Here is a 55,042-nt window from a genome sequence, read left to right on the forward strand (position 1 = left end):
ATGAACCGGATCGCGGGGCGCGTATACGGTGCGGACTTCGCGAACCGGCTCACCGCCCGGGGCGGACCCCGGAGCGGTGATCGTCGACATGGCAGAAGGTTAACCGCTGCCACCGACGCGCACGATCCGCCAGGAGAACCGCTCGCGAAGCACGTCGGCCACGACGCGGCCGTCGCGCCGATCGGCTGCCGCGAGCAGAGCCTCCGCCAAGGCCGTCAGCTCGGCCCCGTCGCCGAAGGCGCGCAGGCTCGAGAAGGAGAACGCCAACCGGACGCGGATCTCGAAGAGCAGGTCGAGCAACAGGGGGTTGCCCGTCCGGTGGGCGAAGAACGAGACCGCCTCGTCGACGAGGGCGAGATCGGCGCGCGACCACGCGTGCTCGCCCTGCTGCGCCGCGAGCTCCGTTACCCGGCCGAAGCACCGGTGGAGCTCGGCGAGATCGTCGTCGCCGAGACCGGGAACGACCGCCTCTGCGACCCACGCGTGCAGGGCGGCATACAGCTGCAGCGTTTCGAGCAGCGACGACCGCGTCGGAACAGCGACCCGCGTGAACCGGTTCGGGGCCATCTCGACCAGCCCAACCTCGGCAAGGCGCTCGAGGGCGGTGCGGATGGGTGTGCGCGAGACCCCGAGCCACTGGATCAGCTCATCGTCGTGCAGGCGCTCCCCGGCCACGAGGGTGCCGTTCAGGATCGCCACGAGAAGGCTCCGCCGCGCGCCGTCGCTGAGCAGCTCGCGGGTGCGTGCCGAGGGCGCAGCCCCGGGGACGGGGCTCACGCGGTCACTCCACAGAGCCGTCGACCCGTAGCTTGCACGTGACGGATCGCCTCCCCGGCCGCCGCGGAGTCGCGCGCCTCGACTGCCTCGTCGAGCCGTTCGAAGACGCTCTCGAGCAGGAGCTTGTCCATGGAGTCGCCCTGCAGTGACATCTGGAACCGGAGCGCGGCCCCGATCCGCACGACCAGAACGCGGAGGAGCTCGTTGTCGGAGTGCTCGCTGAAGAAGAACATCGCGCGGCGCATGTGTTCGACCGCCTCTTCGGCGCGGGAGCCGTCGTGCTCTCGACAGGCCCGGGCCGCTTCGGCCAGCAGCTCGCGGCACTCGAGAGCGCTCGTCTCGTCGAGGGTCTCGATGGTGAGGCGGGTCGCGAGCTCCCAGAAGGCGCACATCACTTGGAGGAGCTCGGGGATCCGGCCGGGCGCCGCGGGGCTCACCCGGGTGAAGCGGTTGGGTCGGCTCTCGATCAGGTTCATCTCGACGAGACGGTCGATGGCCAGGCGGATCGGGGTGCGCGAGACTCCCAGCCACTCCTGCAGTTCGACGTCGCGGATTCGCTCACCCGGTTGGAGTGTTCCGTCGAGGATCGCCTGGAACAGACGGTCGAAGACCTCGTCTTTTCGGAGTCTCCGATGAAAATCGACTGTCGGGCGTGATGGTATCGGCATCGGGCTCCCTAACTGCTCGAATGGATGGAGAATACACATGTCACACACTACTGCAGGCGGGGAGAAGGGCATGGCTAGACTCCTGCAGTGGCAACCCCGAAGATCCTGTTGTTCTACGTGTTCACCCCCCTCCCCGACCCGGCGGCGATTCGGCTGTGGCAGCGCGACCTGTGCGAGCTCCTCGGGCTGACCGGGCGCATCGTCATCTCTCGTCAGGGCATCAACGGCACGGTGGGCGGCGATCTGCCGAACGTCAAGCGCTACCTCCGCAAGACGCGTGAGTACGCGCCGTTCCGCGACGCCGACGTCAAGTGGAGCGAGGGTCACGGCGATGACTTCCCTCGGCTCAGCGTGAAGGTCCGTGACGAGATCGTCAGCTTCGGCGCTCCCGGCGAGCTCGAGGTCGACAGCGGCGGGGTGGTCGGAGGCGGGGTTCGGCTGAGCCCGGAGGAGCTGCACGCCCTCGTCGCCGAGAAAGACGTGACCTTCTTCGACGGACGCAACGAATTCGAGGCGAGGATCGGTCGATTCCGGGGTGCCGTCGTGCCCGACGTCCAGAACACGCGCGAGTTCGTGACCGAAATCGACTCGGGTCGCTACGACCATCTCAAAGACGAGCCGATCGTCACCTACTGCACCGGTGGCGTGCGTTGCGAAGTCCTCTCGTCGCTCCTGATCGATCGCGGGTTCCGCGAGGTGTATCAGCTCGACGGAGGCATCGTCCGCTACGGCGAGCGCTTCGGCGACGACGGCCTCTGGGAGGGCGCGCTCACCGTGTTCGACGGACGGGAGAAGGTCGAGTTCAGCGACCACGCGAAGGTCCTCGGATCCTGCGTTCTCTGTGGCGCGCCCTCTTCGCACCTGCAGAACTGCTCCGACCCGTCGTGCCGGGTGCGGCTCGTCGTCTGCGACGAGCACTCGCCTGAGGCTCCGCTGTGCGAGGTTCACGCACCCCGGGCGTAGCGTCCGACGCATGACTGCCACCGCTGAAGAACTCCAGACCGTCTCCGATGTGCTCGACAAGGCGCGCATCGGCTTGCTCACCACCGTCGACGCTGAGAAGCACCTCGTCAGCCGCCCGCTGGCTCTGATCGACCGTCCGTTCGACGGCGACGTCTGGTTCTTCGTCGCGAAAGACAGCCACAAGGGGCACGACATCGAGACCACCCCCGAGGTGAACGTCGCCGTCGACACGTCGAAGGGCTGGCTGTCGATCTCGGGCACGGCGTCGCTGACGCAGGACTCCGCGAAGATCGACGAGCTCTGGAACACTGGTGCGGAGGCCTGGTTCGATCAGGGCCGTGACGACCCGCAGGTCTCGCTGCTGCGTGTCGAGGCGCACACTATCGAGTCGTGGACGAGCACCGAGCCGAAGGCGATCACCCTCTTCAAGTACGCCAAGGCGGCCGCGACCGGCGGCCACCCGAAGAACGTCGGCGAGAACGAGACCATCACGCTCTAGTCGCGTTGCCCTCCGGTCGCCGGAGGGCTAGCTGCACGTCACGAGGTCGCCCGACGACGTGTAGTACTGCCCCGGGCCGACGAGCGAGCACTGCTGTGCCAGCTCGACCTCATAGCGCACCCACGACAGGACGACCGAGCCGAACAGCAGCACGCTGAGGCTGGACACGATCACACCGGCGATGCCGATGCCGCCGGCGAGCCCGACGGCACGGGATTTCCGGATCGAGTGGACCCCGATGAAGAGCCCGATGATGCCGAAGAAGATCCCGACGGCGATCGAGGCGATTCCGGTCGACCGACCGGGGTCGACCTCGACCGGCATCCAGTCGTACGCGGGAGTCTCGTAGAGCGGTTCGGCACCTTTCTCGCTCTCGAACTCGGCGAAGAGGTGCTCGCTCGACGGCGCCTCGCGCGAGGGCACCGACGAGTCGGGCGCTGGCGGTGCAGCCCAGTCGACGGGCGGCGCCACCGGCGGCGCGAACGCCGGCGGCTGGGGGGTCGTCTGCGCGACCGGCGGGAGCGCAGGATACGACGCGGCCGGCTCCAGCTGACCGGCGAACTCCGGCAGCACGGGTGGCGGGCCCGGGGCACCGACGTGCTGCGTCTCGCCGCCCGGCGCACCGCGTCGGAAGCGCGTGAGGCGCGGATCGTTCTCTGCCGGAGGAGCCATTGCCTCGACCCTATTACGCCGGTGGGCCATGATGGAGCGAGTGCGGCCGGAACCCGGTGGCTGCGACGACCCACGGAGAGCAATGATGCGAATCGGAATCCTGACCAGTGGCGGCGACTGCCCCGGATTGAACGCGGTCATCCGTGGCGCGGTACTCAAGGGGATCCAGATCCACGGGCAGGAGTTCGTGGGGTTCCGCGACGGCTGGCGGGGGGTCGTCGAGTCGGACATCGTTCCTCTCGGCCGCAAAGAGATCCAGGGCATCGCCAAGCAGGGCGGCACGATCCTCGGCACGAGCCGTACGAATCCCTTCGAGGGCAACGGCGGGGTCGAGCGAATCACCGAGAACCTCGAGCGGCGGGGCATCGACGCCCTGATCGCCATCGGCGGCGAGGGCACCCTCGCGGCGGCCAAGAGGCTGACCGACGCCGGTCTGAAGATCGTCGGCGTTCCCAAGACGGTCGACAACGATCTGGGCGCCACCGACTACACGTTCGGCTTCGACACGGCCGTCCAGATCGCCGTCGACGCGATGGATCGCCTCCGGACGACCGGGGAGTCGCACAGCCGCTGCATGGTCGCCGAGGTGATGGGTCGTCACGTCGGCTGGATCGCCCTGCACTCGGGCATGGCCGCCGGCGCGCACGCCATCCTGATCCCGGAGCAGAAGACCAGCGTCGAGCAGCTCGCCGAGTGGGTCCGCTCGGCCTACGACCGCGGACGGGCGCCGCTCGTCGTCGTCGCCGAAGGGTTCGTTCCCGACGAAGAAGACGACGCCCACTCCGAGCGCGGCCTCGATGCCTTCGGCCGACCGCGGCTCGGTGGCATCGGCGAGCGCCTCGCCCCGCTGATCGAAGAGCTGACCGGCATCGAGACGCGAGCCACGACCCTGGGGCACATCCAGCGCGGCGGCACGCCCTCGGCGTACGACCGGGTTCTCGCGACACGCCTCGGAATGGCCGCCAGCGACTCGGTCGCCGAGGGGCGCTGGGGCCGCATGGTCGCCCTCCGCGGAACCGAGATCGAGCACGTCTCGTTCGAGGAGGCCCTCGGCACACTCAAGGTGGTGCCGCAGAACCGGTACGACGAGGCCGCGATCCTCTTCGGCTAGGTCGGAGCCGCCGAGAGGCGGTGTGCCCGTGGTTATTCAACGCACCTGGCGTAGCGTCGAGCCATGACCCGCGCCATAGTCGTCTCCGAGTCCGAACCAGCGACCCTCCGGGAGGTCGACGACAGCTTCCTCCGGGACGGCGGCGAACCGGCCCCGGGCGAGGTCACGATCGACGTGTCGTGGTCGAGCCTCAACTACAAAGACGGGATGGCGCTCGGGGGTGACCGCGGGGTCGCCAGGATCCTTCCGCTCATTCCCGGTATCGACCTGGTCGGCACCGTCGCTGCGGGCGATGCAGCCGGGCACTTCGTCGCGGGACAGCAGGTGGTCCTCACCGGGGCGGGAATCGGCGAGACGCGCCACGGAGGTTTCGCCGAGCGGGCAATCGTCGATGCCGCGTCGCTGGTCGAGCTGCCCGAGGCCCTCACTCCTCGGCGTGCGGCGGCGATCGGCACGGCCGGTTTCACCGCGATGCTCAGCGTGCTGAAGCTCGAACGCGACGTCGAGCCTGACGCGGGCGACATCCTGGTGACCGGGGCGACGGGCGGTGTCGGCTCGATCGCGGTCGCCCTCCTGGCCCGCCTCGGCTACCGCGTGGTGGCGTGCACCGGTCGAGCCGAGCTGACGGACTACCTCCGGGGTCTCGGAGCGGCTTCGGTGATCCCGCGGGAGTCGCTCGGCGAGCCCGGAAAACCTTTGCAGCGCGCCCTGTATGCCGGGGCTGTGGACTGCGTCGGCAGCACGACCCTCGCGAACGTCCTCGCGCAGACGAGATGGGGCGGGACGGTCACCGCCTGCGGCCTCGCTCAGGGCAGCGACCTGCCGACCACCGTGCTCCCGTTCATCCTCCGGGCCGTCTCGCTGGTCGGCATCAACTCGGTGGAGGCTCCGCTGTCGCTTCGCCAAACCGCCTGGCAACGACTGTCCCGCGACCTCGATCCGGCACTGCTCGACTCTGTGACGGAGGAGGCCTCGCTGGCCGAGGCCATCGATCTCGGACCGGAGATTCTCGGCGGACGCATTCGTGGTCGAACGGTGATCGACGTTCGTCGCTGACTCCGCCCAGAGCACGAGCGTGGTGGCTCGACAACCGGTCGGAGTTATCCTAGAGTCTGAGATACTCGATACATTCAACTGCATGGAAGGTGAGGCATGCCCGCCCGCACCCGCTCCCGTGCAGCAGCAGTCAAGCCCGATTGACCGTCGGTCGTCCCCCGGCGACCACCGATCCGATGTACCAGGGAGCCCCGATGCCAGTCCCCCGCCCCACCCCGGAAAACCAGGAACCCCGCCGCCTCCTCCGCGACGTCGTCTACGACAAGATGTTCCTCGCCATCCTCGACGGCACCCTCGAACTCGGCGAACGCTTGAACGACGACGAGCTCGTCCGCTGGCTCGGCGTCTCCCGCACCCCCGTGCGCGAAGCCATCGCCAAACTGGCCGAACAGGGCCTCGTCGACATCGAGGCCAACCGCTACACCCGCGTCGTCGCCCCGAGCTTCGAGCAGTTCACCGACACGATCCGGACGGGCTACGACCTCTGGTCGATCGTGATGAAGCGCGGCGTGCCGAACCTCACCGACGCCGACCGCACCTTCGTCGTCAACGCCCTCGGCCAGCGCGCCAAAGACCTCGCCGCCCACAAGCGCGAAGACCTCGCCACGCTCGACGCCTTCAACCTTCGAGTCGTGACCGCGGCGAACAGCCCCATGCTCTCGCGCCTCTGGGCGGCGACCGGGCCGCTGACCGCGCTGCTGTTCCAGCGGGCCGGCGCGAAAGACATCTTCCCGTTCGAACCGGGCGCGACCTTCAGCAAAGAGCTCGCGAAAGCGATCAAGGCGAACGATGCCGACCGCGCCGCCGAGCTCGTCTCGAACCAGCCGGACAACTTCCAGGAGTTCTACGCGGCCGTCCGCGAAAGCGGCATCTACCCCGCCTGACCGCGACCCCCACCCTCCCCCCAGCCAATCGGCCCTCCAGCCAGAAAGACACTCATGCCCGTTCCCGTACCCACTGCCGAGGCCCCCGCACCTCGCCGCCTCCTCCGCGACGTCGTCTTCGACAAGATGCTGGCCGCCATCGGCGACGGCACCCTCGAACTCGGCGAACGCCTCAACGACGACGAGCTCGTCCGCTGGCTCGGCGTCTCCCGCACCCCCGTGCGCGAAGCCATCGCCAAGCTCGCGGACTACGGTCTCGTCGACATCGAAGCCAACCGGTACACGCGCATCATCTCGCCCACGATGGATGACTTCGCTGACACGACGACGACGGCCTTCGACGTCTGGGGTATCGTCGCCCGACGCGGCATCCCGGCACTGACCTCGGCCCAGGCCAAAGAGGTCAAGACTCTCCTCAGCACTGTCGAGCGAGACAAGTCGGGTGCCCTCAAGCCCGATGCCCTGGTCAACTTCTCGCGAGCGATGTTCATCTTCGCTGCGGCCTCGAAGAGCCCCAGCCTCGAGCGTGTGCTCGAAACGGTGGGCGACCGTGCCACCCTGCTCTTCGGAATCGCCTCGCGCGACGTCGTCTTCAACATCTCCGGCACGCTGATGAAGGCGCTCGGCAAGGCCGTGGACGACCGCGATGGCAAGGCCGGCGCAAAGGCGTTCCTCGACACCATCGATGGAATGGGCGACTACGTCTCCTCGGTGGCGACCGCCGGCGTGTTCCCGGCAGCGACCTCGGGCCGCTGACCTCCACCGTCGACTCGGGCGTCGTTCTGCAGCTGGACGACGTCCGGGTGACCCGGGCCGGGCGAGACCTGCTCGAGCACGTCGACCTGCGCGTCGGAGTCGGCGAGCACTGGGCGTTGATCGGCCCGAACGGGGCCGGCAAGACGACGCTCCTGACGCTGTGCGGCGCGCTCGGGCACCCGTCCGGCGGCACCGTCGCCGTCCTCGGGCGACAACTCGGCCGCGTCGAGCTCGCCGCCCTCCGCACGCGCATCGGCCATGTCGACCCGAGGCATCGCATGCTCGGAGACAACAGCGTCGTCGACGTCATCCTGACCGGCCTGACGGGATCGAGCGATCCCGTGCCCCGATGGCAGGCCTCCGAGGCCGAGCGACAACACGCCGTCGATCTCGCGGCGTCGGTCGGGCTGGGCGCGAGGGTGGACGCCCGGTGGAGCACGCTGTCGCAAGGCGAGCGGGGTCGAGCGCTGATCGCCCGCGCGCTCGTGTCGGATCCTGCGCTCCTGCTCCTCGACGAGCCGGCGACCGGGCTCGACGTCCCGGCTCGCGAGCACCTTCTCGACACGGTCGACACCCTCCGCCATCGGCACCCGTCGATGGCATCGGTGACCGTCACCCACCACCTCGAAGACCTTCCGGCGTCGACCACGCACGCGATGCTCCTGCGCGACGGACGGATCTTCGCATCGGGAACGGCCGACGACGTGCTCACCAGCGAACTCGTGTCGGGTGCCTTCGACTTTCCGCTCTCGATCGAGCGCCGTGCCGGACGCTGGGTCGCTCGACGCGCCTAACCTGCCCGGGCGGCCCGGCTCAGCGGGGTGACGTGGCGGCCGCAGCGGCCTTGGCGGCACCGGGAAGAGCCTCGAGGATCCGGCCGATCGCCGCATCATCATGCGCCGCTGTCAAGAACCACGCCTCGAACACCGACGGCGGGAGGTTCACGCCGGAATCGAGCATGGCGTGGAAGAACGGCGGGTACCGGAAGGCCTCCTGCGCGCGGACGTCGTCGTAGTTCTTCGGGGCCGTGTCGCTGAAGGCGAACGAGAACAGGTTGCCGGCGTGCTGCACCGTGTGGGCGACACCCTCGCGCGCGAGCGCCGCGCTCGTCTCCCGCGAGACGACCTCGGCCGCGGCGTTCAACCGCTCGTAGACGGAGGCGTCGGCCAGCCGCAGCGTCGCAATGCCCGCGGCGACGGCCACCGGGTTGCCGCTGAGCGTTCCGGCCTGATACACCGGCCCGAGGGGCGCCAAGAAGTCCATTACCTCGGCGCGACCGCCGAGAGCCGCGAGAGGCATGCCGCCTCCGATCACCTTGCCGAACGTGATGAGGTCGGGCTCCCAGCCGGCGCCGTCGGGCACGACCTGCGAGGCCTCGAGGCCCCACCAGCCGGCGGGCCCGACCCGGAACCCGGTGAGGACCTCGTCGACGATGAGCAGTGCGCCGTTTCGACGCGTGATCTCAGACAGAGCCCGGTTAAAGCCCCGCTCGGGTGCGAGCACACCCATGTTGGCCGCGGCGGACTCGACGATCACGGCAGCAATGCGCTCGGAGTGCTCGTCGAACACCTGACGGACGGCGTCGAGGTCGTTGTAGGGCAGCACAAGGGTCTGCGCCGCGGTCGCCTCGGTGATGCCCGCTGACCCGGGCAGAGCGAGAGTGGCGACACCCGAACCCGCCTCGGCCAGCAGCGAGTCGGAGTGGCCGTGGTAGTGCCCGGCGAACTTCACGAGCAGGTCGCGGCCGGTGTAGCCGCGAGCCAGGCGGATGGCGGTCATCGTGGCCTCGGTGCCGGTCGACACCATGCGGATCTTGCCGATGGGTCGCTGGTCGCCGTGGCTCACTCGCTCGCGGACGATCTCGGCGAGCTCGGTCTCACCCGGTGTCGATGCACCAAAGCTGAGCCCGCGCGCGGCGGCCTCCTGCACGGCCTGGACAACCGCGGGGTGAGCGTGGCCGAGGATGGCAGGGCCCCACGACGCGACCAGGTCGACGTACTTCGTGCCCTCGGTGTCGGTCACGTAGGCGCCCTCGGCGCCGACGAGGAACCGCGGGGTGCCTCCGACCGACCCGTAGGCCCGGACGGGCGAGTTCACCCCGCCGGGAATCGACGCTCGAGCCCGGGCGAACGATCGCTCGTTGGTGTTCTGCTGGCTCATCGGAGGTTCCTGCTCGCATCGCTTCGGCCGGTGAGGCGCTCGGCCAGGTCGACCGCCCAGTAGGTGAGGATCGCGTCGGCCCCGGCCCGCTTGATGCCGAGCACGCTCTCGTAGCTGGCGGCGTCGAGGTCGATCCAGCCGTTCGCGGCGGCGGCCTGGATCATCGAGTACTCGCCCGAGATCTGGTACGCCCAGACCGGTACGTCGCTGGTCGCGGCGACGTCGGCCAGCACATCGAGGTAGCTCATCGCGGGCTTCACCATCACGATGTCGGCGCCCTCGTCGAGGTCGAGGGCGACCTCGCGGAGGCCCTCGCGGCGGTTGCCGTTGTCCATCTGATAGGTGCGTCGGTCGCCGACGAGCGACGACTGGACAGCCTCGCGGAACGGGCCGTAGAACGCGCTCGCGTACTTCGCCGCGTAGGCGAGTACCGCCGTGTTGCCGAAGCCATGTGCGTCGAGCGCATCGCGGATCGCCGCGACCTGGCCGTCCATCATCCCGCTCGGGGCGACCAGCTCGGATCCTGACTCCGCCTGCACCACAGCCATCTCGCGGTACCGCTCGAGCGTCGCGTCGTTGTCGACGTAGCCGTGGGCGTCGAGCACTCCGCAGTGGCCGTGGTCGGTGAACTCGTCGAGGCACAGGTCGGTCTGGACGACGAGCGAGTCGCCCACCTCGGCGGCGGCGATGCGGGTGGCGACGTTCAGGATCCCGTCGGGGTCGGTGGCACCCGAGCCCTGGGCGTCTTTCTTTTCGTCGAGAGGCACCCCGAACAGCATGACGCCGCCGATGCCCGCCTTGGCGGCGCGCTGCAGGGCCGGCTTGAGCGTGTCGAGCGAGTGGTGCGCGACGCCCGGCATGGAGGTGATCGGCGCGTCTTCGGTGATGCCCTCGCGGACGAACATCGGCAGGATCAGGTCGGCGGGGTGCAGGCGGGTCTCGGCGACCAGGCGGCGAAGGGCGGGGGTGGCCCGGAGGCGGCGGCCTCGGACCAGTGGGAACTGCGACATCAGATGCTTTCGGAATTCGGCGACCCGGGGGTCACCTGATCGGTGTGCTCGGGCCAGCCGGCCAGAGCGTTGTCGACGACGGCCTCGACGAGCGCCGGCGCGGAGCGGGTCTCGGCGATGACGTGAACGGGGAGCCCGGCGGCGCGCGCGTCGAATGCGGTGCGCGGGCCGATGCACGCGACGAGCACGTCGCGCGGGAGGGGGGCGAGCTGCTCGGCGATCTGGCGGGCGACGCTGCCCGACGTCACGAGGATGACCCGGATGGAACCGTCGGCGACCTCGGCCTTGACGCTCGCGTCGATCGAGACCCCGACCGTGCGGTAGGCGGCGACGAACTCGGCGTCGAGGCCCCGCGCGGCGAGACCCTCGACGAGGCGTGGCTCGGCGATCTCGGACTGCGGCACCAGCACCCGGCCGACGATCTGGTCGGTCGGCCACTCTTTCACGAGCCCGCGCGCGGAGTTGTCGTTCTCAGGCACGAAGTCGACCCGGATCCCGGCCAGCGTCAGCGCGGCCGCCGTGGTCTCGCCGACAGCCGCCACCTTGGTCGTGGGCGCCGGGCGGATGCTGTTGCCGATCAGGACGTCGACCGTTGTCGCGCTCGTCACCACCAGCCAGTCGTATTCGCCGGCCTCCAGCCGGAGCAGAGCAATCATGAGTTCGTGCTGGTCGGCTGTCGGGGCGAAGTTGATGAGTGGTGCGATCACGGGACTCGCGCCGTACGAGCGCAGGATGGCCGAGACGTTGTCGCCCCACTTGCCTCCGCGGGGCACCAGCACCCGGACACCGCGAAGCGGCTTGTCGCTGGCGCGGGTGTCGGTCATGCCGAGCCGCCCTGGTCGGTGACGCTCCCGCGCGGCACGAGGTCGGCGGCACCGTTCTCGAGCAGTTCGTCGACGACGCGCGACGAGACGTCGTGGACCTCGGCGAGCTGCGCCGCAAGGGTGCCCGGCTCGAGCGTGACTCCGTGCGAGGCAGTGAGACGCTCCGTGCCGTCGGGCCGGTAGACGCTCGCGCTCAGCAGCAGAAGCCCCGCGTCGATCACGGCCGAGGCGCCGATCGGCGCCGCGCAACCCGCTTCGAGGCCGGCGAGCACTTCGCGTTCGGCGGTGACGATCAGACGCGTCTCGCGGTGGTCGATGGCGCGGAGCCCGGCGGCGAGATCGGCGGCCTTCTCGCCCTCGCGGACTTCGAGCGCCAGCGCGCCCTGGCCCGGTGCGCTCGGCCAGAAGCCGAGAGGCATTAGTTCGGTAGCGACGTCGAGCCGCCCCAGGCGCGAGAGACCGGCGGCCGACAGGAGCACGGCGTCGAGGTCGTCGCCGACTCGGGACAGCCGCGAGTCGACGTTGCCGCGGATGTCGACGACCTCGAGGTCGGAGCGTCGGGAGCGGATCTGGGCGACTCGGCGTGGCGACCCGGTGCCGACGCGAGCGCCGGCAGGCAGGGCGTCGAAGGTGAGGCCGTCGCGCGCGCAGAGGGCGTCCCGCGCATCCACGCGTTTTGGGATGGCGCCGAGAGTCAGCCCCGGGTACAGCGCGGTGGGAAGGTCTTTCAGCGAGTGCACGAGCAGGTCGCACTCGTCGGCGAGGAGCGCCTCTCGAAGGGCGCTGGCGAACACGCCGGTGCCGCCGAGGGTCGCCAGGGAGGCCTTCGAGGTGTCGCCCTCGCTCGTGACGGTGACCAGTTCGACATCGCGGCCCGTGATCTGGGCCAGTCGGTCTTTGATCAGGGTCGACTGAGCTAGGGCCAGTGCCGACCCTCTCGTGCCGATTCGAAGTGCTGTCACGGCTGCCCTACGGAACCAGGCCGGAGACGGCCGGCTTGAAACCGAGGCGGACGTTCTCGCAGCAGCCGGGACGGCAGACGTCGTACCAGGGGCCGAGGTCGGTGAGGTGCGGGCGGTCGGCAGCGGGCACCCCGTCACGGCGCTCGAGGACGAGGTCCACGAGACCGGTGACGTAGTTCGGGTCAATGCCGGGGGTCGGCGTTCGCACGGCCCAGAAGCCCTCTTCTTCGCACGACTCGAGCGCCTCGTTGTCAAGATCCCACATGACCTCCATGTGGTCGCTCACGAACCCGAGGGGCACGATGACGACGGCCTTTGTCGGGCCGCCGTTCAGGGCGTGGATCGCGTCGTTGATGTCGGGCTCGAGCCACGGCATGGAGGGCGGGCCGGAGCGCGACTGGAAGACGAGCTGCCACGGGACAGTCGTGTCTGACGGAAGCTCGAGAGCGGCCTCGGCTGCTGCCATGACCACTTCGGCAACGGCCCGGTGCTGAGCGGCGTACGCGCCGTCGCCGTCGAATCCGCGCGCCTCCGGGCCAGATTTCGCAGCGTCCGTGGAGGGAATCGAGTGCGTCGAGAACAGCACCTGGATCTCGGTGCCGAGGTCGATCCCCTCGATCTCGGTCTGCGCCTTCACCAGGGCGTCGCGGACGCCGTCGATGAAGGGCTGCACGAACCCGGGGTGGTCGAAGAACTGACGGACCTTGTCGATCTGCACGCGGTCGCGCAGGTCGGTGTCGTCGAGCGCCATCGCGAAGTCTTCGCGGTACTGCCGGCACGACGAATACGAGCTGTACGCGCTGGTTGCAACGGCGATCAGCTTCGTGAAGCCGCGATCCGCCGCCTCACGAACCGCGTCGGCCATGTAGGGATCCCAGTTGCGGTTTCCCCAGATCACGGGAAGGTCGATCTCGCGACGGGCGAGCTCGGCCTCGAGGGCCGCCTTCAACTCACGGTTGTGCTCGTTGATCGGGCTGACCCCGCCGAAGTGCCGGTAGTGGTGGGCGACCTCCTCGAGGCGCTCCTCCGGGATTCCGCGACCTCGGGTGACGTTGCGGAGAAAGGGGATGACGTCGTCCTGCCCCTCCGGTCCGCCGAAGCCGGCCAGGAGGATGGCGTCGTAGTCGATGCCCTCGGTGACCCACTCGGGGCCGCTCTCGGCAGCCTTCGTGGCCGACGGGACCAACCCGCCGGGCGTCCCGATCTCGTTGTTCGTTATGTTGCTCAACTCAGAACCTCTGCGATAGCGGTGGTGGGGATTCGACGCCCCGTATAGAAGGGAACCTCTTCGCGCACGTGCATGCGCGCCTCTGTGTAGCGGAGATCGCGCATGAGGTCGACGAGCTGAACCAGCTCGGGGGCCTCGAGCGCGAGGATCCACTCGTAGTCGCCCAGGCTGAAGCTGGCGACGGTGTTGGTCAGGACAGCGCGGTGGGCGCCGCCCTTCATGCCGTGGTCGCGGAGCATCTGGTTGCGCTCCGCATCGGGCAGCAGGTACCACTCGTAGCTGCGGACAAAGGGGTAGACCGTGAGCCAGGTCTCGGGCTCTTTGCCGCGCATGAAGGCGGGACTGTGGTCTTTCGCAAACTCGGCCTCGCGGTGCATTCCGAGGGCGTTCCACGTCGGCAACAGATTCTTCAGGAGGTTCGTGCGCACCAGCTCGCGGTAACCGGCCTGGATGTCTTCGGGCACCTCGCCGTGCAACCAGATCATGAGGTCGCTATCGGCCTTGACCGCGCTGACGTCGTAGAAGCCTCGAACGACGACGCCCTTCGCAGCGAGACGCGAGACGGCCTCGTCGAGCTCGGCGGCGTCGTCGACGCCGGGCACGAGAGGCCGGGCGGGGTCACGCCGGAGAACCGCCCAGAGCGTATAGCCGAGACGTTCGGCGGGGGCTTCGGCGGGTGCGGGTGGGGTGGAGTGCTGCGTGCTCGCTGGCGCGTCGGCGCTGGAATTCATGCGTTTATCTTCCTCCGTTCGGCTGGGAGCCGCGAACCGCGACGCTCGCCGTCGAGTGACCGCGAAACCGGCCCGGAGAAGAGGTTAGCGACGCTTCAGCGCGATGAGCGCGATACCGCCCACGACCGCTGCGACGGTAGCCGCACCGGCGAGCCACGGCTTCGGGTCTTTGCCGAACGAGATCTTCGCCTCGTGTGCCTTGATGCCCAGCTGCTTGGGGATGTTGAGCTTCTCTTCGAGCTCGTTCAGTGTTGCCGCGAGGTCGGCGCGGGTGCGGTCGATGCCGGCCCGGATCTCTTCGGTGCTGCTCATCAGGATCGTCCTCCCACGTCGGAGCGCGGAATTCGACCGACGCCCTTCACTGCCTTGATATCGCTCTTGACGCTGTCGATCGTCTGCTTGGGCAGCGGCGGCAGGCCCTTCTTGATCTGCTTGTACGCCAAGAAGCCGAGGATCCCGGCGATCACCAGGAACAGCGCGGCGACCAGCAGCGCCGCCAGCCAGAGCGGCATCACCAGCGACAGCGCCGCGATGCCCGCGCCGATGAGGCAGAGGAGCATCAGGAACAGGAACAGCAGCGCGCCCACAGCGAGACCGGCTCCGATACCGAACACCTTCGCCTTGTCGATCAGCTCCTTCTTCAGGAGCGCAATCTCTCCCTTGACCAGGTCGGTGACCAGCGTCGGGATGTCGGAGAGCAGGCCGAGCAGGGAGCGGTTCTTCTTGGCGTGCTTGATGGTGTCGGCGCGTGTCGACTCGGTCATGTGCTCCCTCTCAGGAAGTGCGGTGCGTCATGGTGCGGTACTTCAGGAAATCGGTTCCGCCGGGGCGGACCGGCGTCAGCGGCGTGCGGCGGTACTGGTCGTCTTGGGCTTCGACTGGATGCCCAGGATCTTCTTGACGCCCCACACGACGAGGTGGAACAGACCGGTGACGACGCGGGGCAGGATCTGACCGGCGGCGTCTTCGACCTTGACGACCTGCTTCTGCACGCCACGGCTGTTCCAGAACTTCGAGGCGCCGCTGGCGATCTGCTCGTAGCGCTGGTGGCCCGCCCTCGAACCCAGAACGTACCCGGCGGCCGCTCCCGCGACGAAAATCAGCTTGCCTCGCATGAAGCCTCCAAAAGTCAGGACTGCACGGAGAACACCGGCGCAGTGCTTCTAGGCTAGTCCGACCCGGGGGCCGTTCGCCGCACGAGTTCGCAACAGGGCCGGAAGCCCTCCGCTACACCTCCGGCGACAGGATCTCGGCGACCTTGAGTCGTGCGTCGGCGACCACACCCGCGAGACCACGACCGGCGACGGCACCGCCGACGCGCACCACACCGGGAACCTCGCGCCCCGCCGATCCCGCCCCGCGGTAGGGGCCGTCCCATTCCACTCGCGCGAACCCCTCGACGGACGCCGGGTCGACCGACATGCCGAGGATCCGCGACGCATCGTCGATCGCGAGCGACCGCAGTTCGTCGTCCGCCGTCGCTCTCCCCACCGCCGGCGCGCTGTAGCTGAGCCGGAGCACGTGGCGCCCGCCCGCCCGCTCGGCCACCCAGTCCCACTTGACGGTGGCGTGGGTGAGGGCTTTGGCGCGGATTCCGGGCGCCCCCGGTGCCACCAGCACGCCCGTGCCACGCGGAGCCGCATCGAGCGCGGGGTCTCTCACGACGAGGGTCGCGAGCGTGATGAGGCCGGTCTCACTGGCCGAGCCGGTGGATCCTTGGCTGGTGCCGTCGTCGAGGGCGCCGTCGAGCCGGGCCGCGTCGCGGCCGCCGAGGGCGACGACGACCGTGTCGGCAGCGAGCTGTTCGCCGGTGTCGAGAGTCACCGAGTGGGCTTCGTAGGCCGTGACGCGAGCGCCGAACCGGACCTCGACACCGTACATCTCGAGGTCGGCGGCGAGCTCGTCGACTAGTCGCACGATGCCGCCGCGGATCCCGCCGACGGCCGACCCCGCGGGTGACGCCTCGCGGAGGGCTCGGACCGCGCGGGCCAGGGAGTTCTCGTGGAGGAGTGCCTGGCGGAGCCCCGGTGCGACCCGGTCGACGTCGAGGTCGTCGGGGTGCGCCGAGTGGACGCCCTGAACCACGGGCGTGACCAGCTTGTCGAGCACCGCGCGACCCATGCGGCGCCGCACGAGCGGGCCGAGCTTCTGCTCTTTCGCCCCCACCGGGCCGGGCAGAAGGGAGTCCATCTCAGCGCGCAGGGCGGCGCCGGTGCCGATCACGTCGATCACGTCTTTGGCCATCGGCGTGCCCGGAATGCCGAGCAGCCCGGTCTTCGGCAGCTCGAACGCCGTGCCGTCGGGCTGAATGACCCAGGCTCCGCGCGGGTCGGGGTTCACGATCTCGTTGCCCAGCCCGAGCTGCGTGGCGAGGGTCTGAATCGCGTCGGTCTTCGTGGCGAAGCTCTCGGCGCCCGAGTCGAGGTCGATGCCCGCCACCGAGTGCCGCTGCACCTCGCCGCCGAGGCGCGCGGAGGCTTCGAGCAGCGTGACGCGCCGACCGGCCTTGCCGAGGTCGCGTGCGACGACGAGCCCGGCGACTCCGCCGCCGACGACGACCGCCGTCGCGTGTTCGCCGACGTCGGGCCTGAAGGGGGAGCCGGCGGTCACAGCGTGTGGGCCAGCTCGACGATGCGGGTGAGCACGCTCGGGTCGGTGTCGGGGTTCACACCGTGGCCGAGGTTGAGCACGTGGGCCGGAGCCGATTTTCCGCGCTGGACGATGTCGCGGACGTGCGCCTCGAGCACCGGCCACGGCGCCTGCAACAGCGCCGGATCGATGTTGCCCTGCACGACCGTGTCGCCTCCGAGACGTCGGGATGCCTCGTCGAGCGGGATCCTCCAGTCGACCCCCACCGCGTCGGTGCCGACATCGCGCATGGCGGCCAGCACCTCGCCCGAGCCGACACCGAAGTGGATGCGCGGCACCTCGAGCCCGTCGATGTGCGACATCGCCCGAGCCGTATAGGGAGCCACGCGATCGACGTAGTCCCGCAGCGAAAGCGATCCGACCCACGAGTCGAACAGCTGGCCGGCGCTCGCCCCCGCGAGGATCTGCGCCCGAAGGAACGCCCCCGTCACGTCGGCCGCCCAGGTCAGCAGGGCGTCCCAGGTCTCGGGGTCGGAGTGCATGAGCGTGCGGGCACGGATGTGGTCTTTCGACGGTCCGCCCTCGACGAGATAGGCCGCCAGCGTAAACGGGGCACCGGCGAAACCAATCAGGGGGGTTTCACCCAGCTCGGCCACCGTGCGGGCGACGCCCTCGGCGATCGGAGCAAGAGCGTCAGGATCCAGCGGGCGCAGCTTGGCGACATCGCTCGCGCTCCGGATCGGCTCGTCGAGCACGGGACCGCGTCCGGGAACGATCTCGACGCCCACCCCCGCCAGCTTGATCGGCACCACGATGTCGCTGAAGAAGATGCCTGCGTCGACTTTGTGCCGTCGTACCGGCTGCAGGGTGATCTCGCTGGACAGCGCAGGATCCAGGCAGGCGTCGAGCATCTTCGTGCCGACGCGCAGCTCGCGATACTCGGGCAGAGACCGCCCCGCCTGTCGCATGAACCACACCGGCAGAGTTTCGGGTCGATCGCCGCGGAGGGCGCGCACCAGAGGCGATCCGGCGGTCAAGCCGGAGGCGAGCGGGTGCGAGTCGGGGAGCGTCGGGCTGGCGGTCGTGTTCACGTGCTGAATTGTCGCACTTCGCCCTGGAAACCCGGCCACGCCTTGTCAATCGTATGTAGAGTGTATCCCTCTTCATATCGAGCAAGGGAGTGGGAAGTGGACGACGAATTCAGCCGGGCCCTTCGGCAGGTCGAAGAGGGCCTCGCCGACATGGGAAGGGGCGACGCCCATGCGTACAAGGCCTGCTGGGCCGATACGACCGACTCGACGCTGTTCGGCGCCTGGGGAACGATGGAACGCGGTCGGGCCGACATCGACGCGACGCTCGACTGGGTCGCCTCGCGCTTCTCCGGCGGGCCGCTCGTTCCCCGTTACGACGTCGTCGTCGAGACGGGAGACACGGCGTGGACCGTGGGTAGTGAACGCGGAGTCGTCTCGGTCGACGGTGCTCCGGCGACGGAGGTGACCATCCGGGTCACGCACATCTACAGAAAGACGAGCGAGGGCTGGCGGATCCTGCATCGCCACGGCGACCATCCGCCCACCCTCTCCCGACCCCCTCGACTCGGGCGGAGCTCAGACTGATGCTCGTTCCTGTCGCCCTGGCGATCATCATGTTCGGGCTCGGGGTGACGCTGACGCCGTCCGACTTCGCGCGCGCCCTGCGTCGTCCGGGGCTGCTGATCGTCGCGCTCGCCTGCCAGCTCGTCGTGCTGCCCGCCTTCTGCTTCGGCCTGGTCGCGGCCCTGCAGCTGCCGCCCCTCTTCGCGGTCGGGTTGGTGATCCTGGCCGCCTCTCCCGGCGGCGCGACAGCGAACCTCTTCAGTCACCTCTTCGGCGGAGAAGTAGCGGTGAACATCAGCCTCACGGCGATCAACAGCGTCATCTCACTGCTCACGATTCCCGTGCTCGTCCACCTGGCGACCTCCCTCTACCTGCCGAACGGCGAGGGAGTCGGCCTCCAACCCGGCAAGGTCGTCGAGATGGCCGCCACCGTGCTGCTTCCGGTCGCGCTCGGCATGCTCTTACGCCACCTCCGACCCACGACGGCCGCGCGAGCCGAACGCCCTGTTCGGATCGCCTCGATGGTCGTCCTCGCGCTCCTGGTGATCACGGCGGTCGTCCCCGCCTGGCCGACGGTCGTGGCGAACCTGGGCGGGCTGGTTGCCGCGGCCGCCCTTCTCGGGGCGGGGAGTTTCACCATCGGATACCTCGCGCCCCGACTGGCCGGCATCGACGTGCGACGAGCGATCACCGCGGCGTTCGAGATCGGCATCCACAATGCCGGAGTCGCGATCTTCGTCGCCACCAGTGCCCTCGGCCTGCCCGAGGCGGCGGTTCCGGCGGCCGTCTACGTGCTCGTCATGAACGTGCTGGCTCTCGCCTTCGGGTTCGGAGTGGCGCGACCCGCCCTTGCCCGGGCGCGAACTCCGCTTTCGACCGGCGCCGACTGACCGCTCCGCTTTTCGGCGAGCGCCGGCTGGCCACTAAAGGGCCTTGCGCATCACGACCATGCGCAGGTCGTCGCGAAGGGGTTCGCCGAACCGCGGGTCGCCGTAGGGGAACGGCACGAAAGATCCAGTGGCCTTGAAGCCGCGGCGGTCGTAGAACGCCAGGAGCTCGCTCCGCGGCTCCAGCACCGTGATCTCGAGGGCCGACGCCGACCACTCCTCGCGGGCCACCCGCTCGGCCTCGGCCAAGATCTGCTTGCCGAGCCCCGCACCCTGCCGCCCGGGCGAGACCGCGAACATTCCGAAGTAGGCGACGCCGTCGGGCTTCCGCACGAGGTTGCAGCAGGCGACGATCGCGTCAGCGGCCCCCTCTCCCGTTGCCTCCTGATCTACCCAGACCAGAACGAGGCCGTGGGGGTTGTCGAGGTCGGCGGTGAGCAGGTCGGCGTCGATTCGCTGCCCTTCGAGGAGGTGCGCCTCGGTGGTCCAGCCCTCGCGGCTCGCGTCGCCGCGATAGGCCGACGTGACGAGCGCCACCAGCGGATCGATGTCGTTCTCTGTGGCCTGTCGCGATAGAAGCACGCCCCCGAATCTACCGGCCGTCGGGGCACCGACTCTCTCGACGGCGAGTCCAGCCAATGCACAGCCGAGAAGCGAGAGTTACCATATCTGTCGTGCTCATCTGCCTGACGGCGTCTCATCAGAACGCCAGCTTCGACCTCCTCGAGAAGTTGAGCGTCGGCGCACCCACGGCAGCCACCACCCTCGTCGATTCCAGTGATTTCGTCTCGGGCGCCGTCGTGCTCGCGACGTGCAACCGTTTCGAGGCCTACCTCGACGTCGACGAGCCCCTGACCGCGGCGAGCACCCTCGCGGTCGAGGCCACCATCCAGGCCATGAGCGAGGCCTCGAGCGTCGAGCCCGACGACCTCCGCGACAGCATCACGGTGATCACCGGCGAAGGCGTCGTCGAGCACCTCTTCGCCGTGAGTTCCGGCCTCGAGTCGGTCGTCGTCGGCGAAGACGAGATCTCGGGCCAGGTACGCCGCTCCCTTGAGCGTGCCCGCACCGACGGCACCACCTCGTCCGACCTCGAGCGTCTGTTCCAGAAGGCCTCGCACACGTCGCGCGGCATCAAGAACCTCACCAACGTGGGCGGTGCGAGTCGCTCGCTCGTGCGTCTTGCCCTCGAGCTGGCGTCGAGTCGGGTGACCGACTGGAGCCAGGCCCGGATCCTGCTCGTCGGCACCGGCCAGTACGCCGCTACGACCGTCGCCGCCCTCCGCGACCGCGGTGCCGAGCAGATCGGCGTGTACTCCGCCTCGGGCCGGGCGAGCTGGTTCGGCGCGAAGCACGACGTCGCACCGCACACCGACCTCGCCGAGGCCATCGCCTGGAGCGACGTTCTGATCACGTGCACGACGACGACCGAGCCGCTCGTGACTCCCGACGTCGTCGCCGCTGGCGCCCGCCGCCTCGTCATCGACCTCGGCCTTCCCCGCAACGTCGACCCGCTCGTCTCGAAGGTCGTCGGCGTCGAGCTGCTCGACCTCGAGACCATCAGCCTCCATGCCCCGCTCAAAGAGCTAACCGCTGCCGACGACGCGCGCGCCCTGGTCTCCACGGCCGCCGCCGAGTTCCAGGCGGTCGCAGCCGAGCAGTCGCTCTCACCGGCCGTCGTCGCTCTGCGCAAGCACGTCTTCGACATCCTCGACGCCGAGATCGAGCGGGCGAGGGGCCGCGGCGATTCGACCGAGCGCACCGAGCAGGCTCTCCGGCACCTGGCCGGTGTGCTGCTCCACACGCCGTCGGTTCGAGCGCGCGAACTCGCGCGCGAGGGCCGCGGCGAAGACTTCCGCGACGGGCTCGAGGCTTTGTTCGGCCTCACCGACACTCGGGCCGCGACGGCTCCGACGCCTCTGCGCCCGGCATCCGGCCGCCGCGAAGCGGGTCACGCCGATGGCCGCGAGGCCACGGCGGGCTGAGCAGAACCCGCTCACCCGTGCCCGTCACCGTCTCTTCTCTCGAGACCGATCGCCTACTCTTGCGTCCCTTGACGCCGGCTGATCTCGACGATGTCTTCGCGTATCAGTCCGATCCCGAAGCACTTCGATTCATGCTCTGGCCCGTTCGTTCTCGAAGCGAGGCCGCCGAGCACCTTGCGCGGCGGAGCACGATGACGCACCTCGAGCACGAGGGCGACTCGCTCGTTCTCGCGGTGACCACGAAGAGCGAGCCCAGCCGGGTGATGGGCGAGGTGAACGTGCGCCTGACCAGCGTCGACTCGCGGCAGAGCGAGGTCGGCTGGATCCTGAACCCTGCATTTCAGGGTCGCGGCTACGCCTTCGAGGCGGCCACGCGCATGATCGAGCTGTGCGTCGACGACCTCGGCAGCCACCGGGTTCACGCCGAGCTGGATCCGCTCAATGCCGGCTCGGTAGCGCTGTGCCGAAAGCTCGGGATGCGACAGGAAGCCCACCTCGTCGAAGACCTCTTTTACAAAGGACGATGGTCAGACACCGGCATCTACGCGATCCTCGCGTCGGAGTGGCGACAACGCCACGACCTCCGCCCCCGCTAGGTAGAGACCCCGCGGAACGAAACGGTTCAAGCGACTGCCATCGCCACAACGTAGTCGGCGACGTGAGCGGCGAAGTCGTCGGGGCGCCCGTCGATGAGCGACCGGACCATCGAGCACACCAGCTCGCGTCGGACAACCGGCGGGGCGGCGAACTCGAGGCCGTGAACGGCCTGGGCCGATTCGGAGAAGAGCACGGCGACGGGCACGGCGAGCTCCTCGAGGAGGTGGGGTGCCCAGGTGCCGAGAAGCGCGCGGCACAGCTCGAGGAACAGCTCGACATCGCAGGGAGTCGTGAGGCCGAAGAGCTCGACCGCACCGAAGCGGGTCTGCTCGCCGTCGATGAGGCCGATGGTGCCGGCTCCGCGCGGGCCGCAGGAGACAGCCGACACCAACGCGCGGGCGAGCCGGTGCAGGTGCACCTGCGACGCCTCGGGCGTGTAGATCAGGATCCCACCGGTCGCCATCCCCTGACGCGTGACGAACCCGAGGCGCCAGGCCGTCTCGATCACCTCGTGAGCATCCTCGACGCTGAGACCGTGCTCGTGGGCGAGCTGCTCGGCATGGACCCCGTCGCCCGGCAGAAAACGGCCGGTGGCGATGTCGACGAGGAAGTAGTCGAAAGGCTCGACGATCAAGGTCGGTCGGAGAGTCGTGGTGGTGTTCCCTGCGGGCATGGGCTGAGTCCTGATCTGTGAAGTAAGAGGGGGGTTGGTCAATGCGGAATTGAATATTTCACAGTTATATTGTGCTGTCAAGAAGCTCAGGGGATTCGATCGAGGTGCCTTCCGCGAGAGGATTGACGGATGGATCCGATCGTCGTCAGCGCACTCGCCCTCGTCCGTGATCGCCGACTCCTGATGGTGACGGCGCGAGGCCGCGACGTCCTGTACCTGCCCGGGGGCAAAGTCGAACCGGGCGAGAGCGGGGCCGACGCGCTGGTGCGAGAGGCGCGTGAGGAGGTCGCGCTCACGCTCGACCCCGCCGGTGTCCAGCCGCTTTTCACCGTCTCCGAACAGGCGCACGGCGAGCCCGACGGGCGGCTCGTCGAGATGACGCTCTACTCCGCCGAGACCGACGAGGAGCCCCGTCCGAGCAGCGAGATCGGTTCTCTCGCCTGGGTCACGACGGCGGATGCCGATCGCTGCCCTCCCGCGGGTGTAGAGACGCTCCGGCGAATGTCATTCCTCGGAGTGATCGACTGACAGCGGGTTGGTGGCAGGGTAGAACCATGCGTATCCCCACCTCCCTCTCCGTGCTGGCCGCCTCAGCCATCGTGGTCGCCGGTCTGGCCGGCTGCTCGTCGTCGAACGACGACCCCGCGAGCACCCCTACCGTCACCGATACCGTGACCGCGGCACCGGCGACCCCCGATGCTACGACGACGCCCTCCGTCACGCCGTCGACGACGTCGAGCCCGTCGGCGACCTCCGGGTCGGGCAGCACCGCCGCTCCGGCCGTCACCACCTGCACTTCGTCGAACCTCTCCGCGGCGATCGTCAGTGGCTCGGGCGGCGCGGCCGGGAGCACGTACGTGAACCTCTCGCTCACGAACAAGGGCTCGAGCACCTGCACCCTGCAGGGGTGGCCCGGAGTCTCTCTGGTCGGGTCGGGCAACGGCACCCAGATCGGCAAGGCCGCGAAGCTCGACCGGAGCTCGGCGCACGCCACCGTGAGCCTCAAGGCCGGTGCATCCGCCCAGGCCCAGCTGCAGATCGTCCAGGCCGACAACTACGAGCGGTCGCAGTGCAAGCCCGCCAAGGGCGACGGGTTCCGCGTCTACCCGCCCGGCAGCAAATCCTCCATTTTCGCGACGTACGCCGCGGTGACCGGTTGCAAGTCGACGTCGGTGTCGCTCTTCACCGTGGGCGCATTGCACCAGTAACGGCAGGCTCGAACGGGCTCAACTGACACGCTCCAGCAGGTCGAGCCCGACGGTGCGGAACACGTCGAGCACCCCGAGGCGCGTCTCGAGGTCGGCGTCGTCGAACTCGACGGTGACGGCGTACGAGACGCCTCGGTGGCTCCCTCGCAGTGCACCGGCCTCACTGCGGACGCCGCGGTCGACCCCCGTGATGTTGACGAGCTGGAGCCCATGGTCGCTTGCCCGGTGTGCGACCGGGTCGAGACCGAACGCCGACGCCACCAGCGACAGGTCGCTGCCTGCCGAGAGCCATCCGAGCACGCGATTGCTGGCGCCTCGGTCGACGCAGCGACCGGCCACCAGATCGCCGAACAGTTGCTGGAGTTCGGCGGTCGAGCCGACGGACGACTGCGGGGCGTCGTCGGGGCCGCGCGTGGCACGCGTGTAGTCCAGTAGCGCGGTTCGACGCAGGCCGAGCGATTCGCCTCGGGCACGGATCGCGTCAAAGCCGACGAGTCGGATCAGCCCGTTGGTGGCCACGGGATCGCGCACGGCACCCACGAGGGTCGCCGCGTCGATCACCCCGAGGCTCGGCAGCAGCAGCGACGACCACAGCCCACCCGCGCGTGGGTCGTCGACGCCTCCTCCGGCGTCTCGGCCCGCCTCGCGCGCCACCTGGTCGAGCGGTGCGATACGGCCCGCGCCGAGCTGGGCCGCGACCTCCACGAGCAGCAGCAGCCTCCCGACGTCCGCCGTGGGCAGAGCGACGGTCTCGTCGATTGCCAGGAGCGTCTCACCCGTGTCGAGGTCGGCTGCCGCCGCCGATACTCGCGCGTTCGCGAAAGCCAAGGATCCGAGTGCCCGAAAGCTGCGCTCGAACGGCGCCGAGCGGTGTTCGGCGCCGTTCAGCCGAGCGTGCGCCGACGAACCCGAGCGTTCGGTGCGGTGCCGCCCCGGATCAGCGTCGCGAGCGCGGCGACTCCGCTCCGCACCACCCTCCCCGGCCATGCTGCTTCTACCAGATCGTGACTCGCTGGTCGGCGGGCAGCCAGAGGGCGTCGGTTTCGGTGACGCCGAAAGCCTCGTAGAACTCGTCGATGTTGCGGACGATCTGGTTGCACCGGAATTCGTTGGGCGAGTGCGGGTCGATCGACATCAGTCGGATCGCCTCCTCGTCGCGGATCTTCATCTGCCAGGCCTGCGCCCAGCTGAGGAAGAAGCGTTCGGCGCCCGAGAGGCCGTCGATCACCGGCGGTTCTTCCCCGTCGAGCGAGATGAGGTAGGCCTTCCAGGCGATCGAGAGCCCGCCGAGGTCGCCGATGTTCTCGCCGATGGTGAGAGCGCCGTTGACGTGGTGGCCGGGGGTCTGCGCGGGCTCGAGTGCGTCGTACTGCGCGATGAGAGACGTCGTCAGCTTTTCGAAGGCCTCGCGGTCGGCCGACGTCCACCAGTCGGTGAGTCGGCCGTCGCCGTCGTACTTCGAGCCCTGGTCGTCGAAGCCGTGGCCGATCTCGTGGCCGATGACCGCGCCGATCGCACCGTAGTTGGCTGCGGGGTCGCGGGTCTCGTCGAAGAAGGGGAACTGCAGGATCGCCGCCGGGAACACGATCTCGTTGAAACCGGGGTTGTAGTACGCGTTGATCGTCTGCGGGGTCATGAACCACTCGTCGCGGTCGATCGGCTTGCCGATCTTGCCGAGCTCGCGGTTGAAGCCGAACACGGCGGTGGCTCGGATGTTTCCGACGAGGTCGCCCGCGTCGATCTCGAGCGCCGAGTAGTCGCGCCACTTGACGGGGAACCCGATCTTCGGCGTGAACTTCGACAGCTTGTCGAGCGCCCTCTCCCGGGTCTCGTCGGTCATCCAGTCGAGGCCCGTGATGCTCTGTCGGTAGGCCTCGACGAGGTTCGCCACCAGGACGTCCATCGTCGTCTTCGCGTCTCGATTGAAGTGGCGGTCGACGTAGATGCGACCGACGGCCTCACCCATCGCTCCTTCGACGAGCGAGACCCCGCGCTTCCAGCGCACCCGCTGCACCGGCGTGCCCGTGAGGGTCTTGCCGTAGAAGTCGAAGTTCGCCTTGACGAAGCCGCTCGACAGGTAGGCCGCGAACGACCGGATGATTTGGAATCGCAGCCAGTCGCGCCAGGCCTCGAGGTTGTCTTCGGTGAGCAGTGAGGCAAGACCTTCGACGAACGACGGCTGACGCACGACGATCTCGTCGAAGGTGCCGGCCGGCGCTCCGACGGCGTCGCGCCAGACGCCGAGGTCGATACCGTCGGCGAGCGCCGCGGCGTCTGCCCACGGCAGCAAGTTGTAGGTCTTCTCGGATTCGCGGGTCGCCACGTTGTCCCAGTGGTGGGACGCGATCGAAGTCTCGATCTCGAGGACGCGCGCCGCGCGCTCTTCGGCAGCGTCGGATCCTGAGAGCTCGAACATGGTCTGGATGTACGAGCGGTAGGCCGTGCGGATGTCGGCGAACTTCTCTTCGCGGTAGTACGACTCGTCGGGAAGACCGAGTCCGCCCTGCTCGACGAAGACGATGTAGCGCTCGGGGTTGCCCGGGTCGTTGTCGACGAAGAGCTGGACGAAGCCGGAGACGCCCTGCAGCTCGAAGCGGCCGACGGTCTCGAGGAGGGCGTCGACGGTGGTGACGTCGTCAACGGTGGCGAGCAACGGCTGGATGGGCGTGGCCCCGAGCGACTCGATGGTGTCTTCGTCGAGGAAGCTGGTGAACAGGTCGCCGACCTTGCGAGCCTCGGTGCCGGGCTCGGCGCCCTGCGACTCGTCGATGATCTCGCGGACGGCCTTCTCGGCGGCCTCGGCCAGGAGGTAGAACGAGCCCCAGCGCGCCTTGTCTTCGGGAATCGCGGTCTCGGCGATCCAGCGCCCGTTCACGTGGCGGAACAGGTCGTCTTGCGGGCGGACCGCGGGGTCGAGGTCGTCGGTCAGGATTCCGGATGCAGCAGCAACGTCTGTCATGGCTCAAGCCTAGGCGCGCCATCCGACAGCGGCCTCTCTGCCGCCAGTACAGTCTCTGCATGCCCCTCCCCTGGAAGCTGCACGGCGACGGTAAGAACGTCGGTCAGTCCGAGATCGTCCTCCCCGAGGAGCGCCTCACCTGGCCTCGCACGATCGGGCTCGGAGGGCAGCACGTCGTCGCGATGTTCGGTGCGACGTTCCTCGTTCCGCTGATCACCGGGTTCCCGCCGTCGACGACCCTCTTCTTCTCGGGCATCGGCACGCTGCTCTTCCTCCTCATCACGCAGAACAAGCTGCCGAGCTATCTCGGGTCGTCGTTCGCGTTCCTGGCCCCGATCGGAGCCGCGACGAAGATCGGCGGCATTCCGCTCGCGCTCAGCGGCATCATCGTCGTCGGGGCGCTGCTCGCGATCGTCGGGGTTGTCGTGCACCTGCTCGGCACGAAGTGGATCGACTCGCTGCTGCCGCCCGTCGTGAGCGGCTCGATCGTGGCCCTGATCGGTTTCAACCTGGCACCGACCGCGGGCAAGAACTTTCAGGCCTCCCCGCTCGTGGCGGTCATCACGCTGGCCGCCGTCGTGCTGAGTGCGGTGGTGTTCCGCGGGATCCTCGGCCGCCTCTCCATCGTGATCGGACTCGTAGTCGGCTACGTCGCAGCTGTGATCGGAGGCGTGGTCGACTTCAGCAAGGTCGACTCGGCCAAGTGGCTCGGCCTCCCCCACTTCACGGCGCCCTCCTTCGACGTCTCGAACCTGGCCGTCTACGCGGGGTTCCTCCCAGTCGTCCTGGCGCTCGTCGCCGAGAACGTCGGGCACGTCAAGGGCGTCGGCCAGCTCACCAACCGCGATCTCGACCGGGTCACCGGTCGCGCCCTCTTCGCCGATGGCATCTCGACCGTGCTCGCCGGTGTCGGCGGCGGCTCGGCCACGACCACGTACGGCGAGAACATCGGCGTCATGAGCGCCACGCGCGTCTTCTCGACGGCGGCCTACTGGGTGGCCGGCATCATCGCCATCCTCCTCAGCCTCTCTCCGAAGGTCGGAGCGATCATCAACACCGTTCCGGCAGGCGTCCTCGGCGGCGTCACCATCGCTCTCTACGGCCTGATCGGCATCATCGGAATCCGCATCTGGGTCGAGAACCGCGTCGACTTCTCGAAGCCGAAGAACCAGCTGACGGCGGGTATCGCGCTGGCCATGGGTATCGCGAACCTCACCTTTACGGTCGGCGGGGCGACCTTCGGCGGCATCATCCTCGGCACGGTGGCGGCCGTCGTCGTCTACCACCTCATGAGCGCCGTCGGCAGGGCTCGCCAGACCGAGTGAGCGCCGCAGTCTCGGGCCCCGTGCCGAATTTGAAGGAGATCCGGGCCGGCGACCCCCTCAGATCCCTGATTCTCCGTTGCCGCGGCGAGGTTTCTCCTTCAAATTCGCGCGGGCTGCCCACGTGACGCGGGCACTCGACCGCGACATCGCCCGGCTGGCAGTGCCGGCGCTCGGCGCCCTCGTCGCCGAACCGCTCTTCCTCCTCACCGACACCGCCCTCGTCGGCCATCTCGGCGCCGCGCCCCTCGCGGGTCTCGGCATCGCGAGCGTGGTGCTGCAGACGGCGCTCGGCCTCCTCGTGTTCCTCGCCTATGCCACTACGCCGACCGTCGCCAGACGCCTCGGCGCCGGCGATCTCGCCGGAGCCATCCGCGCGGGAATCAACGGCATGTGGTTCGCCCTCCTCGTCGGCGCGATCCTGCTCCTCGTCGGGCTGACGACCGCAGGATCCCTCGGCACGGCTTTCGGCACCGCACCCGACGTGGCCTCGCAGGCGACGACGTACCTCCGCATCTCGGTGCTCGGCCTCCCCGCGATGCTCCTCGTGATCGCGGCGACCGGCCTCCTGCGCGGCCTGCAGAACACCCGCACGCCGCTCGTCGTCGCGACCGCCGGCTTCGCCGCGAATGCCGCCCTCAACGCCCTGTTCATCTACGGATTCGGCTGGGGCATTGCAGGCTCGGCGACCGGCACGGTCGTCGCTCAGTGGGCGATGGCGTCGGTCTACGTCGTGATCGCGGTGCGAGCCGCTCGTCGGGTCGGCTCATCGCTGCGCCCGGGGCTCGGCGGGGTCGGCCGGACCGCGTCGGCGGGCGGCTGGCTCCTCATACGCAGCGCGGCCCTGCGCTTCGCCATGCTCCTGACGGTCTGGGCCGCCGGCACTCTCGGCGTGACCGGGTTGGCGTCGATCCAGGTCGCGCTGACCCTTTTCTCGACGTTGGCCTTCGCCCTCGACGCACTCGCGATCGCGGGCCAGGCGATGGTCGGTCACGCACTCGGCGCCGGCGACGAGGGTCGGGTGAAGGCCATCACGCGACGCCTGGAGTTCTGGGGCGTGATCGGAGGGGCGGCTCTCGGCGCGGTGCTGATGGCGGTGTCCGGGATCCTGCCGTCGGTGTTCACGACCGATCCGGCCGTGCGCGCGCTGCTGCCGGGGGTGCTGCGCGCGATGGCGATCGGAATCCCTCTCGCGGGGCTCGTCTTCGTGCTCGACGGTGTGCTGCTGGGCGCCGGTGACGCCCGCTACCTCGCCTGGACGGGCCTCGTCAACGTCGCCGTTTACCTGCCGCTGCTGGCGTGGGCGCTGACCGCTCCGGTCGACGGTCGGCCGGTCGCCCTATGGATCGCGTTCGGTCTCGGCTACATCGGGGCTCGGGCGGTCACGCTCGGTCTGCGCAGGGCGTCGGGCCGGTGGATCGTGACGGGCCCGGCACGCTAGTTCGGCCGGCTCAGGCGGGACAGGTCAGCGAGCCCGAGCCGTAGTCGCACCACGCCGGAACGCGCTCGTGAACGCCACCGATCGCGCCTCACGCCCCGCCAGCAGATCGACGAGCGCCCGCCCGGCCGCGCGCCCCTTCTCGAGGCCCGGCTGCACCATCGTCGTCAGCTCCGGCACGAGCGGATCGTCGACCCGCACGCCGTCGAATCCCACGACGCTGAGGTCGCCGGGCACGTCGAGGCCGAGTTCGTGCGCCGCACGGATCACCCCGGCCGCGAGCAGGTCGCTCTGCGCGATGATCGCGGTCGGGCGCTCCGCCGATTCGCTCGCACCCGGGTCGAGCAGGGCGTGGCCAGCCAGGCGTCCCTCGTCGATCGTGCTGCCGAGGGTCGCTACTCCGCCGATCGAGGGGTAGACCTCTTGCGCCCCCCGGATCCGCTCCAGCGCCGTGAACGACGTCGCCCGGTCGATTCGGGCGGGGTTCAGGACCCCGCGGTGCCGGTCACGGTCGAGCTCGAGCGTCACGAGAGCGACGCGACGATGGCCGAGGTCGTGCAGGTGCGCGGCGAGCGCACGGGTCGCCTCGCGACTGTCGAGCCCGACGTCGACCACGCCGGGAAGCGGGCGTCCTTCGATGGCGACCACCGGGATCCCACGTTTCTGCACGATCCTGACCTTGTCGTCGACGACCGGGCTGCACCCGAACAGCACGGCCGCGTCGATGGGCGCGTCGACCAGCGCCGACCCGGGCCCGGCCGACTCGGTCAGCAGCAGAAGCGAATTGCCCGCGGCTCCGGTCACGTCGGCGATGCCGTCGAGCATGGCGAGGTTCATCGGGTCGCGGAACGCTTCGCGGAGCGCCTCTTCGAGCACGACGCCGATGATGCCCGAGCGGCCTCGCCTCAGAGATCGAGCACGAGGATCCGGCCCGTCGTAGCCCAGCTCCAGAGCCGCCTGGCGCACTCGCTCTCGCGTTGCCTCCGCCACGGGCCCCGAGCCGTTGAAGGCGAGCGACGCCGTGGACGGCGAGACGCCGGCCAGCTTGGCTACGGCTGCCAGAGTGGCTCGCACGGGCTCGGTCATGCTCGGGCTCTCTGGGTCATGCATCGACCTTAGTCGAATCGATTCGACGCGGCACTTGCGGGGCGGGACGAGACGTTGCTAGCGTGACGGAGTCGGATCCTCGAATCGATTCGACTCTGGCTTTCCCCTCGACTTGTGAGTGAACCAATGGCGTCCCCCTCCCTCGATACCCGCACCTACGACGGTGGCCTCACCCGCTACGACGTGGTGCGCTGGCGCAACGCCCTCTTCATCGTGTTCGCCCTCTCCGGCCTCTCGATCGCGAGCTGGTTGGGGCGCATCCCCAGCATCCGCGACCTGCTGCACGCCTCGACGCTCGAGATGGGCTTTCTCGCCGGAGGCATCAGCGTGGGGTCGATCGCGGGCGTGACGCTCTCGAGCCACGTCATCGCGCGATTCGGGGCTCGGCGCACCTCGCTCTACGCCCTGATGCTGGTCGCCTTCGGGCTCGTCTTCGCCGGGCTCAGCACGGCGCTCGGCGGTGGCTTCTGGGCGATCCTGGTCGGCATGGCCGTCTTCGGCTACGGCAACGGCACGCTCGACGTGGCGATGAACGTGTCGGGGGCCGCCGCCGAACGCGTGCTCGGGCGCACGGTGATGCCGCTGTTCCACGCCTCGTTCAGTCTCGGCACGATGGTCGGAGCCGCTCTCGGCGCCGGCGCCGAGCTGATCGACCTGCCCGTCTCGATACACGTGTCGGTCATCGCCGTGGTGGTCGCGGTCGTCGGGGTGATCGTCACGCGCTGGTACCAGTCCGAAGAGCTCGGGCACGCGGTACGCGAAGACGACGGGCCCGCATCGACCGGCTGGCGGTCGCGCCTCGCGATCTGGACCACGCCCGGCACCCTTCTGATCGGTCTCATCGTGCTCGGCATGGCGACCGCCGAGGGCTCAGCCAACGACTGGCTCGCCCTCGCCATGGTCGACGGGCACGACGTGAGCAACGTGGCGGGCACGACGATCCTCTTCGTGTTCCTCACCGCCATGACCGTCGCTCGCATCGCCGGATCGCCGCTCATCGACAAATACGGCCGCGTGCCCATGCTGCGCGTGACAGCCGCGTCGGCGGTCGTCGGGCTGCTGCTCGTGATCCTCGCCCCGACCGTCTGGCTCGCCGTCGTCGGTGTCGTGTTCTGGGGGTTCGGTGCGGCGCTCGGGTTCCCGGTCGGTCTGTCGGCCGCCGCCGACGACTCGCGCAATGCCGCCGCCCGCGTGAGTGCGGTCGCGACGATCGGCTACGTGGCCTTCCTGGTGCTGCCTCCCGTGATCGGGTTCCTGGGCGAGCACTTCGGGCTCCTGAATGCGCTGTTCGTGGTGCTCGTGCTGATCGTCGCCGCCGGCCTCGCGTCCGGTGCCGCGAGGGAGCCCGCCCGCCGCTGACCTGCCCCCCTCCGAATTTGAAGGAGATTTCGGCCTGGCGCGACGAACTCATGCGGATCCGGGCCCGCCGACGCAGTTTTCTCCTTCAAATTCGGAGGGGTAGCCGGTGAGGAGCCCGCCCGCCGCAGCGACTAGGCTTCCCGGGTGCGTCTCGTCATTGCTCGCTGCTCGGTCGACTACGCCGGGCGCCTCTCCGCTCATCTCCCTCTCGCCACCCGGCTCCTCATGGTCAAGAGCGACGGCAGCCTTCTCGTCCACTCCGACGGGGGCAGCTACAAGCCGCTGAACTGGATGAGCCCGCCCTGCACCATCACCATGGGCGAGCCCGACGACGAGCAGGCCGAGGCCGGAATCGCCGAGGTCTGGAAGGTCGTCCAGGGCAAGACCAACGACGTCCTGCTCGTGTCGATCTACGAGATCTTGCACGACTCCGCCCACGAGCTGGGCGTCGACCCGGGCCTCGTCAAGGACGGCGTCGAGGCACACCTCCAGAAGCTCATGGCCGAGCAGATCGAGGTGCTCGGCGACGGCCACACGCTGGTGCGGCGCGAGTACATGACCGCGATCGGCCCGGTCGACATCCTCGCTCGTGACGCGAAGGGGGCGGCGGTCGCCGTTGAGATCAAACGCCGCGGCGACATCGACGGGGTCGAGCAGCTCACCCGCTATCTCGAGTTGATGAACCGCGACCCTCATCTCAAGCCTGTTCAGGGGGTGTTCGCCGCGCAAGAGATCAAGCCGCAGGCGCGGACGCTGGCGGAAGACCGCGGCATCCGCTGCGTCGTTCTCGACTACGACGCGATGCGCGGGCTCGACGACGGGCACTCGCGCCTGTTCTGAGCGCCGCTGAATGTAGCTGGGCGGGGCCGACCGGAACAGTCGGCCCAACTGAAATACATATTGACATTGTGAGACAAGCTCGTAGGATTTGATATACCCAATCCGAAAGGCTTCTCCAATGACCTCCGTGCAGACCGCGCCCACTCGTGCTCGTGCCCGCAACCGCACCGCCCGTTCCAACAGCCCCCTTTTCGACGAGCTGGCCGCGAAGATCCCCGCGTCGACCCGCCCCCTCGCGCCGATCCTCCCGAAGGCCGGTACCACGGAGGCCCGCACCACCGAGGCCGGCACCACGGTCGCCGGCCTGATCGTCCGCATGCTCGACGACGACACCAAGGCCACCCGCCGCTGGCCCTTCCACTCCGTCCAGTAGGGCACGCGCCACGCAGGCCAGTAGGGCACGCGCGACGCAGGCCAGTCGGGCACGCGCCACGCAGGCCCGTAGGCTGGAAACAATGAGCTACAAGTTCCCCTATTCGGCCGTGCTGTTCGATCTCGACGGAACGATCGCCGACTCCGCACCCGGCATCACCTCGACCCTGGCGAGCACGCTCCAGCAACTCGGGCACCCCGTCCCCGCCCCGGCACAGCTTCTCGAGTGGGTCGGCCCGCCGCTGCCCGAGAGCTTCACCCGTCGGCTCGGCCTCGTCGGTGACGACCTCGACCGTGCCATGGCCCTCTATCGACGCGAGTACCTCGCCCGGGGTGCGCTCGACAGCGTCATCTTTCCCGGCATGGAAGACCTGCTCCGCCGAGTCCACGAGGCGGGTCTGCCGGTGTCGACGGCCACCTCGAAACCGGAGACCCCGGCCACGCTGATGCTCGACCATTTCGGGCTGAGCCGCTACCTTGACGTGATCACCGGGGCCAGCGACGACGAGAAGCGCGGGGCCAAGGCCGACGTCGTCGAAGAGGCCCTGCATCGCCTGAGCGCCCGCGGAGCCGATGTGTCGCGCCCCGTCCTCGTCGGTGACCGGCACCACGACATCGACGGTGGTGCGGCACACGGGGTTCCCACGATCTTCGTGGAGTGGGGCTACGGCAGCGTCGAGGAGCAGGCGGGCGCGATCGCCGTCGCCTCCGACCCCGACGAGCTCGCCCTTCTCCTAGGGCTGCCCGCGCAGACCCGCCGGTGAGCCGCCGCACACTGGCCCGGTCGACCGTACGGTCTCCTGCCGCCTGGTTTCTGACCCTCGCGATCGTTCTGATCGCGCTGAACCTCCGCGGACCCATCGTCGCGACGGCACCCGTCATCGACACGATCAAATCCGACCTCGGCATCGGTGCGCTCGTCGCCGGCCTCCTGACGAGCATCCCCGTGCTGTGCTTCGCACTCGCGAGCCCGCTCGCAGCGGGGGTCATCGGGCGACTCGGCGCAGAACGAGCCGTCACCATCGGCCTCCTCGGCGTCGTGGCCGGCATTCTGATCCGCTCCGGCGGATCGCAGGCGATGCTCATCGTCGGCACGGTGATTCTGGGCGTCTCGATCACGATCGGAAACGTCGTGCTGCCCGTCGTCATCCGCCGCGACTTCTCTCCGGAGCGCGTCGGGTTCGTGACCGGCATCTACACATCGGCCCTCAACGTCGGGTCGATGATTACCTCCCTCGGCACGGCCCCGCTGGCCGACGCGACGGGGTGGCCTCTGGCGCTGATCATCTGGGGCACGTTCGCCGTGATCGCCGGAGGTGTCTGGATCCTCGCCGTCGGAATCCGCCCCGCCGTCACGGGCGAGGGCAGCCGCACCGACAAGGACGTCGTGACCGGGCCGATCGAGGTCATCACCGCGAGCATCCCGCAGGTCTCGGTCGACGACGAACGGAGTCTGCTGCGGCGGGCCTCCACCTGGGGCCTCACGCTGGCCTTCGCCGGTCAAGCGTTCAGCTACTACGGCCTCACCGCGTGGATCCCGACGCTCCTCCACGACGAGGTGGGCCTGAGCCGCTCCGGTGCCGGTGCGAGTTCGTCGGTCTTTCAGATCCTCGCCGTCGTCGGGGCGCTCGGAGTGCCGTTCCTCGCCCTCCGAGTGCGCCCGGTCGTGATCGTCGGCATCGTCAGCGCGCTCTGGATCGTCATGCCCCTCGGCCTCCTCCTCGCCCCGCAGTTCTGGCTCTTGTGGTCGATCTCGGGCGGCATGGCTCAGGGCGGCGGTATCACGATCATCTTCATCATCATCGTGAGGATGGTCACAAGCGACCGCGAGGCACGACGCCTATCGGCACTCGTGCAGGGCGGCGGCTACGCCATTGCGGCGCTCGGACCGATCGTGGTCGGAGCCGTCCACGACTCGTCCGGCACCTGGACGGCCCCCATGATCGTCGTGCTGTTCTCGGTGCTGACTCTCGGAGTGAGCGGCGTCCTCTCGGCCCGCCGCGTCCGCTGACCCCGCCCGTCTCAGATCAGCACGGGATCAGCCCAGCAGATCCTCGAGCGACATCGGCCGACGCCCGATGATCGCCTCGACGTCGGGAGACACCGACTCAAGCTCTCCCGACGCGATCGACGTGTAGGTCGACACCCACGCGTCGGCGAGCCAGGGCTCCGGCTGCCACTTCTTGCGCGACTGGTAGGCCTCCTCGACGGTCTCGTTGTGGAAGGTGACGGGCTTGCCGGTTGTGCGGGCGAGGAGCTCCGCAGCCTCGGCCAACGAGAACGCGTTCGGCCCGGTCAGTTCGTACGTCTTCTGACGATGAGCCTCAGGATCCGACAGAACCCGCGCCACCACCGCCGCCACGTCTGCCCGGGCGACCGCTGCCATCCGCCCCTCGCCCGCCGGCCCGCGAATCGCCCCGTCTTCGCCCACCAGTTCTGGCACGAAGTCGAGATAGAAGCTGTCGCGAACGATCGTGAACCGCTTGCCGGTGTCTTTGATCCGCTGCTCCGTAGCCCAGTGGTCGCGAGCCAGCGTGAAGATCGCGTCTTCGGCGGCGCCGATGAACGACGTGTAGACGATGTGCAACACGCCCGAGTCGACCGCGGCCTCGATGAAGTCGAGGTGCTGCTGCAACCGGTCGGGGGCCTCGGCGCCCGACACCATGAAGAGCGTCTCGATGCCGCGGAGGGCGTCCATGCTCGACTCGCGCTGACCGTACGCGGCGACCGCGACCTCCGCCCCGTCGAGCTGGGGTGCCTTGGCGGCGTTGCGGACGATGAGGCGCTGCCGGACGCCCGCCTCCGAGAGCATCGTGGCGACGGCACCTCCGACGTGGCCGGAAGCGCCGGTGACGGCGATTGTGGGGGCGGGGAGGGCCGGATCCTGAAGCTGGTCTGTCATGGGGTCAGCCAACCACTCGCGCCTCCCGGTTGTCGGTGCTCGGGAGCAGAATGGCGGCATGTGCGGTCGTTTCGTCGTTGCCCGAGCCACATCAGATCTTCTGCCGAGCCTGCTCGACTCGCTGGCGTCGGCGGAAGCCCGAGCCGATTTGGCCGACCACGGCCTCCCCGAGTCGTTCAACGTCGCGCCCACCGACCGGGTCTCGGCCGTTCGCGAGCGGCACGGCGAGCGCGAGCTCGCCTCTCCGCGCTGGGGCTTCGTGCCGTCGTGGTACCCCGACCTGAAGAAACGCCCCCAGCCGATCAACGCGCGGATCGAGACGGTCTCGACGAGCGGCATGTTCCGCAAGGCGTTCGCGGGCGGTCGCTGCATCATTCCGGCGCAGGGCTACTACGAGTGGGTCGTCACCGAGACCGGCAAGCAGCCGCACTACATCTTCGAGCCCGGAGCGGCACTCGCGATGGCGGGCATCGTGACCGCATGGCCCGACCGATCGAAGGCGGAAGATGACCCCGACCGCTGGGTGCTGTCGACGGCGATCATCACGCGCGACGCGCATGTGGCGCCGGGCGAGGTGCACGACCGGATGCCGGCCTGCCTGACGCCGGAGTCGTTCGACGCGTGGCTAGATCCTGCGCTCGATGCCGACTCGGCCCTCGCCCTGCTCGACGGCGACAGTCTTGAGGTCGCGCACGCCCTCACGCACTACGAGGTCTCCCGCGACGCCAACAGCGTGCGCAACAACGGTCCGCAGCTGATCGAGCCGCTGGGGTGAGGGGTGTCGGCGCAGGGGGCCGAGAGGGTGAAGAATAGAGGCGTACTGCACCCTCGAGAGGATTCCCCGCGATGACCACCACCACGACCTCGAAGATCCGCTACGGCTACGCCGCCGGCCCGGCCCAGGTCGCCGCGCTCGTCGTCGCGATCCTCTTCATCCTGCTCGGCATCGCCGGGTTCATTCCCGGCATCACCACCAACCTCGGCTCGATCCGGTTCGCCGGGCCCGACTCCGACGCGATGATCTTCGGGCTGTTCCAGACCGCCGTGCTGCGCAACGCCCTGTACCTGCTGATCGGCCTCGCCGGTCTCGGGGCCGCGGGCAAGCGCCTCAACTCGACGCTCTACATCGCCGGCGCAGGCATGCTCATGCTGACCCTCTGGCTGTACGGCATCCTCTTCGGTAACAGCGACTTCGGCGGCAACATCTTCCCGTCGAACCTCAACGACTACGCCCTCGACTTCTGCGTCGGGCTGGGGCTGCTGATCCTCGCCCTGTCGACCAGCCAGCTCGCGCTGTTCGGCAGCGACTACGAGGAGTAGCGCTCGGAGCGTCGCTGCGGCCGTAAGTGCTGCCGCTGCCGCTTCAGCTGCCGAAAGTGCCCAAATCGTCGTCTGATCTGCTCAGATAGGCCAATTTGGGCACTTTCGTCGTCTCGGCGGTCATCGGCGGTGCCGGCCAGCGATCACCGACCGCGATGTCGGCGGCCGGCCCTAACGTACGAGCATGACATCGAACACCTCAGCGGCACCGGCCACCGTCGGGCTCGCGTGCGTCGCACCGGGCTGCCCGCGACCCGCCGCCTCCGACGCACCCCTCCCCCTCTGCGACCGGCACTTCGACATCGCCGCCGAGTGGTCAGCCCGCACCGAGGGCGTCACCGACACCCTGCCGTCGCCCTGCCTCGCGTGCGGGTCGCGCCTCGGCGTCCGCTACCCGAGCGGCTGGCTCTGCGCCGTGTGCGAGTGGCGCTACGGCGAGGTTCCCGACGGCGAACTGCCCACGCCCCGCGTCGACGTCGTCTATTACATCCGCTTCGACGACCGGATCAAGATCGGCACGTCGTCGAATCCGCGGCAGAGGCTCACGCGGATCTGGCACGACGCCGTGCTGGCATTCGAGCGGGGTGGGCGCGACGTCGAGCAGAAGCGGCACGCCGAGTTCGCGGCCGACAGGTTCGACCGGACGGAGTGGTTCCGGCCGAGCGACGCCCTAGCGGAACACATCGCCGTGGTGGGGGCGGCTGGGCCGGATCCTTGGGGTCTGTACGCCCGGTGGGTCAGCGAGGCGATGGCGCTACGAACCTGAGGCCGGCCGCAGGTAGGCGTCGACGAAGAGCGACCCGCGAATGTCGCGCAGCCGGTCGAGCAGCGCCGGAACAGTCTGCTTCGTCAGGCCCGAGGCGACGAGATCGTAGGGGCCGAGCGGTTGCAACTTGCCGGTGCGCACCCGGATCACCTCCCACCCGGCGGCGCGCAGCAGCCGGTCTTTGCGGCGGTCGGCGACCTCGCGCTTGCCGACGTGCTCGAGCCCGTGCCGACCCGTCGAGTCGTACTCGATCGCGACGCGGAGCTCGGGCAGCAGAATGTCGGGCCACGCCTCGAGGTGGTCGAAGAACGGCTGAGCGAGCCGGACCGCGTTGACCCCGGCCGCGAATTCGAGCCGTGCCGCGAGATCGGCCCGCAGCTGCGCTTCGACGGCCGACGCGGGCGGGGGCGCGCACAGGCTCGCGAAGGGTTCGCCGACGGCAAGGGCCGGCGTCTTGGCACAGAGCGCCGAGACGGAAGAAGCACGACGCGCACTGGCGGGTCGTCGTGCGGGCGCCGACGCGCGTGAAATCGAAGGATCCGGCGCAAGCGCCGCCGCCAACGCCGCTGTCGCCGACGTTCGGCGGGGTGCCGCCATTTCGAGGCACGCCGGGCACCACGACGATCGGCGCCGCTCTCGCCCCGGCCGCGCCCGCTGCTCCTCCGGCGTCGCGACGAAGACATGCCCCGTCTCGCACTGCCAGCAGAGAAACACGTCGGCCGCGGGCGGCACCTGGGTCAGCATGATGCCGCCGTTGTATTCGGGGTGGTACTGGCGCACGAGCACCGGGTACGGCGCCCACGCGTCTCGGTAGGTGCCGACGGCATAGGGCACGGCGGACCGGCGCGACAGCTGACGTCGCGCCCACCAGGCGAGGATCGGCTCGGGCACGGCAGCAGGCTACGACGAACCTCCGACATCGAGCACCGGCGTCCGCGCACCTACCCACCCACCCTCGCGCGGCCCCTAGGCTCGACGAATGAGAAGGATCACCGTCGCCCTCGCTCTGCTCGCCGTGCTCGGCCTCCCGCTCGGCCTGCTGCTCGGCCCGACGACCCCCGCGCATGCCGGCGTCGACGACTTCCGCTTCAGCAGCATGGACGCGAAGTACTCGCTGTCGACCGACGCCGACGGCCACTCGACGCTCCGCACCGTCGAGACCCTCGTGGCCGAGTTTCCGGAGTCGAACCAGAACCACGGCATCCGCCGCACCCTCGTCGACAGCTACGACGGTCATCCGACGGGCCTCCGCATCCAGTCGGTGACGGATCAGAACGGCACGCCACGCGAGTACACGGTCGATGAGGGCACCGAGGTGACGATCCGCGACGACGAATTCGTGCACGGTCGGCAGGTCTATGTGCTCACCTACACGCAGCAGAACGTGACTCTGCCGAAGTCGAGCTCGGGCAACGACGAGTTCTACTGGGACGTCAACGGCACCGACTGGGCGCAGCCATTCGATCGCGTCACCGCGACCGTCACGGTGAGCCCCTCTCTTGCTGACGCTCTGACCGGTGACGTGGCGGCGGCCCAGGGCACTCAAGGATCGACGAAGTCGGCCGCCATCGAACGCACCGGCGACCGCACGGTCACCGCTTCCGCCCGGAATCTCGCGGCGCACGAGAATCTCACCCTCGCGATCGGCTTCACGGCCGGTACCTTCACCCCGCGAGCCGGCGGGGTCTTCGATTCTCCCTGGCCGATCCTCTCGCTGGTCGGCGCTCTCATCGCCCTGGCCGGACTGATCGCCGCGGTCGCACTGCGTCGCGGCCGTCTCGCCGACGCCCCGGGCCGGCCGACCATCGTCGCCGAGTACCGTCCGCCCGCCGGTGTCGGGGTCGTCTTCGCCGGGCACTTCCTTCGCCGTACGGCCACCGCGGCCGAGCTTCTGGCGCTGGCGGTCGACGGCCACCTGCGGCTGGTCGAGAAGCCGGGCAAGGGAAAGCCGAAGTTCGCGCTGGAGTTCGTGACCGCCGACGGGGTCGACGACGACGGACTGGTGTTCTTGCACGCCCTCTTCGGTGACCCGCTCGTGCCGGGCAAAGAGCGCGACGTGGTGTCAAAGAACAAGAATGCGATCACGAGGATCCAGAGCCTGTACAGCGGTCTCCCGGCCCGCGCCGTGCGGGAGGGTTATCGCCGCCCGATCCACGCGCGCACGGTCGCCGCCGTGCTCGTCCCGGTCGCCGTGGGTGGTCTCGCCGGCCTCGTCTTCGGAATCGTCTCTGTGGTAACCGTCTTCGGCGGTTTCTGGCCCGTGCTCGCGATCCCGGTGGCCGTGATCGCCCTCGCAATCGCACCCGTGCTCGTCATCCGACGCCCACTCACCGCCAAGGGCGCGGAGCTCCGCGACCAGCTGCGCGGCCTCGAGGTCTACATCAAGCAGGCCGAGGCCGACCGTCTCGCGTACCTCCAGTCGCCGGAGGGTGCAGAGAGGATGCGCCCGAGTGACGGGGATCAGAGCGGCGAGCTGGCGGATCCTCGTCTGTCACTGGGTGACGCCTCCTGGCTCCGGTTGAACGAGAAGCTGCTGCCGTGGGCGGCGCTCGTCGGCGAACAGAAGCGGTGGTCTCGCGAACTCGGAGAGCACTACGAGGAGGGTGGATCTCAGCCCGAGTGGTACGCCGGGCACACCGCGTTCACTCCGGCGGTGTTCGCGTCGAGTATCGGCGGCTTCTCGACGTCGACGACGTCGTCGTTCAGCGCGATGAACGGAGGGAGCACCGGCGGTGTCTCGTCGGGGGGCGGCGGAGGCGGCGGTGGGGGTGGCGGCGTCTAGCGCCTGCAGGCACAGCGACGCGGATCGGCCATACCGACGCGGCTAACCCCGTCGCTATGGCCGATCCGCGTCAGAAGGGGCCCGCGCGACCTACTTGTCGATCTCGGCCAGCAGGTCGGTCGAACCGCTCCACAGGGTGCCGTTGACGAACACGGTCGGTGTGCCGAATCCGCCCTGCGCCGGGTTGACCAGCGACTTGTCGGCGAGCACGCGGTTCGTCTCGGCGGTGACCCAGCTGCCGAACTCCTCGTCGTCGATGCACGAGCTGACCGACGCGTCGGTCACCCCGCCGTCACGAACGAGCTTCTTGATCTGCGTGTCACTCAGCCCATTCGACCCCTCGGCCGGCTGATTATCGTAGAACTCCGTCTGGACGGAGAGGAAGTTGTCGGGGTCGTAGTTCGCGACGCACGCCGCCGCATTGGCTGCGCGGCTGGCGTAGCGGCTGTTCTGGTAGTTGCGGTCGAGGATCGACACCGGGTGGATCTCGAGGGTCGCCTTGCCCGCCGCGACGCGCGACAGGATGTCTTTCGAGTAGCTGGCCTCGAACTGCTTGCAGACCGGGCAGGCCCAGTCAATGTAGGTGACGACCTTGGCCGCGCCGTCGGCGTTCGACGTGGCCACCGGCGACGGCGTGGCACTGGCCTTGACACCCGCCGTCGCGACGGGCTCGACCTTGCCGTCGACACCCTGGAACTGGATGCCGTCGGTGACCATGTTCTTCGGGCCGGCGTCGCTCGAGACGCGAGTGGTGCTGCCGCTGTTCGACGCCTGCACGACCAGGATGATCACCACGACGATCGCCGCGATGGCGAGGCCGATACCGCCCTGTAAGAAGATGCGGTTGCGTAGACGGCGCTTGCGTTCTTCTTCTTGGCGCTTCTTCGCTACTTCGCGAGCGTGCTCGCGGCGGGCGTTCTTGCTCGGCCGTTCGGCGTTCGACATCGGAAAATCCCTGCTCTCGGTGTGGCCTCTACTCTCGCACGCCACCCCGAGAGGCAGGGAGTCCCCGTCGAACGACTATTTGGCCGTGGGGCCGTAGAACGAGTTGATCTCCTGCAGCTCGAGGTCGGCGGTCTCCTGAATCAGGGCGAGCAGATCCTTGTCGAGACCCGGCGCGAACTCTTCGAGGCGCTCGTCCGAGATCTGCGAGGGAACACCGACGGGGGCCTGTTCGGTGGCGGTGAGATCGGTGCCGTCCTTCGACGGCGACGGACCGCGGAAGATCTTCGACGCCTCGCTCTTGCCGTCGAGGTCGAGGTCGAACGAGTACTGCTTGCTCTGCAGACCGAGGTCGACCAGCTTCTTCACCTCCGGGAACTTCTCGGCGTTCGTCTTCGGGATCGGCAGCAGCGTCTTCCAGTCGACGCCGAGCGTCTCGAGCGCCTTCGCGTAGGCGTTCTCGTGCGCCTGATCGCGGACGATCAGATAGGCGAGCGTGCCGCGGGCGGTGGCGTTGTCGGTCATCTCGTAGATGCGGCACTTCTGCAGGCGACCGGTCGACTCGAGCATCAGGTTGTACAGCAGGTCGAGGGGCAGGTTTCCGGAGTTGTAGACGTAGCTTCCCGACCACGGGTTTCCGACCGAGTCGACCGGGAGTGCGCCCTGCGCACCGACCAGGTAATGATGGATGTTGCCCGCGCCCAGGGCGAGGTTGAGAGGTGTGGCGCCGCCGGATCCTGGGGTGTCCAGTGGGTCGGTGAGCTTGCCCGTGTACTCGGGCGAACCGTCGAGCAGGCGCGAAATCGTCGTGCCGATGAGCTCGACGTGGCTGATCTCTTCGGTGCCGACGCCCTGGATGAGGTCGCGGTAGGGCTTCGCGGCTGCCCCGCGGAAGTTCATGGCCTGGAACAGGTACTGCATCATCGTGCGCATCTCGCCGAACTGGCCGCCGAGGCCCTCCTGCAGCGCGTTGGCGGCGGCCGGATCGGGCTCGCCGTCGGTGATCTCGTTGATCCATGTCTGAGCGTGGAAGTACATTCGCATCTCCTCCGGGCGGCGGCACCCTGCCGTTGTCCTGCTCTCTGCCTACGCGCGGACCGGATGTGGCGACGGGGGGTTGACTCCCGGCCCGACTCAGGCGGGGGTCTCGAATACAGCCGAGTCGAGCCGCGACGGGTCGAGCCGCGAGGGGCCGGGCCGAGACCGACCGGAGCGTCTACCGTGCCACCGTGACGCCCCCTCCCGCACCCGCGGGAACGCGCCATGATCGCTTGCCACGGAGCACCGCCATGACCACAACGCCGCCACCGACCGTCTCCGTCGTCATCCCGGTCAAAGACGATGCCATCGTGCTCATCGCTTGCCTGCGGGCACTGTCGATGCAATCGCAGCGAATGCTCGAGATCATCGTCGTCGACAACGGCTCGACGGACGCGAGCGCTCTCGTCGCGACCCGGGCGGGAGCGATCGTGATCCCGGAGTCGAAGCGAGGCATCGCGGCAGCAAGCGGAACCGGCTACGACGCCGCACGAGGCGACATCATCGCCCGGGTCGATGCCGACACCGTCGTGCCGACCGACTGGGTCGAAACCGTAATGAAGGAGTTCGACCGGCGGCCCGACGTGGATGCGGTCACCGGAGGCGCGTACTTTCTCGACGGCCCGACCTGGCTCCGTCGCCCGGCAGCACTGGTCTACTTGGGGGCTTACTTCTTGTTCGCCGGGCTTGCTCTCTCGCACGTGCCCGTCTTCGGTTCCAACCTCGCCATGCGACGTCAGGCCTGGGTGGACGTCCGCGACGAGGTCCACGCTTCGGAGGCCGTCCACGACGACTTCGACCTGTCGTACCACCTCGGTCGACGCCATCGAATCCGGTTTCTCGTGCGTCTGCGCCCGGGCATCTCCATGCGCCCGCTCTTCGACGGCAAGGGCCGTTTGCGGATGCGCCGCGGTCTGCACTCGGTTGTGCTCCACTGGCCGGAGGAGCTGCCTCTCCTCCGGTTTTTGCGCCGACTCGCGCTACGCACCCAGATGCGCTAAGGCCGCTGAAACGCACGAAAAAGGACCAGCCTCTCGGCTGGTCCTCTTCTTGTCGCAGTGCTTCGTGTCTTACTGCTGCTGGTGCGCGAGGGGGGAGTTGAACCCCCACGCCCTTTCGGGCACACGGACCTGAACCGTGCGCGTCTGCCTATTCCGCCACTCGCGCCAGCGTTAGCCGCCTGGGCCAACCTGAAAACGATAGCATGCACCGGCCCCTACTCTTGCAAGGGCAGGGCATCCCCGCGCCCGCATGAGCCACACCGACCAGGAGACCCATGGGACTGCTCGACAACTTCGAACGACGCCTGGAGCGTGCCGTCAACGGCGCCTTCTCCAAGACGTTCCGTTCCGGCGTGCAGCCTCTCGAGATCACCGCGGCCCTCCGGCGCGAGCTCGATGTCAAAGCGGCCGTGGTGTCGCGCGAGCGGATCCTCGCGCCGAACGACTTCCGGGTGAAGCTCGCAGCCCAGGATTTCGCGAAGATGGACGGCATGGGTGCCGCCCTCATCGACGAGCTGCACGCCCTGGTCGAGAAGCACGCGTCGACGCAGAACTACTCGTTCGCCGGGCCCGTTCGCATCGCTCTCGAAGAAGACTCGCAGTTGACGGTGGGGATCATCCGCGTCGAGTCGGCCAATGTGCGCGAAGAGGATGTGACGTGGTCCGGGATCCTCGAGATCGACGGCCGTCGCCACACCCTCCCCAAGGGCCGCACCGTCGTGGGCCGAGGCAGCGAAGCCGACATCACCGTGCAAGACACCGGCACGAGCCGCAAGCACGTCGAATTCGTGTGGGATGGCACGCACGCCCAGGCCACCGATCTGGGGTCGACGAACGGGTCGAAACTCGACGGTCAGGCCCTGACGAAGGCGGTCATCCAGCCGGATTCCGTCATTCAAATCGGTCGTACGCGTATCGTGTTCCGAGTGCTTCCCGTCTCGACGCCCCCTCGCGGCTCCGCCGACCCCGGTCGAAGCGGCTCGTCCGGAGGCCGCCGATGACCTCTGAGCTGACTCTCCTTGCCCTCCGCCTCGCGTTCATCGTGGTGCTGTGGCTGTTCATCTTCTTCATCGTCTACGCCCTCCGCAGCGACCTGTTCGGTCAGCGTGCCAAGCGTCTTCCGGCCGACCAGCAGGCCCAGAGCCACCAGGGCGCAGGATCCGCGGCCACGCCGCCCACCCCGACGCCCCAGGTCGCACCCAGCGCACCTCGCACCCCGCCGCCGTCCGCCCCGGCCGGTGCAGCGGCAACCCGCCTCGTGATCACCAAGGGCGCTAAGAACGGCCTCGAGATGCCTCTCGGCGACGGGCCCCTGACGATCGGCCGCTCCAACGAGAGCAACCTGATCATCCGCGACGACTACACCTCGACCCACCACGCCCGACTCATGCTGTGGAACGGCCGCTGGGTGATCCAGGACCTCGACTCCACGAACGGCACGTTCCTGAACGGCGAGCGCATCACCGTCCCGACCCCCGTCCCGTCGAACGCCACGATCACCATCGGCACCACGAGCTTCGAGTTGCGGCGGTAACCGGGTGACGTCGTCGATCAAAAGCGCCGCCCTCTCCAATGTCGGAAAGATCCGGGCCAACAACCAGGATTCCGGTTACGCGGGCAACCACCTCTTCGTCGTGGCCGACGGCATGGGTGGGCACGCGGGCGGTGACGTCGCTTCGGCGATCGCGATCCGGCGCATTCGCGAGACCGACAAGGTCTACAGCTCGTCGGGCGACGCGGAGTTCGCTCTGCAGTCGTCTCTGATCGCCGCGAACCAACTTCTAGCCGAGACCGTGTTCGAGCACCCCGAGCTCACCGGCATGGGCACGACGGTCAGCGCGATGATGCGGGTCGGCGACAGCATCGCCATCGCGCACATCGGCGACTCGCGCATCTACCTCTACCGCGAGGGGGAGCTCAGCCAGATCACGGCCGATCACACCTTCGTGCAGCGTCTCGTCGACTCCGGCCGGATCACCCCGGAGGAGGCCGCCGTGCATCCGCGGCGCTCCGTGCTGATGCGCGTGCTCGGCGATGTCGACGCGGCTCCCGAGATCGACACCGCGACCCTCGGCACGCAGCCGGGCGACCGCTGGCTCATCTGCTCCGACGGGCTCTCGAGCTACCTGGCCGAGGATCGCATCCGCAAGGCCCTCGCCTCCGGCCTCGACGCCGAGGCCGTGTCGCGTCGCCTCGTCAAAGAGACCCTTGACCACGGTGCCCCCGACAACGTCACCGTCGTGGTCGTCGATGTCGACGACGACGACTCGTCGGCCGCCGACCAGCCCACGACCGTCGGCTCGGCCGCGGCGCCGCTGACCTTCGAGGGCCAGGAGGGTCGACGACCGCTGCGCCTCTCGTCGATCCTCGTGCACCCGCTCAAGGTCGCGACCACGCCCGAAGACAGTCACTTCGAGCCGGAGTCCGACGAGTACCTGGCCGAGCTCATCGCCGAAGACCGTCGCCGCGCCCGTCGCCGACGCATCACCTGGCTCGCCGCCCTCGTGATCGCCATCCTCATCGTGGCCGTCGGTGTGTTCTCGACCTACCGCTGGACCCAAGACCACTACTACGTCGGCGAGCAAGACGGCACCGTCGTCATCTACAAGGGTGTGCAGCAGGCCCTCGGCCCGATCAAGCTGTCGAGCGTCTACGAGACGACGACAGTCTCGGTCTTCGGGCTCTCCGCGTACAACCGCCAGACCGTCGACAGCACCATCAACGCCGACAACCTCAGCGACGCCCGCATGATCGTCGAGAGATTGGCGAAGTCCGGTGAGTGACAGCGCTACAGAGGCCATCAGCAAGCCCACCAACCCGGGCGGCAAGGCCCAGAACCTCACGCAGGCGATCTCGATCCGTCTGCGGCAGCCGGCCAGGCTCCGCAACATAGAGCTCGGTCTGCTGCTCATCGCCTGCGGAATCGCCGTGGGCGCGCTCGTGCTGGTGCAGCTCGGTGCCCTCGGCGAACTGCGGACCGACGTGCTCTGGTCCGAGATCATCATCCTGGTGCTCGCCCTGGTGCTCCACGTCATCCTGCGCGTCGTGGCGCGGGAGGCCGATCCGTTCCTGGTTCCGATCGCGCTGACCCTCAACGGCCTCGGTATCGCCGAGATCTACCGCATCGACATCGCCTCGTGGACGACCCAGAATCCCACCCACGCGGGTGAGCGGCAGATCCTCTGGACCACGGCCGCGCTGATCATCGCGATCGCCGTGCTTCTCGTGATCCGCAACTACCGCGTGCTCGCGCGCTACCGCTACATCGCGATGTTCATCTCGATCGTCTTCCTCCTCCTCCCCCTTGTGCCGGGTCTCGGTCGTCGCGGTCTCGCCGCGCGCGTGTGGATCGACGTCGGGCCCCTGTCGTTCCAGCCCGGGGAGATCGCCAAGATCACGCTCGCGATCTTCTTCGCCGGCTACCTCGTCCAGGCGCGCGACAGCATCTCGCTGATGGGCCCGAAAATCCTCGGCATGCGCTTTCCGCGGGCCCGCGACCTCGGCCCGATCCTCATCATCTGGGCCGTCGCCATGCTCGTGCTGATCTTCGAGCGCGACCTCGGTACCTCGCTGCTCTACTTCGGCCTCTTCGTCGTGATGATCTACGTCGCCACGGGCAAGGGCTCCTGGGTGATCCTCGGCATGATCCTCTTCGTCGGCGGGGCGCTCGTCGCCGCCCTCACGATGAGCTACGTGCACGGCCGCTTCGAGGCCTGGCTCGACCCGTTCTCGACGGAGGCCTACAACCGCATCGGCGGCAGCTTCCAGCTCGTGGCGGGGCTGTTCGGGCTCGCCAACGGCGGTCTGATCGGCACCGGTTTCGGCCAGGGCAGCCCGCAGACGACGCCGCTCGCTCAGAGCGACTACATCATCGCCTCCCTCGGCGAAGAGCTCGGTCTGGCCGGTCTCGTTGCCATCCTGGCGCTGTATCTGCTGCTCGTGTCGCGCGGGTTCCGCATCGGCTTCGTCGGGCAGGACGACTTCGGCAAGCTGCTCGGCGTGGGGCTCGCGTTCGCGATGGCCCTGCAGGTCTTCGTCGTCATGGGCGGAGTCACCCGGGTCATCCCCCTGACCGGGCTGACGATGCCGTTCCTCGCCGCGGGTGGTTCGTCGCTCCTCTCGAACTGGATCATCGTCGCGCTGCTCCTGCGTCTCTCCGACGGTGTCCGCAGCGGCCCGAGGATGGTGGTCGGCTGATGAACAAAGAACTCAAGCGCGTGAGCGTGGTCGTCCTGGCCATGTTCATCGCCCTCCTCGCCTCGAGCACGTACATCACCGGCATCCAGGCCGACTCGCTGAAGTCCGACTCGCGCAATACGCGAGCGATTCTGCAGAGCTACTCGGCCCAGCGCGGCGCGATTCTCGTCGACGGTCAGGCCGTCGCCGAGTCGAAGCCCGTCGATGACCAGTACAAGTTCCTCCGCACCTACTCCGACGGCGACCTCTACTCGCCCGTCACCGGCTATTACACCCTCGGCGAGGGCTCGACGGGCATCGAGAGCGCCCTCAACAAGCAGCTCTCCGGCACGTCCAACTCGCAGTTCTTCGACAAGCTCAACTCGCTCCTCACCGGCAAAGACCCCGAGGGCGCCTCGGTAAACACGACGATCGACGCCACCGTGCAGAAGGTCGCCTACGACGCCCTCGGCGACAACACGGGGTCGGTCGTGGCGATCGAGCCGTCGACCGGCAAGATCCTCGCCATGGTGTCGAAAGGGTCCTACGACCCCAACGCTCTCGCCAGCCACGACCGGGCCAGTGTGCTCAAGGCGTACGACTCGCTGATCAACGACTCGACGCAGCCGCTCATCAACCGGGCGATCCAGGGCAACCTGTACTTCCCCGGATCCACGTTCAAACTGGTCGTCGCGGCCGCCGCCTTCGAAAGCGGCAGCTATACCAAAGACTCGAAGCTCGACAACCCCGCATCACTGAAGCTCCCCGGCTCGACCTTCCGCATCACGAACGCCGAGGGCGGATCCTGCGGTGGTGGGTCGAAGGTGACCATCGAGACCGCACTGATCGACTCGTGCAACATCCCCTTCGCCGAACTCGGAGCGAAGCTCGGGTACGACCGCATCAACGACATGGCGAAGGCATTCGGCTTCGACACGGCGTTCGAGATTCCGCAGACGACGGCGAAGAGCGTGTTCCCCGAGACCTCCGACACCGCCACGCTGATGCTGCAGTCGTTCGGCCAGGGCAGCGTGCGTGAGAGCCCGCTCCAGGTCGCGATGATCACGGCGGCCATCGCGAACGGCGGGCAAGAGATGACGCCCACGCTCATCGACAACATCGTGAACCCCGACCTCTCGACCCTGCAAGACTTCCAGGCCGACGAATTCGGTCAGCCGATCAGCGCCGAGACGGCGTCGACCCTGACCGAGCTGATGACGGAGGTCGTCACCAAGGGCACGGGAACCAATGCAAGAATTGACGGCGTCGACGTGGCCGGCAAGACGGGGACTGCCGAGAACGGCACGGGCGACCCGTACACGCTCTGGTTCACAGGATTCGCTCCGGCGAACGACCCCAAGGTGGCCGTCGCGGTCGTCGTGGGGAACGGCGGAGGACAGGGACAATCCGGTGTCGGCAACAGCATTGCCGCGCCGATAGCAAAGCAAGTCATGGAGGCGGTGCTCAACAAATGAGGCCATACAGCGGACTCACTCTCGGCGGACGCTACGAGCTGTCGTCCCGTGTCGCGATCGGCGGCATGGGCGAAGTGTGGCAAGCCACCGACCTCGTCATCGGTCGTACCGTCGCGATCAAGATCTTGAAAGACGAGTACCTGGGCGACCCCGGGTTCCTCGAACGCTTCCGCGCCGAGGCGCGTCACGCCGCTCTCGTCAACCACGAGGGCATCGCCAACGTCTTCGACTACGGCGAAGAAGAGGGCAGCGCCTACCTCGTCATGGAGCTGGTGCCCGGCGAAGCCATGTCGACCGTGCTCGAGCGCGACCGCGTGCTTCCGACCGACAAGGTGCTCGACATCGTCGCCCAGACGGCGTCGGCGCTTCAGGCTGCCCACGCGGCGGGCCTCGTCCACCGCGACATCAAGCCCGGCAACCTGCTCGTCACCCCCGACGGCCGCGTCAAGATCACCGACTTCGGTATCGCGCGGATCGCTGACCAGGTGCCCCTCACCGCCACCGGCCAGGTCATGGGCACGGTGCAGTACCTTTCCCCCGAGCAGGCGTCAGGCCACCCCGCCTCCCCCTCGACCGACATCTACTCGCTCGGAATCGTGGCGTACGAGGCCCTCGCCGGCCGGCGACCCTTCACCGGCGAATCGCAGGTCGCCATCGCGATGGCGCAGATCAACGAGACGCCGCCCGACCTCCCGAGCACGATCCCGGAGGCCGTGCGCAAGCTCGTCTACTCGTGCATCGCCAAGAAGCCCGCCGAGCGACCCGCATCGGCCTCCGCGCTGGCCCAAGCGGCGCGCGCCCTGCGTCGGGGCGACGTCGCGGCAGCCACCGCGGCCGTACCGATGCTCGGCGTCGGAGGCAACGGCGATGCTGCGACGCAGGTCTTCGCGGCGCAAGACGCTGCGACCAGGATGATGCCGGCGCCCGAGCGCCAGGCACCTCCGACCGCAGCCACGCTGGGCTTAGGATCCTCGTCCACCGGTCTCAACGACACCGTCGACGGAGACGAGCCCGAGAAGAAGAAGCGCAGCGCCTGGTTCTGGCCTCTTATCGTGCTCCTCATCATCGCCGTCGTCGGCGGCCTCGCTTTCGCCGCCATCTCGCTGACCAACGGCGACAAGCCGCAGACGACGACGAGCTCGACGCCCGCGGCGACCAAATCGTCGAAGCCAAAGCCCTCGCCGACGCCGACCCAGACCCCCCTCGCCGACAGCGCCGTGATCAACGGCGCCGACTACACCGGCAAGAACGTCGACGAGGTGCAGGCGTCTCTCGGGCGCCTCGGCTTCCAGACGACGATCTCGCCCGACTCGTCGCCGGCACCCACGGCCGCGCAAGAGAACCAGGTGTATCGCGTGTCTCCGACGGGGCTCGTCAAGAAGACCGAAGAGATCGTGCTCTACGCCTACACGGCCGCTCCGACCGCCGGTGATCCCGGCGCTCCCACGGCTGCGCCGACCGCGATCGACACCACGCAGCAGGCAGTCGTCACGATCCCGACCTACACGGGCTGCCCCGCCGGATACTCGGTCACCGGCTTCACCTACTCGATCTCGGGCGGAACCGACTCGGCCGGCAAGACGAAGAACACCGTCGGCGCCAATGCGACGAGCGTGACCGTGCAGTCGTCTGACGTGGGCACCCTCACGTTCACCTATCAGGCCAAGTGCGGTTCGTCGGTGACCTCGCCTTCGTCGGCGGGCGTCTCGATCACTGTCACCGCGGCCCCCACCACACCGACCGAGGATCCCACGACCCCGGCCAGCGACCCCGCAGACGGCTGATTTCACTCCGGTCTCGATCGGCCGCGACGCGCACCGGCTCCGACTCACACGGTCCCGCCCAGGTAGACTGGTCGGGACCGTGGCAGTGGGAGGGCAATTCGTGGCTGAAGGCGTGACCGAGGGGATCAGCCTCCTCGCCAACCGTTACCAGATCGGTCACCTGATCGGTCACGGCGGTATGGCCAACGTCTACATGGGCACCGACAGCAGGCTGGGCCGCCAGGTGGCGATCAAGCTGATGAAGTCGCAGCTCGCCTCCGATCCCGCCTTCCGCACTCGCTTCCGGCAAGAAGCCCAGGCGGCAGCCCGCATGGCCCACCCGACCATCGTGCGCGTCTTCGACGCCGGCGAAGAGCAGACCCGCGACTCCATGGGCAACACGGTTCTCGTGCCCTACATCGTCATGGAGTACGTCGAGGGTCGACTCCTCAAAGACATCGTCGCCGAAGGCCCCCTCGACCCCAAAGAGGCCGTCCGCGTCACCGAGGGCATCCTGACCGCCCTCGAATACTCGCACCGGGCCGGCGTCGTCCACCGCGACATCAAGCCCGGCAACGTGATGCTGACCCACACCGGCCAGGTCAAGGTGATGGATTTCGGTATTGCCCGAGCCGTCTCCGACTCGGCGGCCACGGTCGCGCAGACCACCGCAATTCTCGGCACCGCCCAATACTTCAGTCCCGAACAGGCCCGCGGCGAGACCGTCGACGCCCGCTCCGATCTCTACTCCACCGGAGTCCTCCTCTTCGAGCTCCTGACGGGGCGACCGCCGTTCCGCGGCGACTCCCCCGTCGCCGTCGCGTACCAGCACGTCAGCGAGCCGCCCGTGCCGCCGAGCGTCATCAACCCGGCCGTGTCGCCCGCTCTCGACGCCGTCACGCTTCACGCCCTGGCGAAGAACCGCTTCGACCGGTTTCAGAGCGCCGCCGAGTTCCGCAACGACGTCGTCGACGCGGGTGCCGGTCACCTTCCGGCCCGCCGTCAGCACGTCGACGTCACCTCCCCCGACACCACGCTGTTCGGAGTCAATCCGCGCGCTGCCGTCGGCTCCGAAGCGGCGCTCAAAGAGCTCGACAGCACAGACGCGAATCGGCCCTCCCGCACCCAGACCAGGCCTCCGGTCGCATGGATCTGGGCGGGCATCGTGCTCGTCGTCATCATCGTCGTTGCCGTCGTCGTCTGGGTCGGCCGTCTCTCGCCGGTCGAGCTCCCCACCAACGCCGGCGTCGAGGTGCCGATCATCTCCTCCGAGTCGTACGACGCCGGGGCTGCCGAACTCACCAAGCTCGGCCTCGTCCCCGACCGCAACGACATCGCCAGCGACTCGGTCGACGAAGGCGACATCATCAAGACCTCGCCGGTGGCGGGCACCAACGTCGCCAAAGACGAGACCATCAGTGTCTATGTGTCGTCCGGCCCCGCGTCGGTGAATGTGCCCGACGTCTCAGGCAAGTCGACCGACGACGCCTGGTCAGAGATCACCGGTCTCGGCCTTCAGCAGGGCTCTGTCAGCCAGCAAGACAGCCCGACGGTACCCGCCGGCAACGTGATCCAGACGACGCCCGAGTCGGGCACGAGCGTCGACGTCGGCAGCACCATCGACCTCGTCGTCTCGAGTGGCACCGTCGCCGTTCCCGACGTGACGGGCAAACCCGTCGCCGACGCGATGTCGACGCTGAACACGTTGGGCCTCCAGGTGAAGACCGTGGCCGACGGCACCTGCACCGGCAACGTGGTCAAGACCCAAGACCTCCCGGTCGGCGAGCAGCCGCAGGGCTCCACGATCACGCTGACGATCTGCAGCGGCTCGTAGTACCGGGCGTCTGAGGCTCGGCTGTTCGGCTGCTCCTTGCCGCCTGGACCCCCCTGTTCGGCGCAGACCCGCCCAGCCGGCCTGAACCCGCCGCCTAGGTCACGGGCGTGAGCCGATCGTGCGGGTGTGTGCCGAAAAGACGTGTCTGAGCCGGTCTAGCGGGCGTGGAACGGCCTCGCGGGCCCGGGTTACACCCCAGCTCGGCAAAGCTCACCCACCGGCCCTACCCGAGGTTGACGAGCGGGCTCAAGCCTTTCGCGGCCTCGACAGCGGACGGAAGCCCGGCCACCGAGAGCCAGTTGCCGACCATGCTGTAGCCGCCCTCGGTGAGCACCGACTCGGGGTGGAACTGCACGCCGAACACGGGCGCGTCGCGATGCCGCAGACCCATGATGACCCCGCCGGTGGTGCGGGAGGTGACCTCGAGCACCTGGGGCACGGTGGAGTCGACGACTGCGAGCGAGTGGTAGCGCGTTGCCAGGAACGGCTGGGGAACGTTGTCGTAGAAGGAGCTGTCGTCGTGCTCGACCCTCGAGGTCTTGCCGTGCATGAGCTCTTCGGCGTGGGTGACGGTCGCACCCATGGCCTCGGCGATCGCCTGGTGGCCGAGACAAACGCCGAGAAGAGGCTTGTCGACCGCGAGAGCGGCGTGGACGACGTCGACGGACACGCCGGCAGCGGCAGGAGTGCCCGGGCCGGGCGACAGCAGAACGCCGTCGTACTCGGCGATCCGTGCGGCGGCCTCCCCCGCGGTGAACGAGTCGTTGCGCACGACGTCTGTTTCGGCCCCGAGCTGGTGCAGGTAGCCGTTCAGCGTGTAGACGAAACTGTCGTAGTTGTCGATGACGAGAATGCGCGTCATGAAGAACCCACTGTCACTTCAGGCGAATCGATGAACGAGTCGGCGTACGGGAATGCCCAGGTGACCAGGGCGTAGAGAATCGCGGCGAGGAGCACGAGGAGGATGAGAACGCGAACCCACCACGGGCCGGGGAGAACGCGCCAAAGTGCGGAGTACATGCGTCAGCCCTTCACCAGCGACTTGATCTCAGACGGGGCGCCGGCCGAGAAGGGCCGCCAGGAGTCGAAGACACCGTAGGCGATGATTCGCTCGGCCGCGCTGAACTTCGGATTGCAGCTCGTCAGCGTGATGAGTCGATCGCCCGACGTCGTGTCGACCTTCGGTGCGTCGGGAACCTGCTGCAGAACCTGAATCTGAGTGGGCTGCACGTATTGCAGATTGCGGAACGTGTAGGTGTAGTAGCCGGTCTTCGTCTGCACGTAGAAGTGATCGCCCACTTTGAGCTCGGCGATATTGGCGAAGGGCGCCCCATGCGTCGTCCGGTGGCCGGCGATCGCGAAGTTGCCCACGGCACCCGGCATCTGCGAGGAGTCGTAATGCCCGGCATCGCCCTTGTCGAGGGTCTGCGCCGTGCCCGTGCCCCCGGCGAGAGGTACGCGGTAGTCGGAGCCGAAGCGAGGCACGTAGAGCACACCGAAGTCGACGCCGTCGGCTGGCTTCGGAGTCACCTTGGGCTTGCTGCTGTCGAACGTGACGTTGTTCGACCCGACCGGCGGTGCCGCGTCGTGCAGCTGCTCGCTGATCTTGGACGCCTGATCGCGAGTGCCCTGCGCGACGACGATGTCGTTGAACCACTGCTGCCAGACGATGAAGAGGAGCACGACGACGCCCATGGTGATGAGCACCTCGCCCAGAACACCGATCACCGACGTGCGGCGCCGCTGCGAACGGCGACGGGCGCGTCTGCTGGCGGCGGGTGCTTCTAAATCGGACATGCCCTGATTCTACG

Annotated in this window: 59 protein-coding genes and 1 tRNA gene (1 of these 60 running past the window's edge); 32 read left to right on the forward strand and 28 right to left on the reverse strand. The window is 68.5% G+C overall.

The genetic code is table 11. From position 1 onward, the window contains the following. The 3 genes in view from EDF39_RS01755 to EDF39_RS01765 are tightly spaced (at most 9 nt apart) and all read right to left on the reverse strand, a layout consistent with a single transcriptional unit that may run on beyond the window. Positions 1–90, reverse strand: partial view of a DNA-3-methyladenine glycosylase gene (locus EDF39_RS01755; RefSeq protein WP_123939977.1) — the start only. The gene continues 885 nt to the left of window position 1, outside the view; 90 of the gene's 975 nt are visible here — the first part of the coding sequence; its start codon is at positions 88–90; its stop codon lies beyond the left edge, outside the window. A 9-nt stretch (positions 91–99) separates the two neighbouring features. Further along, entirely contained in the window at positions 100–777 is a 678-nt protein-coding gene (locus tag EDF39_RS01760; protein WP_055964442.1) for a GntR family transcriptional regulator, read from the reverse strand. Next, on the reverse strand, positions 774–1,445 hold the full coding sequence (locus EDF39_RS01765; RefSeq protein ID WP_158613122.1) for a GntR family transcriptional regulator: 672 nt from the start codon (positions 1,443–1,445) through the stop codon (positions 774–776). Before EDF39_RS01765 ends, EDF39_RS01760 begins: the two co-directional genes overlap by 4 nt. 87 nt (positions 1,446–1,532) lie before the next feature. On the opposite strand from EDF39_RS01765, the gene EDF39_RS01770 reads away from it, so the two are divergent. Both EDF39_RS01770 and EDF39_RS01775 read left to right on the forward strand, forming a co-directional pair. Beyond that, complete coding sequence (locus EDF39_RS01770; RefSeq protein WP_123939981.1) at positions 1,533–2,408, forward strand: rhodanese-related sulfurtransferase; 876 nt, start codon at positions 1,533–1,535, stop codon at positions 2,406–2,408. A 10-nt stretch (positions 2,409–2,418) separates the two neighbouring features. Further along, positions 2,419–2,907, forward strand: coding sequence for a pyridoxamine 5'-phosphate oxidase family protein (locus tag EDF39_RS01775; RefSeq protein WP_123939983.1), 489 nt, complete (start codon positions 2,419–2,421; stop codon positions 2,905–2,907). Between the two features lie 27 nt (positions 2,908–2,934). On the opposite strand, the gene EDF39_RS01780 is transcribed toward EDF39_RS01775, so the two are convergent. After that, entirely contained in the window at positions 2,935–3,579 is a 645-nt protein-coding gene (locus tag EDF39_RS01780) for a hypothetical protein (RefSeq protein ID WP_123939985.1), read from the reverse strand. 85 nt (positions 3,580–3,664) lie between these two features. On the opposite strand from EDF39_RS01780, the gene EDF39_RS01785 reads away from it, so the two are divergent. The 5 genes from EDF39_RS01785 (at position 3,665) to EDF39_RS01805 (ending at position 8,180) form a co-directional block, all read left to right on the forward strand. Next, a complete protein-coding gene (locus tag EDF39_RS01785) occupies positions 3,665–4,690 on the forward strand; it encodes a 6-phosphofructokinase (protein ID WP_055965393.1) in 1,026 nt (341 codons plus the stop codon). A gap of 63 nt (positions 4,691–4,753) precedes the next feature. Continuing rightward, positions 4,754–5,746, forward strand: a complete 993-nt coding sequence (locus EDF39_RS01790) for an MDR family oxidoreductase (protein WP_123939987.1) — start codon at positions 4,754–4,756, stop codon at positions 5,744–5,746. Positions 5,747–5,940: 194 nt separating this feature from the next. Further along, complete coding sequence (locus EDF39_RS17585) at positions 5,941–6,630, forward strand: GntR family transcriptional regulator (RefSeq protein WP_199726116.1); 690 nt, start codon at positions 5,941–5,943, stop codon at positions 6,628–6,630. Positions 6,631–6,684: 54 nt separating this feature from the next. After that, positions 6,685–7,386, forward strand: a complete 702-nt coding sequence (locus tag EDF39_RS01800) for a GntR family transcriptional regulator (protein ID WP_123939989.1) — start codon at positions 6,685–6,687, stop codon at positions 7,384–7,386. Positions 7,387–7,433: 47 nt separating this feature from the next. Continuing rightward, positions 7,434–8,180, forward strand: coding sequence for an ABC transporter ATP-binding protein (locus tag EDF39_RS01805; RefSeq protein ID WP_233572930.1), 747 nt, complete (start codon positions 7,434–7,436; stop codon positions 8,178–8,180). Between the two features lie 19 nt (positions 8,181–8,199). Here EDF39_RS01805 and hemL read toward each other — a convergent pair whose 3' ends face one another. From hemL to hemE, 11 genes are all read right to left on the reverse strand, one after another. Next, positions 8,200–9,546 (reverse strand): glutamate-1-semialdehyde 2,1-aminomutase, encoded by a 1,347-nt coding sequence (gene hemL / locus EDF39_RS01810; RefSeq protein WP_123939993.1) that lies wholly within the window; start codon positions 9,544–9,546, stop codon positions 8,200–8,202. Further along, positions 9,543–10,556 carry a porphobilinogen synthase gene (gene hemB, locus EDF39_RS01815; RefSeq protein ID WP_123939995.1) on the reverse strand — a complete coding sequence of 338 codons (1,014 nt, stop codon included), beginning with the start codon at positions 10,554–10,556 and terminating at the stop codon, positions 9,543–9,545. The genes hemL and hemB overlap by 4 nt, the downstream gene beginning before the upstream one ends. Continuing rightward, entirely contained in the window at positions 10,556–11,380 is an 825-nt protein-coding gene (locus EDF39_RS01820) for a uroporphyrinogen-III synthase (RefSeq protein ID WP_123939997.1), read from the reverse strand. Before EDF39_RS01820 ends, hemB begins: the two co-directional genes overlap by 1 nt. Next, positions 11,377–12,342 carry a hydroxymethylbilane synthase gene (gene hemC, locus EDF39_RS01825; protein WP_123939999.1) on the reverse strand — a complete coding sequence of 322 codons (966 nt, stop codon included), beginning with the start codon at positions 12,340–12,342 and terminating at the stop codon, positions 11,377–11,379. The genes EDF39_RS01820 and hemC overlap by 4 nt, the downstream gene beginning before the upstream one ends. A gap of 7 nt (positions 12,343–12,349) precedes the next feature. Then, positions 12,350–13,561: a ferrochelatase gene (locus EDF39_RS01830; protein ID WP_370275168.1), complete on the reverse strand. Its 1,212-nt coding sequence runs from the start codon at positions 13,559–13,561 to the stop codon at positions 12,350–12,352. 5 nt (positions 13,562–13,566) lie between these two features. Then, positions 13,567–14,301 carry a hydrogen peroxide-dependent heme synthase gene (gene hemQ, locus EDF39_RS01835; protein ID WP_055964405.1) on the reverse strand — a complete coding sequence of 245 codons (735 nt, stop codon included), beginning with the start codon at positions 14,299–14,301 and terminating at the stop codon, positions 13,567–13,569. A gap of 84 nt (positions 14,302–14,385) precedes the next feature. Continuing rightward, a complete protein-coding gene (locus EDF39_RS01840) occupies positions 14,386–14,613 on the reverse strand; it encodes a DUF3618 domain-containing protein (protein WP_055964402.1) in 228 nt (75 codons plus the stop codon). Beyond that, positions 14,613–15,065, reverse strand: a complete 453-nt coding sequence (locus tag EDF39_RS01845; RefSeq protein WP_055964399.1) for a phage holin family protein — start codon at positions 15,063–15,065, stop codon at positions 14,613–14,615. The genes EDF39_RS01840 and EDF39_RS01845 overlap by 1 nt, the downstream gene beginning before the upstream one ends. Before the next feature lie 75 nt (positions 15,066–15,140). After that, entirely contained in the window at positions 15,141–15,416 is a 276-nt protein-coding gene (locus EDF39_RS01850) for a hypothetical protein (RefSeq protein WP_123940001.1), read from the reverse strand. Between the two features lie 112 nt (positions 15,417–15,528). Next, complete coding sequence (locus EDF39_RS01855) at positions 15,529–16,911, reverse strand: NAD(P)/FAD-dependent oxidoreductase (protein WP_123940002.1); 1,383 nt, start codon at positions 16,909–16,911, stop codon at positions 15,529–15,531. Then, complete coding sequence (gene hemE / locus EDF39_RS01860; RefSeq protein ID WP_123940004.1) at positions 16,908–17,981, reverse strand: uroporphyrinogen decarboxylase; 1,074 nt, start codon at positions 17,979–17,981, stop codon at positions 16,908–16,910. Before hemE ends, EDF39_RS01855 begins: the two co-directional genes overlap by 4 nt. A gap of 96 nt (positions 17,982–18,077) precedes the next feature. Between hemE and EDF39_RS01865 the strand changes: the two genes are divergently transcribed. Further along, positions 18,078–18,506 (forward strand): nuclear transport factor 2 family protein, encoded by a 429-nt coding sequence (locus EDF39_RS01865; RefSeq protein ID WP_123940007.1) that lies wholly within the window; start codon positions 18,078–18,080, stop codon positions 18,504–18,506. Then, positions 18,506–19,375 (forward strand): bile acid:sodium symporter family protein, encoded by an 870-nt coding sequence (locus EDF39_RS01870; protein ID WP_123940009.1) that lies wholly within the window; start codon positions 18,506–18,508, stop codon positions 19,373–19,375. Before EDF39_RS01865 ends, EDF39_RS01870 begins: the two co-directional genes overlap by 1 nt. Before the next feature lie 33 nt (positions 19,376–19,408). Here the strand turns inward: EDF39_RS01870 and EDF39_RS01875 are convergent, their stop codons facing one another. Then, positions 19,409–19,954, reverse strand: a complete 546-nt coding sequence (locus EDF39_RS01875) for a GNAT family N-acetyltransferase (RefSeq protein WP_123940011.1) — start codon at positions 19,952–19,954, stop codon at positions 19,409–19,411. Between the two features lie 92 nt (positions 19,955–20,046). Here EDF39_RS01875 and EDF39_RS01880 point away from each other — a divergent pair, with 92 nt between their 5' ends. Further along, positions 20,047–21,357 (forward strand): glutamyl-tRNA reductase, encoded by a 1,311-nt coding sequence (locus tag EDF39_RS01880; RefSeq protein WP_123940013.1) that lies wholly within the window; start codon positions 20,047–20,049, stop codon positions 21,355–21,357. Between the two features lie 17 nt (positions 21,358–21,374). Further along, complete coding sequence (locus EDF39_RS01885) at positions 21,375–21,953, forward strand: GNAT family N-acetyltransferase (RefSeq protein ID WP_255410103.1); 579 nt, start codon at positions 21,375–21,377, stop codon at positions 21,951–21,953. 26 nt (positions 21,954–21,979) lie between these two features. On the opposite strand, the gene EDF39_RS01890 is transcribed toward EDF39_RS01885, so the two are convergent. Further along, on the reverse strand, positions 21,980–22,627 hold the full coding sequence (locus EDF39_RS01890) for a hypothetical protein (protein WP_123940015.1): 648 nt from the start codon (positions 22,625–22,627) through the stop codon (positions 21,980–21,982). Between the two features lie 129 nt (positions 22,628–22,756). On the opposite strand from EDF39_RS01890, the gene EDF39_RS01895 reads away from it, so the two are divergent. Both EDF39_RS01895 and EDF39_RS01900 read left to right on the forward strand, forming a co-directional pair. Beyond that, positions 22,757–23,155, forward strand: a complete 399-nt coding sequence (locus EDF39_RS01895) for an NUDIX domain-containing protein (protein ID WP_055964371.1) — start codon at positions 22,757–22,759, stop codon at positions 23,153–23,155. A gap of 26 nt (positions 23,156–23,181) precedes the next feature. After that, positions 23,182–23,835, forward strand: coding sequence for a DUF4232 domain-containing protein (locus tag EDF39_RS01900; RefSeq protein ID WP_123940017.1), 654 nt, complete (start codon positions 23,182–23,184; stop codon positions 23,833–23,835). A gap of 18 nt (positions 23,836–23,853) precedes the next feature. On the opposite strand, the gene EDF39_RS01905 is transcribed toward EDF39_RS01900, so the two are convergent. Both EDF39_RS01905 and EDF39_RS01910 read right to left on the reverse strand, forming a co-directional pair. After that, a complete protein-coding gene (locus EDF39_RS01905; protein ID WP_123940019.1) occupies positions 23,854–24,822 on the reverse strand; it encodes a serine hydrolase in 969 nt (322 codons plus the stop codon). A gap of 7 nt (positions 24,823–24,829) precedes the next feature. Then, positions 24,830–26,794 (reverse strand): M13 family metallopeptidase, encoded by a 1,965-nt coding sequence (locus EDF39_RS01910; protein WP_123940021.1) that lies wholly within the window; start codon positions 26,792–26,794, stop codon positions 24,830–24,832. Between the two features lie 59 nt (positions 26,795–26,853). Here EDF39_RS01910 and EDF39_RS01915 point away from each other — a divergent pair, with 59 nt between their 5' ends. Further along, positions 26,854–28,119, forward strand: a complete 1,266-nt coding sequence (locus tag EDF39_RS01915; protein WP_123940023.1) for a uracil-xanthine permease family protein — start codon at positions 26,854–26,856, stop codon at positions 28,117–28,119. A gap of 121 nt (positions 28,120–28,240) precedes the next feature. Continuing rightward, positions 28,241–29,557, forward strand: a complete 1,317-nt coding sequence (locus EDF39_RS01920; RefSeq protein ID WP_233572932.1) for an MATE family efflux transporter — start codon at positions 28,241–28,243, stop codon at positions 29,555–29,557. A 24-nt stretch (positions 29,558–29,581) separates the two neighbouring features. Here the strand turns inward: EDF39_RS01920 and EDF39_RS01925 are convergent, their stop codons facing one another. Beyond that, positions 29,582–30,640, reverse strand: coding sequence for a LacI family DNA-binding transcriptional regulator (locus EDF39_RS01925; protein ID WP_123940025.1), 1,059 nt, complete (start codon positions 30,638–30,640; stop codon positions 29,582–29,584). A gap of 147 nt (positions 30,641–30,787) precedes the next feature. Between EDF39_RS01925 and EDF39_RS01930 the strand changes: the two genes are divergently transcribed. The 5 genes from EDF39_RS01930 to EDF39_RS01950 all read left to right on the forward strand — a co-directional run bounded on the left by EDF39_RS01930 (position 30,788) and on the right by EDF39_RS01950 (position 35,243). Then, positions 30,788–32,020: an MFS transporter gene (locus EDF39_RS01930; RefSeq protein ID WP_123940027.1), complete on the forward strand. Its 1,233-nt coding sequence runs from the start codon at positions 30,788–30,790 to the stop codon at positions 32,018–32,020. A gap of 144 nt (positions 32,021–32,164) precedes the next feature. Continuing rightward, positions 32,165–32,860, forward strand: coding sequence for an endonuclease NucS (gene nucS / locus EDF39_RS01935; RefSeq protein ID WP_055964353.1), 696 nt, complete (start codon positions 32,165–32,167; stop codon positions 32,858–32,860). A 118-nt stretch (positions 32,861–32,978) separates the two neighbouring features. Then, complete coding sequence (locus tag EDF39_RS01940; RefSeq protein ID WP_123940029.1) at positions 32,979–33,233, forward strand: hypothetical protein; 255 nt, start codon at positions 32,979–32,981, stop codon at positions 33,231–33,233. Positions 33,234–33,315: 82 nt separating this feature from the next. Further along, positions 33,316–33,996 carry an HAD hydrolase-like protein gene (locus tag EDF39_RS01945; RefSeq protein WP_123940031.1) on the forward strand — a complete coding sequence of 227 codons (681 nt, stop codon included), beginning with the start codon at positions 33,316–33,318 and terminating at the stop codon, positions 33,994–33,996. Beyond that, complete coding sequence (locus EDF39_RS01950) at positions 33,993–35,243, forward strand: CynX/NimT family MFS transporter (RefSeq protein ID WP_370275151.1); 1,251 nt, start codon at positions 33,993–33,995, stop codon at positions 35,241–35,243. The genes EDF39_RS01945 and EDF39_RS01950 overlap by 4 nt, the downstream gene beginning before the upstream one ends. A gap of 27 nt (positions 35,244–35,270) precedes the next feature. Here the strand turns inward: EDF39_RS01950 and EDF39_RS01955 are convergent, their stop codons facing one another. Beyond that, positions 35,271–36,134, reverse strand: a complete 864-nt coding sequence (locus EDF39_RS01955; RefSeq protein ID WP_123940033.1) for an SDR family oxidoreductase — start codon at positions 36,132–36,134, stop codon at positions 35,271–35,273. A 58-nt stretch (positions 36,135–36,192) separates the two neighbouring features. Here EDF39_RS01955 and EDF39_RS01960 point away from each other — a divergent pair, with 58 nt between their 5' ends. From EDF39_RS01960 to EDF39_RS01970, 3 genes are all read left to right on the forward strand, one after another. Then, positions 36,193–36,909 (forward strand): SOS response-associated peptidase, encoded by a 717-nt coding sequence (locus EDF39_RS01960; RefSeq protein ID WP_123940036.1) that lies wholly within the window; start codon positions 36,193–36,195, stop codon positions 36,907–36,909. Between the two features lie 71 nt (positions 36,910–36,980). Then, positions 36,981–37,454: a DUF4383 domain-containing protein gene (locus EDF39_RS01965; RefSeq protein ID WP_055964338.1), complete on the forward strand. Its 474-nt coding sequence runs from the start codon at positions 36,981–36,983 to the stop codon at positions 37,452–37,454. A 184-nt stretch (positions 37,455–37,638) separates the two neighbouring features. Beyond that, positions 37,639–38,220: a GIY-YIG nuclease family protein gene (locus EDF39_RS01970; protein ID WP_123940038.1), complete on the forward strand. Its 582-nt coding sequence runs from the start codon at positions 37,639–37,641 to the stop codon at positions 38,218–38,220. Here EDF39_RS01970 and EDF39_RS01975 read toward each other — a convergent pair. After that, positions 38,209–39,111 (reverse strand): zinc-ribbon domain-containing protein, encoded by a 903-nt coding sequence (locus EDF39_RS01975; RefSeq protein ID WP_123940040.1) that lies wholly within the window; start codon positions 39,109–39,111, stop codon positions 38,209–38,211. The two genes, EDF39_RS01970 and EDF39_RS01975, sit on opposite strands and share 12 nt — an antisense overlap. Positions 39,112–39,199: 88 nt before the next feature. Between EDF39_RS01975 and EDF39_RS01980 the strand changes: the two genes are divergently transcribed. Further along, complete coding sequence (locus tag EDF39_RS01980) at positions 39,200–41,002, forward strand: DUF2207 domain-containing protein (protein WP_123940042.1); 1,803 nt, start codon at positions 39,200–39,202, stop codon at positions 41,000–41,002. Positions 41,003–41,092: 90 nt separating this feature from the next. Here EDF39_RS01980 and EDF39_RS01985 read toward each other — a convergent pair whose 3' ends face one another. Next, complete coding sequence (locus tag EDF39_RS01985; protein WP_123940044.1) at positions 41,093–41,947, reverse strand: thioredoxin domain-containing protein; 855 nt, start codon at positions 41,945–41,947, stop codon at positions 41,093–41,095. 75 nt (positions 41,948–42,022) lie between these two features. Further along, a complete protein-coding gene (locus EDF39_RS01990) occupies positions 42,023–42,982 on the reverse strand; it encodes a manganese catalase family protein (protein ID WP_123940046.1) in 960 nt (319 codons plus the stop codon). Between the two features lie 251 nt (positions 42,983–43,233). Here EDF39_RS01990 and EDF39_RS01995 point away from each other — a divergent pair, with 251 nt between their 5' ends. Beyond that, positions 43,234–43,983: a glycosyltransferase family 2 protein gene (locus EDF39_RS01995; RefSeq protein ID WP_123940048.1), complete on the forward strand. Its 750-nt coding sequence runs from the start codon at positions 43,234–43,236 to the stop codon at positions 43,981–43,983. A 79-nt stretch (positions 43,984–44,062) separates the two neighbouring features. Here EDF39_RS01995 and EDF39_RS02000 read toward each other — a convergent pair. Next, positions 44,063–44,149: transfer RNA gene (locus EDF39_RS02000), tRNA-Leu, on the reverse strand. 109 nt (positions 44,150–44,258) lie between these two features. Between EDF39_RS02000 and EDF39_RS02005 the strand changes: the two genes are divergently transcribed. From EDF39_RS02005 to pknB, 7 genes are all read left to right on the forward strand, one after another. Next, a complete protein-coding gene (locus EDF39_RS02005; protein ID WP_055964319.1) occupies positions 44,259–44,984 on the forward strand; it encodes a DUF3662 and FHA domain-containing protein in 726 nt (241 codons plus the stop codon). After that, the gene (locus tag EDF39_RS02010; RefSeq protein WP_123940049.1) at positions 44,981–45,517 is read left to right on the forward strand and encodes an FHA domain-containing protein; all 537 of its coding nucleotides are present in this window, start codon (positions 44,981–44,983) and stop codon (positions 45,515–45,517) included. Before EDF39_RS02005 ends, EDF39_RS02010 begins: the two co-directional genes overlap by 4 nt. Positions 45,518–45,521: 4 nt before the next feature. Further along, the gene (locus EDF39_RS02015) at positions 45,522–46,766 is read left to right on the forward strand and encodes a PP2C family serine/threonine-protein phosphatase (RefSeq protein ID WP_123940051.1); all 1,245 of its coding nucleotides are present in this window, start codon (positions 45,522–45,524) and stop codon (positions 46,764–46,766) included. Next, complete coding sequence (locus EDF39_RS02020; RefSeq protein ID WP_084816302.1) at positions 46,759–48,180, forward strand: FtsW/RodA/SpoVE family cell cycle protein; 1,422 nt, start codon at positions 46,759–46,761, stop codon at positions 48,178–48,180. Before EDF39_RS02015 ends, EDF39_RS02020 begins: the two co-directional genes overlap by 8 nt. Next, entirely contained in the window at positions 48,180–49,634 is a 1,455-nt protein-coding gene (locus tag EDF39_RS02025; protein ID WP_055964311.1) for a penicillin-binding protein 2, read from the forward strand. Before EDF39_RS02020 ends, EDF39_RS02025 begins: the two co-directional genes overlap by 1 nt. Next, positions 49,631–51,418 (forward strand): protein kinase, encoded by a 1,788-nt coding sequence (locus tag EDF39_RS02030; RefSeq protein WP_123940052.1) that lies wholly within the window; start codon positions 49,631–49,633, stop codon positions 51,416–51,418. The genes EDF39_RS02025 and EDF39_RS02030 overlap by 4 nt, the downstream gene beginning before the upstream one ends. 100 nt (positions 51,419–51,518) lie before the next feature. Then, positions 51,519–53,231, forward strand: a complete 1,713-nt coding sequence (gene pknB, locus EDF39_RS02035) for a Stk1 family PASTA domain-containing Ser/Thr kinase (RefSeq protein WP_123940054.1) — start codon at positions 51,519–51,521, stop codon at positions 53,229–53,231. A gap of 223 nt (positions 53,232–53,454) precedes the next feature. On the opposite strand, the gene EDF39_RS02040 is transcribed toward pknB, so the two are convergent. Genes EDF39_RS02040 through EDF39_RS02045 form a run of 3 tightly spaced genes read right to left on the reverse strand, consistent with a single transcriptional unit; the run spans position 53,455 to position 55,028 of the window. Continuing rightward, positions 53,455–54,093, reverse strand: coding sequence for an aminodeoxychorismate/anthranilate synthase component II (locus EDF39_RS02040; RefSeq protein WP_055964305.1), 639 nt, complete (start codon positions 54,091–54,093; stop codon positions 53,455–53,457). Further along, a complete protein-coding gene (locus tag EDF39_RS17590) occupies positions 54,090–54,251 on the reverse strand; it encodes a hypothetical protein (RefSeq protein ID WP_194601180.1) in 162 nt (53 codons plus the stop codon). Before EDF39_RS17590 ends, EDF39_RS02040 begins: the two co-directional genes overlap by 4 nt. A 3-nt stretch (positions 54,252–54,254) precedes the next feature. Further along, complete coding sequence (locus EDF39_RS02045; protein WP_055964302.1) at positions 54,255–55,028, reverse strand: class E sortase; 774 nt, start codon at positions 55,026–55,028, stop codon at positions 54,255–54,257. Positions 55,029–55,042: the final 14 nt, after the last annotated feature.

This window comes from Frondihabitans sp. PhB161 (assembly GCF_003814635.1).
Lineage (GTDB): Bacteria > Actinomycetota > Actinomycetes > Actinomycetales > Microbacteriaceae > Frondihabitans.

Bases quoted from the DNA above. Each gene is read 5' to 3' on its own strand.
- EDF39_RS01765 (WP_158613122.1), bottom strand. From the start codon at position 1,445: ATGCCGATACCATCACGCCCGACAGTCGATTTTCATCGGAGACTCCGA.
- EDF39_RS01775 (WP_123939983.1), top strand. From the start codon at position 2,419: ATGACTGCCACCGCTGAAGAACTCCAGACCGTCTCCGATGTGCTCGAC.
- EDF39_RS01780 (WP_123939985.1), bottom strand. From the start codon at position 3,579: ATGGCTCCTCCGGCAGAGAACGATCCGCGCCTCACGCGCTTCCGACGC.
- EDF39_RS01785 (WP_055965393.1), top strand. From the start codon at position 3,665: ATGCGAATCGGAATCCTGACCAGTGGCGGCGACTGCCCCGGATTGAAC.
- EDF39_RS01790 (WP_123939987.1), top strand. From the start codon at position 4,754: ATGACCCGCGCCATAGTCGTCTCCGAGTCCGAACCAGCGACCCTCCGG.
- EDF39_RS17585 (WP_199726116.1), top strand. From the start codon at position 5,941: ATGCCAGTCCCCCGCCCCACCCCGGAAAACCAGGAACCCCGCCGCCTC.
- EDF39_RS01800 (WP_123939989.1), top strand. From the start codon at position 6,685: ATGCCCGTTCCCGTACCCACTGCCGAGGCCCCCGCACCTCGCCGCCTC.
- hemL (WP_123939993.1), bottom strand. From the start codon at position 9,546: ATGAGCCAGCAGAACACCAACGAGCGATCGTTCGCCCGGGCTCGAGCG.
- hemB (WP_123939995.1), bottom strand. From the start codon at position 10,556: ATGTCGCAGTTCCCACTGGTCCGAGGCCGCCGCCTCCGGGCCACCCCC.
- EDF39_RS01820 (WP_123939997.1), bottom strand. From the start codon at position 11,380: ATGACCGACACCCGCGCCAGCGACAAGCCGCTTCGCGGTGTCCGGGTG.
- hemQ (WP_055964405.1), bottom strand. From the start codon at position 14,301: ATGAATTCCAGCGCCGACGCGCCAGCGAGCACGCAGCACTCCACCCCA.
- EDF39_RS01840 (WP_055964402.1), bottom strand. From the start codon at position 14,613: ATGAGCAGCACCGAAGAGATCCGGGCCGGCATCGACCGCACCCGCGCC.
- EDF39_RS01845 (WP_055964399.1), bottom strand. From the start codon at position 15,065: ATGACCGAGTCGACACGCGCCGACACCATCAAGCACGCCAAGAAGAAC.
- EDF39_RS01850 (WP_123940001.1), bottom strand. From the start codon at position 15,416: ATGCGAGGCAAGCTGATTTTCGTCGCGGGAGCGGCCGCCGGGTACGTT.
- EDF39_RS01870 (WP_123940009.1), top strand. From the start codon at position 18,506: ATGCTCGTTCCTGTCGCCCTGGCGATCATCATGTTCGGGCTCGGGGTG.
- EDF39_RS01890 (WP_123940015.1), bottom strand. From the start codon at position 22,627: ATGCCCGCAGGGAACACCACCACGACTCTCCGACCGACCTTGATCGTC.
- EDF39_RS01895 (WP_055964371.1), top strand. From the start codon at position 22,757: ATGGATCCGATCGTCGTCAGCGCACTCGCCCTCGTCCGTGATCGCCGA.
- EDF39_RS01900 (WP_123940017.1), top strand. From the start codon at position 23,182: ATGCGTATCCCCACCTCCCTCTCCGTGCTGGCCGCCTCAGCCATCGTG.
- EDF39_RS01905 (WP_123940019.1), bottom strand. From the start codon at position 24,822: ATGGCCGGGGAGGGTGGTGCGGAGCGGAGTCGCCGCGCTCGCGACGCT.
- EDF39_RS01910 (WP_123940021.1), bottom strand. From the start codon at position 26,794: ATGACAGACGTTGCTGCTGCATCCGGAATCCTGACCGACGACCTCGAC.
- EDF39_RS01915 (WP_123940023.1), top strand. From the start codon at position 26,854: ATGCCCCTCCCCTGGAAGCTGCACGGCGACGGTAAGAACGTCGGTCAG.
- EDF39_RS01925 (WP_123940025.1), bottom strand. From the start codon at position 30,640: ATGACCGAGCCCGTGCGAGCCACTCTGGCAGCCGTAGCCAAGCTGGCC.
- EDF39_RS01930 (WP_123940027.1), top strand. From the start codon at position 30,788: ATGGCGTCCCCCTCCCTCGATACCCGCACCTACGACGGTGGCCTCACC.
- EDF39_RS01940 (WP_123940029.1), top strand. From the start codon at position 32,979: ATGACCTCCGTGCAGACCGCGCCCACTCGTGCTCGTGCCCGCAACCGC.
- EDF39_RS01945 (WP_123940031.1), top strand. From the start codon at position 33,316: ATGAGCTACAAGTTCCCCTATTCGGCCGTGCTGTTCGATCTCGACGGA.
- EDF39_RS01955 (WP_123940033.1), bottom strand. From the start codon at position 36,134: ATGACAGACCAGCTTCAGGATCCGGCCCTCCCCGCCCCCACAATCGCC.
- EDF39_RS01960 (WP_123940036.1), top strand. From the start codon at position 36,193: ATGTGCGGTCGTTTCGTCGTTGCCCGAGCCACATCAGATCTTCTGCCG.
- EDF39_RS01965 (WP_055964338.1), top strand. From the start codon at position 36,981: ATGACCACCACCACGACCTCGAAGATCCGCTACGGCTACGCCGCCGGC.
- EDF39_RS01970 (WP_123940038.1), top strand. From the start codon at position 37,639: ATGACATCGAACACCTCAGCGGCACCGGCCACCGTCGGGCTCGCGTGC.
- EDF39_RS01980 (WP_123940042.1), top strand. From the start codon at position 39,200: ATGAGAAGGATCACCGTCGCCCTCGCTCTGCTCGCCGTGCTCGGCCTC.
- EDF39_RS01985 (WP_123940044.1), bottom strand. From the start codon at position 41,947: ATGTCGAACGCCGAACGGCCGAGCAAGAACGCCCGCCGCGAGCACGCT.
- EDF39_RS01990 (WP_123940046.1), bottom strand. From the start codon at position 42,982: ATGTACTTCCACGCTCAGACATGGATCAACGAGATCACCGACGGCGAG.
- EDF39_RS01995 (WP_123940048.1), top strand. From the start codon at position 43,234: ATGACCACAACGCCGCCACCGACCGTCTCCGTCGTCATCCCGGTCAAA.
- EDF39_RS02005 (WP_055964319.1), top strand. From the start codon at position 44,259: ATGGGACTGCTCGACAACTTCGAACGACGCCTGGAGCGTGCCGTCAAC.
- EDF39_RS02010 (WP_123940049.1), top strand. From the start codon at position 44,981: ATGACCTCTGAGCTGACTCTCCTTGCCCTCCGCCTCGCGTTCATCGTG.
- EDF39_RS02025 (WP_055964311.1), top strand. From the start codon at position 48,180: ATGAACAAAGAACTCAAGCGCGTGAGCGTGGTCGTCCTGGCCATGTTC.
- EDF39_RS02030 (WP_123940052.1), top strand. From the start codon at position 49,631: ATGAGGCCATACAGCGGACTCACTCTCGGCGGACGCTACGAGCTGTCG.
- EDF39_RS02040 (WP_055964305.1), bottom strand. From the start codon at position 54,093: ATGACGCGCATTCTCGTCATCGACAACTACGACAGTTTCGTCTACACG.
- EDF39_RS17590 (WP_194601180.1), bottom strand. From the start codon at position 54,251: ATGTACTCCGCACTTTGGCGCGTTCTCCCCGGCCCGTGGTGGGTTCGC.
- EDF39_RS02045 (WP_055964302.1), bottom strand. From the start codon at position 55,028: ATGTCCGATTTAGAAGCACCCGCCGCCAGCAGACGCGCCCGTCGCCGT.